Genomic DNA, 44,122 nt, shown 5'->3' with positions numbered 1-44,122 from the left:
GGGGAGGCGTCGCCGCCCGGTACCTGCGCGTACGACCCGGGGACGGGACCCGCCGCGCGCTGCCCCGCGGCCTGTGCCGGCACGGGGCCCGTGCCCGTCGTGCCCGCACCCGGCGCGCCCGCGGCCGAACCGCGCATGCGGCCCGGGACGGGCACGCCCTGGGAGGGCGTCGCGCCCTCGTCCTTCGATTTGAAATGCCTGCCTTCAGCCATGGAGCCTCCTGCAAGTCGTGGTCATGGAATCGCGCGGGTCACTGCCCGCGCGCATAGGGAGTCTTCAGTATACGGCAGCAAAACCCGCAGGTACCGGAGTCCGCAGCCGCTCCAAAGGCACAACAGAAAAGCGAGGGCGCGCAACCGCACCCCCGCTTCGATCCCAGATCCCGTGCTTCACGTGACGGCGCCCTCCTCGGGCAGCCCGCCCCGTCTCGGGCAGGGCGCGGGCCCTTAGACCCGCCTCCCCGCAACGAGCGCGGGCCTCCGGTCCGTGCGGGCCCAGCCGCACCGCGGGCGCTACTCGGCCGCGAACGGCTCGAGCGCCTTGAGCGTGAACGCGCTCGCCTCGCGGCAGAGGTCGTTCGTCGGGGCCTCCGCGAGCACGCGCACCAGCGGCTCGGTGCCGCTCGCACGCACGAGGACGCGGCCGCGGTCGCCCAGGAACTCCTCGGCCTCCTTCACCGACGCGAGCACCGCCTCATCGGTCATGGCGGCGTCCTTGTCGGTCACGCGCACGTTGGTGAGCAGCTGGGGATAGAGCTTCACCGGGGTGCACAGCTGGGAGAGGGTCTCGCGCTCGGCGCGCAGCACCTCCATGACGCGCAGGCTCGTCATGATGCCGTCGCCCGTGCACTCGATGTCGCCGAAGATGATGTGACCGGACTGCTCGCCGCCCAGGCTGTAGCCGTTCGCGCGCATGCAGGCGTAGACGTTCTTGTCGCCCACCGCGGTGGTCTCGTAGGACAGGCTCGCCTCGTCGAAGGCCTTGAACAGCCCGTAGTTGCTCATGACGGTGGGCACCACGGTACCGCCGGTGAGGCGGCCGTGCTTGTTCAGGTACACGCCGCACGCGTAGAGGATGAGGTCGCCGTCGACCACGTTGCCGCGCTCGTCGACCGCGATGCAGCGGTCCGCGTCGCCGTCGTAGGCGAAGCCCACGTCCAGACCCTGCTCGACCACGTGGCGGCGCAGGCGGTCGATGTGGGTGGAACCGCAATCCACGTTGATGTTGAAGCCGTCGGGGCTGTTGTTGATGACGCGGACGTCGGCGCCCAGCGCGTCGAACACCGGCTTGGCGACCGACGACGCGGACCCGTTGGCGCAGTCCAGGCCGACCTTCACGCCCTGCAGCGAGAAGTTGGCGCTGGAGATCAGGAAGGCGATGTAGCGGTTGCGGCCCTGCATGTAATCCACGGTGGCGCCGATCTCGTCGCCGGTGGCCAGCGGCACCTCGCACTTGCCGTCGATGTAGTCCTCGATGAGCTCGAGCACGTCCTCGTCCATCTTGAAGCCCTCGCCGTTGACGAGCTTGATGCCGTTGTCGGTGTAGGGGTTGTGCGAGGCGGAGATCATGATGCCGCAGTCGAAACGGCCGTCGACCGTCTCATACGCCACGCCGGGCGTGGGGATGACGTGCAGCATGTAGGCGTCGGCGCCGGAAGCGACAAGGCCCGCCACGAGCGCGGACTCAAACATGTAGCTGGAGCGGCGGGTGTCCTTGCCCACCACCACGCGGGCTTTGCGCTCCTGGCGCGCGCCGTAGTACCAGCCCACATAGCGGCCGATCTTGAAGGCGTGGTCCACCGTGAGGCCGACGTTGGCCTCGCCGCGGAAGCCGTCGGTACCAAAGTATTTCATGGGAATCCTTTCGGACACAGTTTGCACCCCGGGCGGCCCCTGCCGCCCCCCCGCGGGCTGGTCTGCGCCAGCCGGCGAGCACTATTGTACCGTCTCGGGACGCAGGGCATCAAAAAGGGACAGTATCCGTGCAATTGGGGGGTGCGCAGGCGTTCCTCCCCTACGTCCCAACACGTTGGCCGGCCCACTCGAGGAGCAGTTCGTTACATTGCTCGTCGGTGGCTTCGGTTTCAAAGTGCGAGACTCCGCCGTTCAACATCTTCTCCGTACAGATCTTCAGGCCGGCGAGCTTGGCCTTCGTGTTCGGATCGAGCGACCAGAACGCATCGGTGCGCAGCGCCTCATCAAGGCTTGCGATCACGCGCTTCGGGTCGACATCGTCCGTAAACGCATCCGGTGGGGCCCAGCCTCCCCCGTTGCCCGAGTGATAACGATTCAACTGATAGCTTGCATACAGCAGATAGGCCAGCGGATCGCGCAGCAGCCCATTCGTTACGCGCTCCTCATATGCCTCTGGATCAAAGCAATTCCACAGGTACAGAAGCATCCGGGCGCCGTCTACCTGCAAATCGTTGACGGTCAGTTCTGTGGCGCTAAGCGTCTGAAGGATGTTTTGCTCAACCTGTTCCAAGCACGAGAGCGAAACCAGCTGATCGTTCGGATTCTCCCGATTGGCGGCAAGCCTGGCGTATGCGAGCTCTTGGCCATTAATGAAGTGCGCCAGCTTTGCCATATGCGCGGAATCGAGACCCCGTAACTCCGCAGCAAACAGCTCGCTTGCCGCCGCCTTCCCCATGGCGGCAAAGAGCTTCTCCAAGCACCATTCGCATCTATCAATCGGCAGGGCAAACTTCCCCACGTGCTCGACTCTTCCCGAGCCGCTCCGGATAAGCGCACGAGCAAAGGACGAACGGCGTGCATCAGACATGTTCGCTGCGGTATCGCCCGCAACCGCGATAAGCGTCAGCGCGACATCGTTTTCATCCCGCTCCAAAAACTCCGTAAGCTCATCAACTGTGCCGGAATGCAGCAAAATGAGCGCCTCTTCGCGCGGGAAGGCGTACGCCTCCATGGCCCCCAGCAAATAGCTCTCCAGAATCTCCGGACACGCGATTCTGCGATCGAGCTTGAGCTGAGCCTCGGATACCTGCACCGCACGCAAGCCGCACGTATTGGCGAAGCGGGGAAAGATGTTGCCCAATAGCCATAGAGCACCCTCCGCCTTACTCCGGCCTCCGAGCCACTGGTCAAGCTCGTCCAGGTACTGCTCCTTGCACTTTTCCGCATCCGAGTTCAAATAGCCCCCTGAGGCACCACCGCCCAGCTGCGAGCTTCGCGCTCGAATCCATGACATGATCTGGGGATAGATGATGCGCAGCACAGACATGTCGAGCAGGTCACCAGGCGAAATCTTTTCTTGCGATGCCGCCCAATCAGCTTCGAACACGTTAAGGATGCGCCGAACATCGCGCACGGTATTGGTCCGCAGCGCGGCGCCGCTGACCGCTGAGCCGACACGCCTCCGTTCATCGTCGTCAAGCTGGGCGTTGGATAAGATCTTCTCGATACCGTCCCCCACCATAGCCGAAAGTGCGCCGATGCTCGGCCGCGGCAACTCAAGCGGCACCTGGACGATCTTCTCCAGGTATCCGTCTCCGTCACATTTCTGCACTTCATGGAGAGCGCGCACGACGTTGCAGCGGTCATAGGAGAGCAGGTAGCTCACCCGCGGGAAATCGGCAACCGCCGCAACAAGTTGAAAGACTGCACAGACGATCTCGTTGGGTAGGCGATCCAGGTCATCGATCATGACAACGATGCGCAGTTGCAAAAGGAGCAGCTTATCGGCAAGCTGTCGCTTTAGCTCTTCGGGCGTTTTCTGCGAGAGAGCCTTCTTACGCCGCGTGCTAAAGATATGCGCCAAGCCACCCAACACACCCAACTGTGGAGGGATTATCGGATCCAACGCATTCGCATAGTCGCCGATTGCCTCGACGGCATCCTCAGCGAGCTTCTTCGCAGCTTCGCTAGAGCGAGCATTGCGGATTTCGGAGGCCAGCAGGTTGAGGAACGGTCTCACCAAATCGGTCCCGACAGGATAGTTCCATGGGTTGAACCGCACGATAACAGGCGGGTCGTCGTCTTTTCCAAGCAGTTCGCGCACCATGTTGAGCACGGATGTTTTTCCGGAACCCCACGAACCGGAAAGCCCGAAGACAATCGAATGAGCTGCAGGCGCAGCGCGCAGCATATCTGCGACGTGCTGGGCGAGATGGGCGCGCCCGAGCTGATCCTCATTGCATTTTGTAATTGGGTAGTCAGCGTCCACGGAAACCTCCCTTTGCCTATGGCATCAGTATGACACCGCGGGAACAGCTTTTCCGCACGCGCATCGTGGTCAGCCCCGGAGTATCTTGGTCAAATGAGGCGAAATGACCAAGATACCGCGCAGCCGATTTGGCTCGCCCACTCCAAGCGAGATCCAATCAAGGAAACGTGGCAGGAGCAATGCAGTTCAGGCAAGCGCGCGAGGAACATGGAAGATCAGCAACTGCGGCTACCAGCCGTCACAAGCAACGTTAGTTCATACGCTCTCTTCTGAGTTAGCGCGCCTGCTTTAGCGTTACTCCGAAGTTACTCCGAAGTTACTCCGAAGTTACTCCGAAATACTCCGAAATACTCCGAAGTTACTCCGAACCTTCCAGCGCCCCGCGACCCAATCCTCACACCAGGATGCCCTGAAGTCGCTTCCAAGCTCATGCAAGCGAGTAATACTGCACGGGATCGGTCCTAGAGGTGCCGTGCCACCCGCCCGCGCCTACAGCCAGCCAAAACTACGCTGCTGCTGACGTTTACGCAGATAATCCTTCGCCCTCTCCATCGACTCTCGACTGGAAAAGACAGGCGTGAGCACATAGTTCGCATGAGGGAAATTGACCGTTTGGTGCTGAACGTTGTCGTCGGCACGCTCGACGCGTTTGCCGCTCTGCACGTTTTTCGCCATTTACTCCTCCTTATTCGCCTGCTGCTGAATTGCCGCATCGTAAGCCTTGTAACTTGCGACCACGGTATACAGGCCATCCGCGAACGTTGTCATTAGATTAACATAGCCAGCACATTCTCATAGAAGTGAGCCATGCAGCGTTGGAGCGTCACCCCCTCCGCTATTCGCTCGCAGCGCCAGGCGCCCATTTCCGCAAAAGAACCAAACAACTCGAATCAACCCCAGCACCAAAAGATAAACAAGGTCGAAAGCATGGCAGCCGAAACGCTCGTAAGCGTACCGATAAGATAAGTCTCCGCAAAAACGGGCTCTTCCTCAATCTTCTTAAACCGTGCGATGCTCTTCGCAGTCACGACGAATGCAATTGCAGAGAATTCTGAACTCGCGCTAAGCACAACTACGAGCACCCGCTCGAGCCAGCCGATTGCCTCCCCGGCACCGCGACCTTCGCGCTGTTGCTCGCCCGAATCGTCGATAACCGCTTCGTTACCTTTTGAGCAGTCAGAATCCTGTCGATACTCACTCAAAAGCAAACGAATAAAAAGCCCTGACGGCTTGACCGCAATAAGCAAGGCCAGCAGCATGGGAATAGCTTCGTGAAGTGCACCCTCCATGACCTCATGCGATGCGGCGCCGTCCACCAACATCATTCCCGCGATAAGACACGCGATGAGATGCACAAACTGATCGATGCAGAATACCCTCAGGTTATCGTTGGCCCCCACTCGATAAACGCGCTGAACCGCCCACGGTTTTGCCAGCGCGTCTACCAGGAAATGGGTTGCACAGATAAAAAAGAACGCCGAAGCAGAAACTCGAGAGGGGCGCCAGCATAAGAACAGGGGAAGGATGCACAGCGAATATTCAACGCAGTGTAAAGCCATTATGCGTTTCTGCTCACCCTTCTGCTTCGCCATGCTGTCGGTCTGAAAGTAAAAATCTCCCAGCACGTGGAGAAAAACGATGACTAGAAACGACCGCGCCAGACCCATCGACTACCCCTCCAACCGCATAAGGAAGTCCACAACCAACGCTGTCGCATCGCGCTCCTGGGCAAGATGGGCACGCGCGATGCTTTTGTCCACGCTTTGGCGCGACTTCCCGGCAATTGGGGCGAGCAACGTCCCGAGACCCGCCAGACCGCGCGTATCTCTGTTGCGCCCTGGCAAAAGCAAATCCCGCACGAAAACCGGCTCAAACAACGCAGTGGAGAATGCAGCGCATCGAAGATCGCAATCCCGCTCATCTTCGTTGGACATCTTCTCGGTCTCCGCCACGCCTTCACCCCGATAACGAAGCGAAAGCTCGAAAAGCTCGTCGCGGAGACGGCCCGCCTCCAGGCCGTAAACAGCGTGGTGCTCATTTATTATGACAGGTCGCAGCAACTCGGCCCAAAAGGCAATGCATGATTGCTCAGATGTTCTAGCCTCGATGATGCTCAAGGGATAGCCCAGAAGTGTGGTAGCTCGACTATCGATATTGCCAAGCCCTTGGATGACCAATTGATATGTACGACTCCGCTTGGCTTCCTCGAGAGCGGCGCGGGCATAATGGTAGGCACTGCCATCTTGCGCAGTCGATGGCGCACCCTGTACTACCGTTTCCCACGCACCAACTCCCATACCTCCACGAAGGGTATCGCGACCCAAGATCAACAAAAGCGCACGGTAGTAAAGAAACGCGTCAAATGGCGTATTGAAAAGGCCTTGCACCTCATCACCAGCGCTGAAGACGACAGGACTGGCGATTGCCGACGCGAACACCATATTAAGATAGGAGACGGCTTGTCCGAGCATGCACTGCAGCAACTCGCGCTCCTGTCCTTTGTACTTTCGAGAATGCCTGAGATCGACCAAGAGTGCCGCATAACAATCTCTCATCTTTGCCCCCATCCCAGAAGCGCACTATTATTGCGCTTTTGCTCTTTGCGCAATATTATTGCGCTTTTGCTCTTTGCGCAATATTATTGCGCTTTTGCGAGCAGCATGAGCATTAGCGGTGCCGTCAAGATTCTTGCGCACTTTCCGATAACCCCCTAGATTTGCCCTCTGGCACGCTTACTCATCCAGCTACGCCACGTCCAGATAGCGCCGCGAGCCTCACTCGCTCTCGACGACGCACTTGAGTCGCACGATCACGAGCATAAGAACACTCTTGCCATCGGGAAAGGCGCCGCCCACGCGCGTGGGCGGGCAATTCTCGCGGTTGAGCCGCTCGATGGCGTTTTCGGTGCGCATGCGCCCCTAGTGCTTGTGCGGGCACCTCGTATACCTCAGGGTCTTGACGATACCGTCCCCAACCACCTCGGCGGCCTCTATTTGGGCAGGTCGTGTCCGCCTTCCTTACTTGAATGGAATTCCGCTGTCAAAAATTGCAAGAAATTCTACGTCACCGTCATGCTTCATCATTTCGCCGTATATTAATGTAGTAATATGGTACAAGCTGAGTACGATATTTCGTTCGCTGGACATGCCGTCGATGAGATTGCAGATCCTATCTATGGAAGCTTACGCGCAGGAAGCCGAAGCGAACGACATTGATACGTTGTGGGAAGTCGCTTTTCGGCCACCAGAATAAAAAGTGTCAGCCTCGGCTTCATCTACGTAGACCTAATTCCTCGAACTCACGGACACAGGAAAGGTGCTAATGCAACACAACCCCTCGCAAAAACCTCCCGCCTTGCTCATACGCCGCTTCGATAGAGAAGAACATGCCCGCGAAGTCAACAAGGGCGTGCTTGGATGTCGTTCTCTCCTCAGCTGCCTTTTTACCAAAACAAATGGTTCCTATCGGTTTGTTGACTATTTCGAAGAAACGTTTGCCCACGAGCTATTCGATAAGCAGACCTATTTCATCCCCCAAGCAACCTGCTTGCCGAAACCCAAACAGTTTCTGCTCCGCGCACTCTGTGACCCCACCTTACTGGGCGCTCATATGACATTCACCCATGCCGTCGATCCGGAAATCACTCCATCTTGGCTTAATGGCCAGAAAGGCGGTTATTATGCGTTTCTCACACCTCACTACGAGTACGGAGAGTATTTCATAGGCCATAACGAAGAGTACGTAATTTCCGGACAGAAGATGAACTATGTCGATAAGCCCGAAGACATAGACCCTCGAACAACGAATATTTCAAATCCTTGGACTGCTCCCGCACTCGACGATTTATTAACAGGAGGTGTCCCCACAAGTGAAGCAGGACAACTCGCTCGACGCTATACTCTCCTCTTTGCCGCACTGTTCAATCGAGTGCTGGGTGTAGGAACCTCCTACATAGAAAACGAATTCCGAATTTTGCGCTGGGACCGACGGCACAGCCTACGGGGGATTAGCCAATCGGAGTCACGCACCCTCTTTCACAAGCTCGTAGTTGACGGAAAAACCTATCTTGTAAAACCGTCTTTTCTATTCCAACCCACCCTACCACTCTGTGGCCCCTGGAATCAGCTCGTGACGTACCCTGAACAAGATCCGTCTTGTACAGTCAACCTGATAGAACTACTAAGCTCCAGTGATGACGCCCACCCATACTTGGCTTTCGAATATATCGACCTCAACTTGATTGCGGAAAACTGGGGATACATTGGTAACTTAGATGAATGCCGCGCGTTTGTTGCTTCATGGCTCAAAGGCAAACGCCAAAGAAAGGAAACTGCCAATTTTCATAAACATCATGGTCCGTGGCCGCAGACATTAATTAGAAAAATAAGAAGCTCTGATGAGGTCGCTCAGGTTGTGCCATCCGAAGACCCCGGATACTACAAGACCATATCAAACGCAGAAAACTTCATAATGACTCGTTGAATGCAGGTAACAGTCACCCATCACTAATCAAGATACGAGCCTAACCCCACGGACATGTCTGCGATTCAAATACCTAAACTCCAGCTTAACGCTTCTCATTCAGGCATTTATCCGAAGACATTTGATTACCTCAGGCCAACTTTAAGTGTGCTTCGTTCGCCATATAACAGTTTTCTGCCATCAGGATTGCAGTGAGCACCTCAAAGGCGCCCACTCTGCAAGCGGGCCATCGACAGCGAGCGCGGCAGGAAGCCCTTCGCACCGGCGGGTGCTCATAGTCCACTGCTAGAACGAGAGAATTAGGTTAGACGAGTTCACGAGAACAGCCTACTGCCCCTGCTCGCGGTACCGGGCCTCAGTCGCCTCCTTGGCGGGACGCCACCAGGACTCGTGGTCGCGGTACCACTGAATCGTCTGGACGAGGCCCGCGTCGAAGTCGGCATGAGCGGGTCTCCAGCCCAGCTCGCGTCGGAGCTTCATGGGGTCGATCGCGTAGCGGCGGTCGTGGCCGGGGCGGTCGCGCACCCAGTCGAAGTCGTCCTCGGGCAGGCCCATGGCCCGCAGGATCGCGCGGAGCACGTCGATGTTCGAGCGCTCGCCGTCGGCGCCGATCAGGTAGGTCTCGCCGATGCGGCCGCGCGTGAGGATCTCCCACACCGCGGAGCTGTGGTCGTCCACGTGAATCCAGTCGCGCACGTTGCGCCCGTCGCCATAGAGCACGGGCCGCATGCCGCACAGGATGTTGGTGATCTGCCGCGGGATGAACTTCTCCACGTGCTGGTAGGGCCCGTAGTTGTTGGAGCAGTTGGAGATGGTGGCGGCGATGCCGTAGGTGCGAACCCAGGCGCGCACGAGCATGTCCGAAGCAGCCTTGGTGCTTGAGTAGGGCGAGCTCGGCCGGTATGGGGACTCCTCGGTGAAGCGGGCGCGGTCGTCGAGCGCGAGGTCGCCGTAGACCTCATCGGTCGAGATGTGGTGGTAGCGCACGCCGTGCTTGCGGCACGCCTCGATAAGGGTGAAGGTGCCGTGCACGTTGGTGCGCACGAAGGGCTCCGGGTCGGCGATGGAGTTATCGTTGTGCGACTCTGCGGCGTAGTGCACCACGGCGTCGGTGCTGGCAACCAACCGGTCCACGAGCGCGGCGTCGCAGATGTCGCCCACCACGAGCTCGACGCGGTCGGCGGGCAGGCCTGCGATGTTGGCGGGATTGCCGGCGTAGGTAAGCTTGTCGAGCACGGTCACGTGCACGCCGGGGTGCTCACGCACCACCCAGCGCACGAAGTTGGACCCGATGAAGCCGCAGCCGCCGGTGACGAGGATGTTGTTAGGTTCGAAGGCCTCAGACATGAAAACCCCCTCGCGGAAATGAACCTGACGATGCAGCGTCGGAAGCCGTGCATCTCTCCGATACGATACGCTTTTCCTACGCAACGCGGAATCGTCAAATCACCCCACTTCAGAAGACATTGCCAACCGGCCCCACTCTCCGGTATCACGCTCCGATGCCACGTCAGCCTCGCCTTCCATGCGATTCCGCATCGCACGGCTGAGCAGCCTGCGCCGAGGCCCATGCACTCGCCCACGGGCAAACCCTACGATAGGCAGAGCACCTTGAACAGGTCTCCCAGGTTCGTTCCGAGAATGTGCTCGCAATCGACATCGAACCGAACATCCTTGAGTTTGATGTCAATCTTGGAGCGACTCACCTCGATCTCATTCGTCAGAACGAGTTTCCGATCCCGCATTCGCTCCGCGATATGAACGTGATCGCGGTCCCCGGCGTGCGCCTTCTCCCAGATCCGATCATCAGCCTTGCAATCATCGAGGTTGCGATATCCCCAGTTCGCAAGGAGAAATGACACAGCGCTGGACTCGTTATAGTTTGTATCGTGAAAACACAATGCATGCTCGAAGCTCGCATTGCTCACGACCAGGATGCACGGAACCGCTTTCCTCATACTCGCCTTGGAATACGCGACGAGCTGATTGAAAATCGCATCCTCTCCCTGAACGCCCCTATAGCGGTCGAAATCCAGAAGCACGACACGCGCGACGCAGTTCGAGTCGGGCTCCTTCTTGAGCATGTTCAGAATCGCTCCATACCCGCCGCCTTTGATGTCGACCGGTTTGATCTTCACGCGTGCACTAAGGTCGAGCGTACGCGCCCACTGCCTCAAGCCGTCGATGTAGTGCTTCTCGGTCTTTCCCTCGCAATAGACAAGAACCTCTCGAATCAGCTGACGTTTGGCACGCTTTTTAGGCATTGACGGTCCCTCCCAGCATGCCCTTGAGGTAGAACTTGTACAGCTCCTCCTTCACGTCGTAGCGGATCTCGTCGAAGTCCGCCACCGAGTACAGGGACGATTCCAACGTTTCGGAATCCTTCGAGACGATGTAGATCTGCTCCTTCATATACGTGCGAAGCGTCAGGTTGAAGATGTTGTGCGTCGTGAAGATGAACTGCCCGTGATGGTCGGAGCCGTTGATGAAAGCGATCACCTTGTCGGAGAGCATGGGGTTGATAAGGCTGTCCACCTCATCGGCCACCACGGTCTTGCCCTGGTACACCACCTGATAGATGTAGACAGACCAGGCCAGGAACTGACGAACGCCCGCCGAGTCATCCTTCACCTGACGATTGAAGCGCTTTCCGGAAGCGTTCTCCCGAACGACGACCGACTCCATGAACGGGCGCTCCCGATCCGGGATGACCTCAACGATGCTCCCATCGATCAGCTGGACGATGGAGAGATACTCCTCTGAGGCCATCAGCGAGAACAGGTCGTCGGGTTCGACCCGCATATCCGCAAGGCGCCCGGATGGTCCGTATGCCACCACAAGGTCGTCCACAATCCAATCGACGACGCGGCGACAATGAAGCTCCCCTATGGCAGAGAGCCAGGAGAGTATTGGACGGCGGCCGGGACCTTGGACGTCATACAGACGCTCCATCTCCTCTATGGAAAGCGGGCCATCGCCATTTACTATTTCAATCGAATAATCAAGGCAGCCCGAGTTCGAAGAGCCCGCGCCCTTGTCGCAATCCGAAGCGGCATCGCATGAAGCGCACGTACGAACACGCGTGCGCATTTGCTCGAACACCGTATTGCTCTGCCCGGTGCGCTTTTTACGGTATGAGAGTTTTTCTTCAAGCACCCCAAGTCCATCGATCTTGAGGAAATAGGAATAGGTCGCATCGTCTAGCGCGACCTCGATCGAGAACGCCTGCGTCGTGTTCGATTTCTCGAGCGAAGCGGTCTTCGAGCCGTCATCCGCGAGCACGAGATTCGAAGAATTGACCGTATTGGTATAGCTATGGCACTCGACATCCATGCGCACGAACAGATCGCGCAGAAACCCGAGGCTCTCGACGAAATTCGACTTACCGCCTGCGTTTTCCCCGACGATCACCAGGTCCTTAAGGACCTTCTCGCCGGTTCCAAGCGTGACATAGCTGTTCGGGAAGCGATTGATGGCTTTGGTCTTGGTGGGGCGCAATTCAAGGAAGGCCTCGTCTTTGAACGAGCGGAAGTTGTCGACGGAGTATTCCAGCAGCATGACGACCGACCTCTCCTGTAGGTACCCTGATGTTACCATCAAACCAGATTTCTGGTTTGATGGTAACATCAGGGTACCTACACCTCAAGATGCCGCAGCGCAATCGTATAGATAAGCAGGCAAAAACAACAAAGGGTGCGGCGTCCATTAGAACGGACACCGCACCCCTGTTCTTCACTCAGAGATGTATCGAACGGCTCGTTCAGCCTGCCGTTAATCGTGTAAACGAGCATGCATAGCAAGCAAATGGCCCGCTGCGCCCACATCCCGCTAAACGCGTCAGTCCCTCCGGAACAGGTCGCGGGTGTAGACCTTGCCCGCCACGTCGGCCAGCTCGTCGCTCCAGCGGTTGGCGACGATGAGGTCGCAGCGGGACTTGAACGCCTCGAGGTCGCGCGTGACCTCGGAGCCGAAGAACTCGGGCGCGTCGAGCGCCGGCTCGTACACGAGCACGGGAACGCCCCTGGCCTTGACGCGCTTCATGATGCCCTGGACGCTGGATGCGCGGAAGTTGTCCGAGCCCGACTTCATGGTGAGGCGGTAGACGCCCACGGTGGGCGCGGGGGCGCCGGCGTACACCAGGTCGTTCACGCGGCGCAGGACCTCGTCGGCGATGTGGTCCTTCCTCGTGCGGTTGGACTCCACGATGGCCGAGATCAGGTTCTGGGGGACGTCGCGGTAGTTAGCCAGCAGCTGCTTGGTGTCCTTGGGCAGGCAATAGCCCCCGTAGCCGAAGCTGGGGTTGTTGTAGTGCGAGCCGATCCTGGGCTCCAGGCACACGCCGCGGACGACCGACGCGGTGTCGAGGCCGCGCACCTCGCAGTAGGTGTCCAGCTCGTTGAAGTAGGAGACGCGCAGGGCCAGGTAGGTGTTGGCGAACAGCTTCACCGCCTCGGCCTCGGTGGGGCCGAGCACGAGCGTCGGGATCCCGACCGTGCCGTCGGCGTTCGCCCGCGCGCGCTCGGCGGGGTCCGCCCCCTCCTCGAGCAGCGCGGCGAAGCGCCCCGCCGCCGCGACCGCGTCCGGGTCGTCGGCCGGCGCGCCGACGACGATGCGGCTGGGGTGCAGGTTGTCGTAGAGGGCGTGGCCCTCGCGCAGGAACTCGGGGGAGAAGATGATGCGGTCGTCGCCGCGCTCGGCGCGCACACGCTCGGTGTAGCCCACCGGCACCGTGGACTTGACGACGATCCAGGCGCCCGGGTTCACGGCGCGCACCGCGTCCATGGCGGCCTCGACGGCGGAGGTGTCGAAGAAGTTGCGCTCCGGGTCGTAGTTGGTGGGCGTGGCCACCACGACGTACTCCGCGCCCGCGTAGGCCTCCCCCGGGTCGGTCGTGGCGGAGAGGGACAGCGGGCGCTCCCCCGACGCGGCCCCGGCGAGGGACCGCTCGATCTCGGCGTCCCGGATGGGGCTCTCCCACCGGTTCAGCATCCCCACCTTCCCGGGGACGATGTCCAGCGCGCTCACCTCGTGGTGCCGGGCGAGCAGGACGGCTACGGACAGGCCGACGTAGCCCGTCCCGGCGACTGCGATCTTCATTCCGATTCTCCAATTGTCAAAGTGCCGATAGGACCCCCGGCGGGCCGCCGGGGAATGCGATGCGGGCTACTGCGGCCCGCGGTACCCCCTGTACCACCTCGCGAACTCCCTCAGGCCGTCCTCCAACTTGGTCTGCGGCCGGTAGCCGAGGTCGCGCTCGAGCGCCGAGGTGTCCGCGTAGGTGACCGGGACGTCGCCCGGCTGCATGGGCACGAGCTCGCGGTGCGCCCCGAAGTCGTACCCCTCGGGCAGCACGCCCTCCTCCACGAGTACGCGCTGCAGGGTGCCCACGAAGTCGAGCAGCTGCACGGGATCCGAGTTGCCGATGTTGTAGACGCGGTGGGCGGCCGTGGGCAGGCCGTCGGCGCCCTCGCGGACCTCGGGCGGGTTCGCCATCACGCGGACGACGCCCTCGACGATGTCGTCGACGTAGGTGAAGTCGCGCCGGCAGTCGCCCATGTTGTAGATCTTTATGGTGCCGCCCGCCCGGAGCGTGTCCGCGAACTTGAAGTAGGCCATGTCCGGGCGCCCCATGGGGCCGTAGACGGTGAAGAAGCGCAGGCCCGTCGCGGGGATGGAGTAGAGCTTGGAGTAGGCGTGGGCCATGAGCTCGTCGGACTTCTTGGTGGCAGCGTAGAGCGACACGGGCGAGTCCACGCGGTCCTCCTCGGAGAAGGGAACCTTCTCGTTGCCCCCGTACACCGACGAAGAGCTCGCGTACACCAGGTGCCCCACGGGGTGGTGCCGGCAGGCCTCGAGCACGTTGAAGAAGCCGACGAGGTTCGACTCGACGTAGGCCCTCGGGTTCTCGATCGAGTAGCGCACGCCCGCCTGCGCGGCGAGGTTCACCACGACGTCGAACGAGTTCTCGGCGAACAGCCGCTCGATCAGCGCCGCGTCGGCGAGGTCGCCGCGCACGAAGGTGAAGCGCCCCTCCGCATCGGCCTCCCGCAGCATCCAGAGGCGCTCCTCCTTGATGCCGGGGTCGTAGTAGCTGTTCACGTTGTCAAGGCCGACGACCTCCCAGCCCTCGCGGACGAGTCGCGCCGAAAGAAACGCCCCGATGAACCCGGCGGCACCGGTAACGAAAGCGCAGGCACTCATTTTTCAAACTCCGTTCTGAGATACACGCCATCACCCCAATAGTGCCAAGGACGATGACTGGCGGACTAATTTGCATTGAACCATCTTCTAATTATCAAGCACTTATAGCGTTCACTATGACAAACGAGAGCTAGCTATTGCGAGTCTTAAGATAGGACTTCGTTACCCCAACAAGCCTGCTAAGTAGATAGATTAGTGATGGCATCTGTATAATAACGATTGCGATAAAACAAAGAATTGACAATCTGTCCCATCCTGTTGGCCTGAGTGCAACTAGCATTGACTGGATAAATAAAATCCCCAGCGAAGGAGCAAGTCTTCTCCATCCAGCATCAAAAGATAAATACTTTTTTGAATCGACACCGCGTAAAATCAATACGAGACCTTGGCTCACCACAGATGCAAAACAAGCTCCATACAACCCATTTTGCGTGATACACAATGGAGTCATAACAGTGCAGGCCACTGCTCCGTACAGTGTCGAGCGCATAATAAAACCTGTATTCATCGTACTTGTATAGACTGTTCCAAAGAACATGCTAAGCATGCTCATTGTATTTGCCAACAAAAGCATCGGTATCATTGGCCAAGCCGAAAAGGTCTCGCCTTTGAGCAGAACAGATGCGAACCAAGGCGATAATACCGAGATTAACCCACAGAGCAGGGTTAAGCCTGCCTGAACGGCACGGAATACAGCAGAATAGAAAGAAGGTGTCTTCGAACGCCCGCTCTCTTTGTAAGCCGACAGCTGCCAAGCCTGCTGAAAAACAGAGTATGCTGTATTAATCAGACTAGGAATTTTACCGGCAGCAGAAAACAATCCAGAGGCAGCAATCCCGATCTGTCCAGTTATGAACAACCTATTAATGCTTGTTCCCATCCACCAAAACAACGAATTCGGAATCAGGGGTAGAGCATATCGAAGCAGAGGCAATAAAGTAGGCTGAAGCTCCCTACGAGATAATTCTGCAACTTCAGCTAACCCGTGAAGAGCCATATTCAGCTGTTTTCCAATGGATAAATATAATAGAACTCCAACAGAGGGTCCGATAATAATGGAGATATAATATTCAACGATATCGAACTGGCCAATCCATACAAACAAGAACGTGAAAATAAGTGTTACCAAGGATGCGACAGCTGCACAAATTGGGGTGAGCCTAATCTCTCCGACTGCACGAGCCACATTGCCGCATAACAAAAACAAGGCATTTGAAGCGTAAGCGAGCACAAACCATGCATGATATGAGCCTAAGCCGCCAAATGCATCAACATTAAAAAGCGGTCCGAGCAGAGCAACTATTAGCACTGAGAACAAAGTCATTGCTAGGGAGATACAGATATACTTATTAGTATTATCTTTATCTTCCAGAATAAACCGCAATACTGCTTCAGATATATTTAATGTTACAAGGGGAGTTAATAGTGAAATGACTGTTTGCGACATATCAGTTAACCCATAATCTGCCGCCGACATAGATGACGTATATAAAGGTACAAGGATGAACGATATTAGTTTTGTCGCAAATGTATTTAGAAGAAAATATAATGTATTAACAAATAGTTCTTTATATTTGTTCATGTTTATAAGCTCTAATCAACGATGACTAATATCTCGCCCAACAATATGATAACGCGACAAGGCGGCAAGAGCGGCACCTTGACCAAATGAATAGTGGCCGTATTGTTGAGGATATAGCCCGATTCCGATGCACTCTGCTTGAGCCCCTTGCACTCTTCCCATTTCGTCCATGCTCTTCATCAGGCCACACTTTGCCTTCGAAAGGAAAGTTTGATCGATATACCCCGACTCAATTGCCGCATACATAATCATTGCAGTAGCCGACGTATCCGTAGGCCCCTCAACGGTTGACAAGCACCAAGGGATTAAGCCGTCACCCCTCTGGCATTCAGCGGCTAAATCGAACAAAGGAACTGCATAATCGCGCAACTCCGGGTATTGACTAGCCCCCATTAACAGCCATCCCACAGCTCTGCCCCATCCAACAATACCAAGTTTCTCAACCCGCGTATTGTTATCTATACACCTGTAGGCGTGATAGGGCAGTTTTGACTTATAATCCGATGCAATATCTAGATACCGACGAATCTGTTTCATGCCGAGTTGATATGCCTCATGATCCCCCATTAACCGAGAATACTCGGATAGAAACATTGCGGTTTGACCTGCTCCATCAGCGAAAACACATTTTGTTGACTGATATTCAAAAGCACCACCAATATCTGAAGGAAGGCCTGCAATATAATCGTATATGGCTTCAATTCCCTTGAGATATTTTGTATCACCCGTGAGGTAAAACAACTTGATCAATGCTTTACCAGCGACTGCGTCATCTATTTTTTTGACGGAATGGCCTTTCTTTTCTAGCCACTTATCAAAGTAGGCCTGCAATGCGGATAACGCATTACCACCTATATTTGTGGAGAACTCACTTGGCAGACCTCTAGTTCCTTCCTCCCAATTTATAAACTCCGATAGGCCGAGAGAAAGTAGACCCTTAGGCCAAAATAGATAGTCATACACGACCGGTTGCTTACCAATTGCTCTTCTCGCAACATTTCCAATACGATCAACCAGCGATAATCCCTGGTTCTCTCCAAGTAGTTTTACGCAAACGCTTGCCATAAGGTTCAATGGTTCACTTACCATAACTAATATCCAATTGCTTCGAGATTCTATATCAGAATGAGAATTAGTATTGATACTTGACCCAGCAATATAAACTGAAACAATAATCTTATGCCTGAATCAAACTTCCCGTAAACGCTAGATTTCATCCAATTCTAGGCAGGACGAGAGATATGCCATGAATTTGTGACGTTCAAGCTCAATTCGATTTGAAGTGTCTACATAGTCTCCCGCATAAGCATAATCAAACTCCGCGGAACCAAAAATCTTATTTCTGATATCCAGCATCATAGATAAGGTATCCAATCGAGAGAACATATCTGCTCCTCCATCTCGTTTAACAACAGTAAGAGGCTTTTGAAAGATTGCAGCGAATACCGCTGCATGAAAAGAATCCGTAACCACATGTTTTGCATTTTCAATAAGTGAGACGAACTCTGCAGGACCTGCAGGCAATTCTCTAATTGTCGCTCGATCTGAAAGCGAAATAACTGGAATAATACCTCTCCTTGTAACGGTTTCTAGTACATTTGCAATTGAGCCTGTGTCGCCAAGCACATATGCAAATACATAAGGCTCGCTGGGAGTTAATCTATTATTTGATAAAGCATCCCATTCATCGCTGGAAACCGTCAGGGTTGGATCACACAAAACAGTAGCATTCCTGCCCGCACATTTGGCTATCAACTCTGCTCCTCTATGTTCTCTAATTGACAAGCGAGGAAAATCTCTAATTCCGTCCGAAAGGGATTTACATTGGGCTGGATTCAAATCATCGAGACCTATGCTCGGAGATAATGCAATCCTCTGTTTAGGTTTACAAAATTGTAGATAGAACCATTTTTCCATACCTTTTATATATCTTGGATTCCATACTTGGTCACTTCCAACAGAGAAATAGCGATACTCCCTATCTAGACCATTAACACTGTCAACAATTCGAGTTGGAATGTTGCTAGAAAAGCTGTGGAAAGCATCCAATCTAGCCTTATTATTAGTAACTTCACCTGCGTGTTTTATCGCAAGAAAATGATTTTTCACAAACGACTTCAGTTGCTGAAGCATTGATCCTCTGGTCAATACTAGCGATTCGGCAGAATAGCCTAAAGCGTTAATTGACTTTACCGTAGCATAGTTTTGCAGACGATTCCCGTAGTTGTTTTGACCATATAATGTAACAATGCCCACCTTATTCCTGGTCATCGACTTACCCCCTATGTTGGCCTAGATCAATGTATCGAAATGCTTCTACCGAAATAAAAAGGTTTGATAGGGAACTACCTCATCAATCCCCAAAACCCAATAACGAAGATAGCAAGATGTTAATAGTAGAATCCAATATAAATAAACAACGGGCCAGCCGTTTTTATCCTTATTCCAAATATCGAGAACAGATGGATTCAGGTCAATCATCGCGATGCTAAACAATCCGACAAAACGAGAAAAAATAAACTGCTGAGAAGAAAGAACGCAGAATAGAAATGCAATGACCAGCATCCAAACGCGTAAGTTAAATAAATCAGCGCTTTCATCCTTAGGAGATGTCGGCAGCGCACGATAGCAAAGAGCCAGGCTGAATAAGATGAGTGCCGTATCAGCTAGTGATATATTTCCTCCTAGGAATTTATCATAGTCAAGATAATAGCTGTACTCAGTAAATTGGGCTAAAGCAAATATTGCTCCCGCCGCGCACAGCCCAATTACGCAACAGGCCACAAGCAATCCGAGTAATCGCTTTCTCGTCAACATAATAAATCTGCACGGGATCAAGATAACAGCAACTGCTGCAGAAGAATGAAACAAAAATGCAATAATAAGTATAATTAGATAGCGCCCAATCTTTTTATTGTCTAAGTAGGTTAATCCAAAGAAGACGAGTGAGATTGCGATGGCCTGTCTAATTCCATTAAAGGCTGTGAAATAAAACCCGCACAGGAGGTAAACTGCAATCGACTGGGCGTGATATGTAGATCTATTCCAAATCGCATATGCGAAGCAACCGACGATAAAGAACGAAGAAGAGAGAATAAAAGAATCGAACCCCACACCATTCTGAACAAATAGATCTCGGATGACATTCAGAAGCAGGCCTCTGAACTCGTCTCCTCCCCATGTAAATGCGGACATATACTGAAAGTAATCGGTACCAATCCCATAACGAAACCCCATAATAAGAGCAAGTAGTAATGCGGCGAAGAAATAAAGCATGACCGATATTCTGCGCTCTAAATCAGACTTCAGGTTTATGCTGTTGTCTGACAGCTTTACAAGCAAAACGGCCAGAGCAAAACTTGTAACGTATATCACTTTTCTACCCTTTGAATACGCAGAGCGCGCTCACCAATCACCTTGAATCCTCTCCACCCCAGCAGTGAGCATATCGCCGCTACTCTATATTTAGCGCTAGCGTGATTGTCAAAAATGGTCGAAAAGCGCGTCTTCTTGATTGTGTCCCACAGTTCCCTACTTTCAGAGTTTGAGTCAATTCTCCAAAGCAGATTCGAAGCATAGCAAAACAACGAAAAGGAAATTGCTTTCGCGGAAATGAGGGAACGCCTCGAGACATCAGACAGAATAGCTCGATAACCCGAAAGCAGCCCCTGCTCAAAGTTCGGAGAATATGTATGAGTAAGTGACTCGTCCCTCTGGCGATACCAGTAAAGTGGCTTACGCAGCAGAGCGCATTTTTTCGCATTTGATAAAGCCGAAAGATTGAAGCAGGCATCTTCGTAAACCCGAATTGGCGGAAATGAAAGACCTCTAAGTAAATCAGTTCTATAAAGGTTTCCGCAAACACCTTCGTGTTCCATTTTGTATAAAATCGATTCGATAGCCGTACCCGCCGCAACAACAGTCACTAGCCCCTCCCAATCAACTTGCGTCGACAAGTCAGGCTCTTGGATATTGGAAATGAATCTTTGATGCTTTCCTATAGCAATGTCCGCATTGCAATCCGTAGAGATAGATACGAGCACCTCAATCGCAAACTGATTCAAAAGATCATCACTGTCAACGAAGGTGACGTAATCACCCGTCACCATTTCAAGGCCTGCATTTCGAGCGGCACCTGCGCCACCGTTATCTCTTCTTTTTAGATTCACTCTAGAATCCGTAGCAATGTAATCCTCGACAACTTCCGCTGTCTTATCCGAGGAGCCGTCATCTATGACTAGTATTTCAAGTTTATTATATGTCTGATTAATTAGGCTCTTTAATGTGCTGCCAATAGTTGTTTCTGCATTATACGCAGGGATTATGACTGAAACTAAGGGAACGCTTTCACTCACCATTGAGCTCTTCCATTGTCTGAACTGTTGATATTATTTTCGCGACATAAAAAATGGAGCTAATGCAATTTACATAAGCTATAGCTTATTGATTAGGTATATCGGTTCTTATCCACTCGATTTGCCGTCTGCGAGAGCTTCAATCCAATTTGGATGGGGCGTAATTTTCCACGACGCAGGCAAGTCAATGTGCGAAAGAAAAGCTGATTCACCCACCGAACCCAGTGCAACAACCGGCTCCTCATAGGCCAGCGACGTCAAACCAGAGCATACATTTCGCATTAACGGAATTGCTTCCAAGGGAAAGCCCATCATCTTACAAAGAACCGCGTCAACCTCCTGCAAACTTTCACCCGTTACGATTGCACCCACTTTCTTCGGATCGGGACGTAGGGGACCGTTCCCCTCGCCAACAACAACCATATCGGCCACTGTGAGGAAACGTCGACAGGGCGACGCTGTAACGACACCTTCTTTGTCCGCATAGGTCATAATGTGCACAAGATCGACCACGGTACGCCAAATGGTATCGTTACCGTACCAAGAACCCAATAAAAAAGAATCAGGGGCAAAGCGTTTAGACAGGACACAGAATAAGCCGGCCCATAGCCAGACAAGCGTTGCTCGAATTATCTTTCCATCATGTTCATAATAAGTCTTTTTGTTAAGACCCCAATCGGCACAACGTTTCATCCAGCTAGCTTCACGATAGGAATCTCCTCCTGAAATAGAATCACCACTCATTCGATGAGGTAGCGTTTCCTTATCGCACGCGATTCCAATGAGGTTCTTCATGGCCCCGGTCATTCCTGCCAACCTATGGCTCTTTGGCTTGGGAAGGTTTATGACTAAATCGGCATCAAGCGCTGCTTTAGAAATCGAATAGACGTGCCTTCCTGCCGAATGGTAGGCTGTTGTGATCCGACGATCGTAGTTCGCAACTTGTACATAATGCCCGTTTAGATCATCACGTTGCGCAGAATTCTCTCCAAGATCAATCTCAACGCCCTCATTCACTGAAACACGGCCATCAATGACTCGCATACGGTTCATATGGGATCGATATGCTCGAAAATCCTCGAACGAGATATTCTGATATCCGAGACCTTTATAGAATTGTAGCAGCCTAGGATAGCCCATCACATCAAAGAGGGCATCAAGGTTGCAGTCCTGCACCGGGGCATCTCCAATTACGATACGCCCCTTGCCCTTAAGAGCAATTAAACAATAATCGCAAACCGCTCGAATAATAGAGGGATGGGTAACCAAGCATTCCATCCCACTCTGACTACCCGGATGAGCCCTATTCACATCGATGACCCAATTAGGTTTTATAAGAATTGTCTGCCCCGGTTTCACCAAGTCGCCAATCGGATTCCAGCATGGCGCTCCATAGTTTATCGAATCAAGTCCGAGTCCCTTTAAACTCGCTCGCACCATTCGGTACACATCATTTTTCTGACTCAACGCACCGTGAAAAGGATACTCGGGATACGCCTCATCAGGATTCCAATCCGAGGGATAGAGCGCATCGTCCATCTGCTCTATATGCACCAGCCCCATCAACCATCCCTCCCATCCAACTTGACAGTAGAGCCAATATCGAAATCAAACGAGTCGGGATCATACGAGAAGTAACCGCTCCCATCAAAAAAAGTAAGCTCTCCAAACCTGACGCCGCCCTGCTCTCCCAAATCGTAAAGATCAACTCGGACCGATGGAAAGGGGGCAGAGAGCACTTTTGCTATTTCAAGCATCAACTGATAGTTTGGAGGAATTGGAATGCGCCGCTCCAAGCGATTCTCGTCCACACGATATGCATCGACCTTGCGAAAACCCTCAGCTTCATATATGCCAAGGGAGACACTCTTTCCTAGAACGCGATCAGCCAAGACGTACAAAAACGAAGGCTCTCCATAAGAGCAAAAGAACTTGTACTCCATCAGAGAGGAACCATCGTCCGCCTCAATATATGACTCACAGAGGATACGCGAGGACCCTGAGGTGTCATACACCCACTCCCGACCTGGATGCCGCCTATGAGTTCCAGATGTAACCCAGCGACTCATCTGCTCGCACGCCTCTGTTTTTCGGAAAGATCTTTTATCAGAGCAAATAATCACGTCATTACCACCGCCGCCGAGGGAATCTTTAAGTACAAACCGCTCGGGGAGCGCGTCGAAATCAATCTCTTGCGGTGAGTCATACACACCAAGCAATGGAACGAGAATATATTCAAGACCGCAGGAAGCAACGTACGAGCGCACATCCACCTTGTTTGCACACTGTTGCATCAAAGAATTGCGGTAGTTCAGCTTGAGCCACTGAAGCTTTTCTGTGAAACGCTGAGGGTTTTTGAGATCGGGCCGTCTTCCGGTCTTCATGCGATATTGCAGGGAGACCATAATTCTATCCGGCACCCAATCAAATAGTCGCAATAAATGTTGCCTTGCCCTGCGGCTTTTGATGATACGTTTATAATTAAAGAGCATGTATCAGATTCCCATCGTCCGACAGACTGTCTCGTTAACAGCTCGTACGTCGAAAACCTCTTCGGCCATGCGTCGGCTTGACCATCCTGTTCGTTCGATAAGTTCGTGCTCTTCAAGCAGACGATTCATTACGCGAACGATGGCCTCTGGGCTTTGCGGCGGCACGAGAAATCCGTTCCCACCGTCGCGAACCACCTCACGACAACCAACAGCGTCCGCAACAATAAGAGGCCTGCCGGTTGCCAGAGCCTCAAGTGCGCTTTTCGGCGTGCCTTCCCCGTAATAGCTTGGTAAAACGAAAACCGAAGCGTTCTTTAAAAACGGGCGAACATCCTTCTGCTCGCCATAATAGACAACGGTTCCATCATCGATATACGGCTGGATGTCTTCGGGTTTGAGCCCAGTGGGATTAGTGTCATAAGGTCCGACAAGATCAAATCTCACTTCAGGGTGCTTGCTTTTCACAATTCGAGCAGCGTCGAGGTAGTCGAGAACGCCCTTTCCCCTCACAAGCCTCCCGATGAAAATAAAAGATATCTGATCGGGCAGCGGTTCATGCCTAAACTGTTCGAGATTCACACCGGACCCGTTAATTCGAATCACTTGCTCGTCCTTCACAGCGCCCAAACTGACAAGAAGCTGCGAATCTTCATCATTTTGAAAGAAGATCCGTTTTGCATGCTTCAACGAAGCCCGATACTCCGCCGAAACAAATAATCGCGTCAAACGAGACTTTATATCATCCCCATGGAAAACAGACCCAAGTCCGCCCATCATGACGTATATGTCGCGAATCCCTAACCTGTGAGCTGCAATGCAACCGTACACATTTGCCTTTACAAAATTGGTAAGCACTTTGTCTGGACGTTCTTCCGTAAGAATGCGTTTCAGAGCGCGATATGTCTTTATGTCGTGCAAAGGGTTAAGGCCGTTTCTCGACACAGGATACGTGCGATAACGAACGCCTAAGTCTTGGAAATACGGCTTCCATTTCGGGTCATCTTCGTTTCCAAGAACAATGACCTCATCGGCACGTTTGCTGAATTCTCGAAGCATGTCCTCTCGAAACCACGGAATCGTAAACGTGGCCGCAGTAATGAACATCACCTTCACGACGCATCACCCAATCCGTCGCAGTAGCGCTCGATGGATTCCGGAAACGAAAACTCGCAATAATCGAATCCACACTCAGACAGCGCCATGTCGTAGTACAGGCTTCCAAACGCTTTGCGCGCGGCGCCCACATGCCTGCAAGCGAACTTGGCAAGCGGGTTCAATAGTCCTGTCAGGTGAACGTGCCGTCCCTGCGCGCGCGCAAGCTCGGAAACGGCATGTGAGGTGGGCATATACTCCCTGTTCTGCGGCCAAAACATACCAGACATCCCGTGGTCGATGATTTGGACGATGAATTCAGCGAGGTTCTCAACATACAGCACCGATCTGCGGTTCTCCAAAGAGGGAAACACCGGGAACTTCCGGGCAATCTTCGCAAGTTGGGGAAAGTTCCCCTTGCAGCCGGGCCCGTAAATCATCGGACAGCGCAGTACAGCGACCTTGAAATCCTCGGAGGCGAGCCTCTCAAGCCCCTTCTCAGCTTCGAGCTTGCTGCGACCATAGAAGTTCGCAGGATTCGCGGGCGTGTCGGCGGTAATAGGACCGGCATCGAGTACATCGCTGTCCCCATAAACAATCGAGCTGCTCATGAACACAAACTGTCCAACCTCGGCGGACTTCGCGTGCCTCGCCACTTCGATGGCAAGATCGCGGTTGACCCGGTAATACAGATCCTCCATCGAGGGATCGGTGGACACGTGCGCGATTCCCGCGACATGGTATACCACGTCGAAGCCCGAGAAATCGAACTCCCGCCAAGCATCATCCTGGACGTCCAGCTCCTCGACGAAGAAACGACCGGGCTCGCGCTCGAGTCTGCGACGAACCCAACCGCCGACATAGCTTCCGGCCCCAGTTATCAGAACACGCTTCATTCGGTCTCCTCGCCCCCCTTTCCGACAGGCTCGGGCACTTCGACCTCAACGACCTCTGATCCGGAGAGCTTCGAGAACGTTCCGATAAAGCATTTGATATCGAACAAGACAGCGCGCCTACGAACGTATTCGCCATCGAGGGAGACCTTCTCCTCGATTGAGATCTCGTCGCGTCCGTTGATCTGCGCCCATCCGGTCAGCCCGGGCCGCACATCATTGGCGCCCACCTCGTCGCGCGCGGCGACCAGATTGAACTGGCTCCACAGCGCCGGGCGCGGCCCAACAACGGACATATCGCCTATAAGGATGTTCCACAGCTGAGGCAGCTCATCTAAACTGAAACGCCTGAGCACCGCGCCGATGGGGGTAAGCCAATCGTTCGCATCGATCATGTGACTGGGGAGGTCCGGGGTATCGGTCCGCATCGTACGGAATTTGTAAATGCGGAACAGCCGCTTCCCCCGTCCGACGCGCTGCTGACCGAACAGCACGGGCCCGGGACTTGTCAGTTTCACTGCAAGGGCCGTTCCCAAAATCACCGGAGATAGAACGGCAATTCCACAAGCACTTGAAACAATATCAAACGCCCGTTTGACGAATCGATACGCGAACCTACCGTGAAGGTCGAGTTCTTCATTGAGTTCCTCGGGAACATTCGTCAGCGCGTAGACCCTTGGCGCATCCTCGATGGGAACCCCAGCGGAAATCGCGTCTTCGATGCTCGAGTACATCGTCGTCTCGCCCATCGGCTACTCACCCAGATCAGGGTGGTACGTCGGCACGGCGGCGGCCAGCGCGAGCTTGACCTCGCGGTCCCCGTCGCCCAGGTGCGCCTCGAGCTCGTCGAGCTTCGCCCGGACGGTCGCGAGGTCGGGCGGCGCGGCGCGGCTCACCGTGATGTCGGCGACGTCGGTCGGGAGCGGCTCGTCCTCGTCCATGAGCAGCTCCTCGTACATCTTCTCGCCGGGTCGCAGCCCCGTCTCGACGATGTCGACGTCGCGCCCGGGCACCAGGCCGGAGAGCCTCACGAGGTTCTCCGCGAGGTCCCAGATGCGCACAGGCTCGCCCATGTCCAGTATGAAGATCTCGCCGCCGCGCGCCAGCGCGCCGGCGGTGATCACGAGCCTCGACGCCTCGGGGATCGTCATGAAGTAGCGCGTGATGCCCCGGCTGGTGACCGTGATGGGGCCGCCCTCCCTGAGCTGGCGCTTGAACAGCGGGATCACGCTGCCGTGGCTGCCGAGCACGTTGCCGAAGCGCACCGCCGCGAACACGGTCCTCGACACGCTCGCGTAGTACTGCACGATGAGCTCGCACATGCGCTTGGTCGCGCCCATCACGTTGGTGGGGTTGACCGCCTTGTCCGTGGAGATCAGGATGAAGTGGCTGCATCCGCGCTCGTGCGCCATGCGGCAGACGTTCAGGGTCCCGAACACGTTGTTCTCGACGGCCTCGCGCGGGCTGGCCTCCATGAGCGGGACGTGCTTGTGCGCCGCGGCGTGGAACACGACCTGCGGGTCGTGCTTCCCGAACAGCCTCTCGAGGGCGGGCAGGTGCGTGATGGAGCCGATCTCCACCGAGAGCCTCACGCCTTGTCGCTCGGCACTCCTCCGGAGCTCGTGGTACAGCTCGTAGGTCGTGTTCTCGTAGACGTCGAACAGCACGATCTCCGCGGGCTTGGCAGGTAGCAACTGGCGCACCAGCTCGCCGCCGATGGACCCGCCGCCGCCCGTCACGAGCACGCGCTTGCCCGTCACGTAGCCCATGCGGGAGAGGTCGAGCTCGACCTCGTCGCGGGCGAGCAGGTCCGAGATCTCCACGTCGCGCACGACCACGCGGCCGCGCTTGTCGATCGGGGTGCTGCTCAAGCTGGGCACGGTGACGGTCCTGACACCGGTCGCTATGCAGACGTCGTAGATGCGCTCGCGCTCGGCGCGCGTCGCGCTGGGGACGGCGACCACGATCTGCTCGATCGTGTGGCGGGCGACGAGGGCGGCGATGTCGTCCACCGTGCCCTCCACGCGCACGCCGTGCACGTAGCTCCCCACCTTCCTCGGGTCGTCGTCCACGATCGCGATGGGCGACCCGTGCGTGTCGGGGCTGCAGTTGAGCATCCGCTTGACCACGAGCGAGCCCGTCTCGCCCGCGCCGACGACCAGGGAGCGGGGAAGCCCCTCGGACGAGGCGCCGAACAGGCGCCAGCCCTTGCGCCCCGACGCGAGGCGCACGAGCAGGCGGCTCGAGCCGGTCAGGATGAGCAGGATGGCCCACGCGCTCACGTAGACGCCGAGCGGCATGTGGAACCCGAACAGCAGCAGGGCCGCGACGTCGCCGGCGACCGACCCGGCGAGCGTCGCCCCGACGATGCGCACCGCCTCGGTGATGCTCGCGTACTCCCACAGGTTGCTGTACATGTGCGCCGCCGCGAACACGGCGACGTCCACGGCAGCGAGGAACGCCAGCAGGAGGAAGGGCGGGAGGCCCGCGGGCGCCAGCCCGCCGGAGACGACGCCCCACGAGCTCACCAGGTAGGCGACGAAGACCGCGGCCACGTCCAGGACGGCGTAGGGCACCGCGCGCACGAGCTTGCCCTTGCAGCCTGACTTCATACGCATGACGCTACTCACCCGACCTCTTGGAAACGACCGAAATGCCAGCTTCTACACATCCGGAAGCGCACGCTTCCGCAACAGCGTCCCATTTCATATTCTCTTCAGCCATCTTCACCACATCGGACGCCTCCCGGCGCCCGACCCCGACTCGCGGCGATCACCGCTTGCTTACGATTTCCAACCCGACCTTGACGACCTTCGTCCGGCCGAACATATGCATCTCCAGAAAGGCCAGCCGCTTATGGCGGTCGATCTTCCGGATCTTCGCCTCCTGGCCCCGAAGCGGGCCCTTGACGACCTTGACCTCGTCGCCCTCGATCACGCCCTGCGAGAACTCCACCGTGTGGGTCTCCACGTTCGTGAGCGCCTGCAGCCAGGCGACCTCCTCGGCGGACAGCGGCACGTAGCGCTCGTCATGCCCGCCGATCACCCGCGCGAAGAACGGCAGCTCGCGCAGACGCTGCACCACGCGCACGATATCCGGCGTGGTCAGGAACACATACCCCGGGAAAAGCCGCCGCTGCTCGCGGTGCCACTCCCCGCGCACGCGGCGCATCGACTCGAACAGCGGGACGAAGCACTCTCCCACGAGCTCATCGCCCAGCATCTTCTGGAGCAGGTCGCACGTCGCGCGCTCGCGCCCGCCGGGTACCTGCAGCACGTACATGTTCACCAGCCGCCCGACTCCCCAAAGCGTGTTGTCCGGGCGCTCCTCATGCGCGACCGCGCGCCTCACGGAAAACCGACACGCCGAAGCGCCATGCGTTCGCCGAGGGCGGGCCCCACACGACCCTCCCTCGAACGGGCACAGCGCCACGACGGCATGCGTTCGCAGGCGCCCACGGCGCCGCGATTCGCAGCCACCAGTCGATACAACCCCCTTGCGGAAGCCGTCCACCGGCATATCGGTCTCCCATGGTCCAACCAACGCGCTCTCAGCGACGATTGCCCGTCCATGCGGATATGTCCGCCGCACCCCGCCTCTCGACGCGGCTTGGTGCGACGCGTTCCGTCACGCTATGGAAACGTATCTGGAACGCTCCCCACTATATCATTCGTGTTGCGCAAACGTGGAACGCCCGTAAGAAGCGACGGCTCCCATGTAACGACCGTGCCCGCGTCATCAGGGCATTTGCCGCTACCTCCGGTTTTGCCGGCAGACACTTTTGAGACACACCCCCCGCCGCCACGAAAGCCACACGTTTGTGGGCTCCCCCTCCATGCTCCCTGCACGGATTCTTTACGTTCTCATTGCATTGCCTCGGGCCCTGCGTGCATGCGGCGCGCCGATACGACAGATCGAACGAGCGCGTGGCATCGATGTTCGGGTTTCGACCGGACTCTGCATGTATACGCACAGGCTCCCGGTCAGCAGCTGCATGACCGATGACGGGCGGAAGCGGATATGATCCGCGCCATCCCTCACCGCCCCTTCGTAGACCGGGTGGCTTCAGGAAACTCCCACTGCCAGCGTCCGATGGGCCGTTGCTTCCGTCCCCGATCCCCATAACCCGCCGGCCCCGTCCCACCATCAACGACCTGCCGCTTCCACCCGCTTCGACCGGTCTCCCAAATCCTCGGTAAACCGACCTAATTGTAATTTTATAAGTACACAAATCTCGGAGAGGTGATACCATTGAAACCGGAAGCATCGATTGAGCTGTTCTTGGAACTCGCGCGGAGATACGTGCGTGAGCGCGGCGTCATCATCGTTCCCCGAGCATCGATCGAGCGGTTCATGCGCGCATCCGACATGACGCCGCTCGATCTTGAGACGCTGATCCTCACGCTGCGTCCCCGCGGTTGCTTCGACGGACCGGAACCCGATCGCGACCCCTCGCGCGCCGAGCTCTGGACCGTCGCGGAGTTCCGAGCATTCTGGGAGGAACGCGCGCTGTATCTCAAGATCTCAGTCAGCACCCGCGCCCGCCGCTGTAAATGCCTCTCCATCAAACCGTATGAGACCAAGAGGAGCACCGATGGATTCGAACTGCTATGACACCTACTGCCCTCGATGTGACGCACCCGTGTGCGCCCAACTGGAAGAGCGACGCGAGAGCCTCCCGATCAACGGCGAAGAGGTCTTTTTCCAGGCAACGGTCGCCGTCTGCCCGAGATGCGGGGACGTCATCGGCGACTCGCGCATCGATCAGCGGAACTTCGAGCGCGCGGACGAGGCCTACCGGCATCTCCACGGCATCCCCACGCGGCAGCAGATCAAGCACATCCGCGCGCGTTACGGCATGTCGTTGCGCGAGTTCAGCCGCTACCTGGGCTTCGGCGAGCAGACATACGCCTCCTACGAGCGAAGCGCCATCCCCGACACGCTGCACAGCCGCATGATCCGGCTCGCGTCCACCCCCGAGGGCGCGCGTTGCCTGATCCCCCTCGCGGAGGGCTCGATCAGCAGGAAATCCCTGCGGCTCGCGCAGGCGTTCGCCCATGAGGGGGATCCGGCCTCCCCCGCGGACTCCGAGACTCCGGATCCCAGGGCGCAGCGGAGCTGAGCGGCTACACCGTCAGGAACATCATCCCGATGATGAGCGCGAAGCCCGCCAGGTCCGTCCCGGCGAACGCCGTGCCCAGCACGATGGCGCTCGTCACCGTCGCGGACACGGGCTCCACCGTGCCGATGAGGCCCGCGCGCATACTGCCGATGTCCTTCACGCCCTGCATGTAGAGCAGGTACGCCAGGAAGGAGCCGACGAGCACGAACACCGCGAGCGTCTCCCAACCCGCCGCGTCGAGCGCCGGCATGTTGTTCCACGGATGGACGAACACCGAGGTCACGATACCCGAGAGGAACATCGCCGAACCGGTCACGATGGTGGACCCGTACACCGGCAAGATCTTCACGGGCAGGATGGTGATCAGTGCCGCCCCGAGCGCGGTGAGCAGGCCCATGGCCAGGCCCAGCGGCGGGATGGACAGCCGCGTGAGGTCGCCGCCCGTGGAGATGAGCACCGTGCCCGCGAACGCCATGATGAGCCCGGCGATCTCGCGCTTGCGCGGCCGGCGATGCGCGCTCACGCAGGTATAGGCCATGATGAAGATCAGCTGCAGGCACTGCAGCACCGTCGCCGTGCCCGCGTTGGTGAGGCGCACGGCGTTGAGGTAGAAGAACTGGTTGGCGAGCAGGCCGAAGAACGTGAAGACGAGCTGCGTGCGGCGGTGCTCCCTAGTGGTCCACAGCTTCACGAAGCGCTTGCGGTCGAACAGCAGGATCAGCACCATGAACAGCGCGCCCGCGATGAGCTGGCGCACGCTCATGAGCCACATCGTGTCCACGTGGTAGACGTCGAACAGGGCGCTCGCCGCGGTGCCGGAGAACCCCCAGAACGCACCGCCCAGCAGGGCCGCCCCCGCGCCGATGAGAAGCTTGCGGGACGCCGCGTTGTTCAGGCGCTCGCGCCACGCGCGTCGCGCCGCACGGCTCGCCGCGTCCTTGCCCGCAGGCACCTTCTCCCGTACGCTCTCGACGACCTCCGCCATGCCCGCACCTTTCGCACATCCCGGTTCCCGCACGTCGCGCACGCGGGGTCCGACCCGCGCGCGCCGCGCCTTCCGCAACCTACCTTAACGCATGATTCCGCAGGTTGATGCCCTCGTTATGCAGAAACGGCGCATAAGGTCCCGCCCGCTTTCCCCAGCCGGAGCGCGCCCTCGGCAAACGCCGCCCGGACCGCCGACGGCCCGTCGCCGCGCCCGCGCTCCTCCGCATTTTCATCACCAACGGCCGCCGCGGACGGCGCGGGATGCGGACGCGGTCGACACGTCGGCGGAGACCCGCACGGACGTGCCCGCCGCCGGCGCGGGATGCGGGCCCCGGGCGATCCGCCCCGCGCCGTCTCCCCCACCCGTCCGCCTTCCGGCCTCGTCCGGAACCGTTAGGGTATAAGCTGGTGCAAGTGAACCTCATGTACGGAACCTGAAAGGAACCCGACCATGTCCGAAGTGACCACGTCCAGCGATTCCGAGCCGACGGCCCGCGAGCGCGCGGCAGCCCGCCTCGCCCGCGGAACCGAGCTCCACGGCTTCACCGTCGAGCGCATCGAGGAGATCGGGGAGCTCGACGCCGACGCCTACGTGATGCGCCACGCCTCCTCGGGGGCGCGCCTCGTGCACCTCGCCTGCGAGGACGAGAACAAGGCGTTCGCCATCGCCTTCAAGACGCCCCCCGTCGACGACACCGGCGTCTTCCACATCCTCGAGCACTCGGTGCTCAACGGCTCGGCCAAGTTCCCGGTCAAGGAGCCGTTCGTGGACCTCATCAAGGGGTCCATGCAGACCTTCCTGAACGCCATGACCTATCCGGACAAGACGGTCTACCCCGTGGCCTCGACCAACGAACAGGACCTGCTGAACCTCATGGACGTGTACATGGACGCGGTCCTGAACCCGGCCATCTACACCAAGCGCGCCATCTTCGAGCAGGAGGGCTGGCACTTCGAGCTCGACGAGGGGGTGGCCGCCGCGGGGCAGGCCGTGGCCGCGCAGGCGGATGAGGGCACCGTCGACGACGACGGGGCGTCCGCCGCAGGGCGGACCCCCGACGGGACCGAGGCCGATGGAGCCGCGACCGCGGACGGCGCCGCCTCCCCCGGCCTGCGCTACAACGGCGTCGTCTTCAACGAGATGAAGGGCGCCCTGTCCGACCCGCTCGACGTCCTCGACAACGCCATCGGCCGCGCGCTGTTCCCCGACACCGCCTACGCCTGCGAGTCCGGCGGCAACCCGCGCGCCATCCCCGAGCTCACCTACGAGGGCTTCCTCGACACCCATGCGCGCCACTACAACCTCGCCAACAGCTATATCGTCCTCTACGGCGACCTCGATCCCGATCGCGTGCTCGGCTTCTTGGACGACCGCTACCTCTCCGCCGCCGCGCGCGACGCCGCCGACGAGGCCAAGCGCGCCGCCGGCACGCTCGTGGCTCACCCGGGCGAGCCCAACCCGCTGCTCCCCCAGCAGCCGACCGTGTGCGACCTCGCCCGCGTCGAGATGCCCACCACGCCCGAGAACGCGCAGGTGGGCATGGCGTACGTGATCGGGCAGGCGCTCGACCGCAAGCGCGTCATCGCCGCGGACGTGCTGTTCGAGGCCCTGCTCGGGTCGAACGAGGCGCCCGTCAAGAAGGCCATCCTCGCCGCCGGCCTGGGAGGCAACGTCCTGAGCTACACCGAGGCCTCCTGCCTGCAGCCCTACGAGCTCATCATCCTGCAGAGCGCCAAGCCCGACGCCGCCCGCGCCTTCCGCGAGGTCATCGAGGGCGAGTGCCGCCGTCTGGCGGACGAGGGCATCCCGCGCGACCGCCTGGAGGCCGTCCTGTCGAGCAACGAGTACGACCTGCGCCAGCGCGACTACGGCATGGCCGACGGCGTCGCCATCGCCTGCGACATGCTCTCCACCTGGCTCTACGACGACGGCGCCGCGACCCTCGCGCTCAAGTACGGGCCGGTCTACGCCGAGCTGCGCCGGGAGCTCGAGGGCGATTACTTCGAGAACCTGCTGCGCGAGCTCGTGCTCGAGTCCGACCACCGCGCGCTCGTCGAGCTCGTCCCGCGCGAGGCGCGCGAGGACGACGACCCGAGCATCGTGCGCCTGCCCCCCTCCGAGCGGCCCGACCCCGAGGCCGTCGCCGCCGACGTGGCGGCCCTGCGCGCCGTGCAGGAGGCCGAGGACACGCCCGAGGCCCGCGCCACCCTGCCGCGCCTGCACGTGTCCGACATCGGCCCGGCGCGCCCCGAGCCCGCCCTCACCCTGGACACCCGCACCCCGCTGCCCTGCCTGAAGCACGGCATTCCCACCCATCGGCTCGCCTACCTGCTGGCCTACTTCGACCTCAGCCATATCGCCTACACCGAGCTGCCCTACGTGTCGGTGCTCGCCCGCCTCATGAAGCAGCTGGGCACCGCGCGCCGCAGCGCCTCGGAGCTCGACAGCTACGTGGGTTCCAACCTCGGCTTCCTCGCCTTCGCGCCCGAGGTCATGGCGCAGCCCAACTGGAAGCTCGCAAAACCGGTCCTGACCGTGGCCGCCGGCGCCCTGTCCGAGAAGCTCGACGCGCTCGCGACCATCCCCGCCGAGGTGTGGGGCGAGACGGTCTTCACGGACACCGACCGCATCCGCGACGTCCTCACCCAGATGCGCATCGGCATGGAGCAGGGCTTCATCACCGCGGGGCATCAGGCGGCGCTGAACCGCTCCTGGTCCTACGTCTCGCCGGCCGGCATGGTCGCCGAGAAGCTCTCGGGCGTGGACTTCTACCGGTTCCTGCGCGACCTGCTCGACCACTTCGACGAGCGCGCCGAGGAGCTGTGCGGCAAGCTGCGCGAACTGCAGGGGCGCATCTTCACCTCGACCGACACGGTGATGAGCTTCACCGGCTCCGATGAGGACTACGACCGCTTCTGGGCTGCCGCCGGCACGATGGGCCTCGCGCCGCGCACCGCCGCCGCCAAGGAGCTCTACGTCCCCATGCCCGAGCCGCGTCACGAGGCCTTCATCATCCCGAGCGACATCTGCTACGTCGCCCGCACGACCGACCCGCGCGTGCTGGGGCTCGAGACGGACGGCACCTGGGGCGTGGCGGCCTCCGCGCTGTCCTACGACTACCTGTGGAACGAGATCCGCGTGAAGGGCGGCGCCTACGGCTGCGGGTTCCGCGCGGTGCCCGACCGGCAGCTGCTGTTCTACACCTACCGCGACCCCGCCATCGACCCCTCGATCGAGCGGATCGCCGGCGCGGGCGCCTGGCTGTCGGGCTTCGACCCCGACCCGCAGGCGTTCGAGGGCTTCATCGTGTCGAGCGTGGCCGGCCACGACGCGCCGCTCAAGCCCTACGCGCTCACACGCCGGCAGAACCTCGAGTTCTTCACCGGGCGGCCGGTCGGCTGGCGCGCGCGCATGCGCGAGGACATCCTCGCCGCCACGCCGGAGAAGGTGCGCGCCCTGGGCGACGACGTCGCCCGCGCGGCCGAGGAGGCGCCGCTGTGCGTGTTCGGCGGCCGCGAGGTCATCGAGCGCAGCGAGGCGGGGCTCGTCCCGGTCGACCTGCTGGGATAGGCGGACGAGGGCCCTGCGGCGCTGCGGCGTCGCGGGGCCGGTGCGGTGCGGCGGGCGGGGCGCCGGGCGGCTGTGCGGTCACCGGCCCCGACCGGAGCAGCGCCCGCCGGCATGATCACGCAGGCGGGACGCCGCCCCGAGCCGTCCCGGGGCGCATCGGAGCCGCAACCGGCGCACCCGCGCCGAGGGAACAGGAGGGGCCATGGAGGCGCAGCGCGTCACCCACACCATCGAGCCGGTCTTCGACGCGGGCTCGCGCGTGCTCGTCCTGGGCACGATGCCCTCGCCCGCCTCGCGCGCCGCGGGCTTCTACTACGGGCATCCGCAGAACCGCTTCTGGCGCGTGATGGAGCGGCTGTTCGGACTGCCCGACCGCGCGCTCTCCGAGAACGGGCCGCGCACCGCCTTCCTGCTCGAGCACGGGATCGCGCTCTGGGACGTGCTCGCCTCCTGCTCCATCGCGGGGGCCTCGGACGCGAGCATCGCCGACCCCGTCCCCAACGACCTCGCGCGCATCCTCGATGCCGCCCCGATCGGGCGCGTCTTCACCACGGGCGGCACGGCCGCGCAGCTGTGCCGCCGATTCGACGGGGAGCTGCTGGCGCAGCGGGGGATCGAGCTGTGCGCCCTGCCGTCGACGAGCCCCGCGAACGCCCGCATGCGCCTCGACGACCTGGTGGAAGCGTATCGGCCGGTCGCCGAAGCCGTGCGGGGCGCGCACGCCGCACGGCCGGAGGCCGCGATGGGCGGGCGCACGGGGAGCGGGGCGTCCGGGGCCGCCGGGAAGGCCGCCGCGGACGGGCTCACGGGAGAAGGGGTGTCCGAAGCCGCGGGCAAGGCGGCGAAATCCGAGCTCAGGCGCATCGTGCTCGCGTGCCGGGAGGCCATCCCCGCCCGTGAGCGGGCCGAGCGCTCCCGCGAGCTGTGCCACAGGCTGGAGCGGGAGCTCGACACCCTGCCCGTTCGCCCGACGATATCCGTGTACGCCGCCATGGGCCCCGAGGTCGACCTCGCGGCGTTCGTCGACGCCGCGTACCGCCGCGGCGCCCGCGTGGCGTTCCCCTGCATGGAGCGGTGCCCGGACACAGCGGGCGGGCGGCGCCAGCGCATGGTGATGCGCCTTGTCGCGGAGGCCGACCTCCGGACGGGCTCCGTCGCGTTCGTCGAGCGCCCGGTCGCCTCGTCGTCACCGGACCCGGAGCGCTTCCCGCTCGTCGCGCCCGGTGAGATCGACCTCGCCCTCATCCCGCTCGTCGCGTTCGACGCCGCGGGGCGGCGCCTCGGGTACGGCGGCGGGAACTACGACCGCTACCTGCCGCTCCTCCGACCGGATTGCCGCATCGCGGGCGTCGCCTTCGCCGAGCAGCGGGTCGGGTCCGTGCCCGTCGAGGCGCACGACCGCACGCTGCCGCGCATCGTCATCTGCTAGCGGCGGGAAAATAGGGACAGGCACTTTTTTCCCGTGACGGGATGCGCAGCGGGAAAATGGTGCCTGTCCCTATTTTCCCACACGGCCCCCGTACTGGGAAAAAAGTGCCTGTCCCTATTTTCCCGCTATGATTCGCCGCCGCCGGCGCGGCGGATGTCGTAGGGCGTGGTCTGGTAGACGTAGTAGTTCAGCCAGTTGGTGTAGATGAGCTGCGCCTGCGCGCGCCAGGTGTTGAGCGGCTCGCGCGCGGGGTCGTCGTCCGGGAAGTAGTTCCTCGGCACCTCGGGGTCGAGGCCCCGCTTGACGTCGCGCTCGTATTCCTGGCGCAGGGTGTCCGTGTCGTACTCGGGATGCCCGAACACGAAGAACCGGCGGCTGTCCGTCGACTTCACGATGTAGAGGCCCACCTCGTCGGAGACCGCGATGACCTCCAGCTCGGGCACCGCCTCCACGTCCGCGCGGCGCACCTCGGTGTTGCGCGAGTGCACGGCGAAAAACCGGTCGTCCAGGCCGCGGACGAGCGGGCTGGACGGCTTGACGAGCCGGTGCTCGAACACCCCGGACGCCTTGGCGGGCAGGTCGTGCTTCCCGATGCCGTAATGGTAGTAGAGCCCCGCCTGCGCCCCCCAGCAGATATGCAGCGTGGAATGGACGTTCGAGGTCGACCACGCCATGATGTCGCAGAGCTCGTCCCAGTAATCGACCTGCTCGAACGGCATCTGCTCGACCGGCGCGCCCGTGATGATGAGGCCGTCGTAGTGGCGGTCGCGGACCTCGTCGAAGGTGCGGTAGAACGTCTCCAGATGGCTCGCCGCGACATGGGTGGCCTCGTGGCTCTTGGTGCGCATGAGCTCGACCTCGATCTGCAGCGGGGTGTTGGAGAGCTTGCGCATGATCTGGGTCTCGGTGGCGATCTTGGTGGGCATGAGGTTCAAGATGAGCACATGGAGCGGCCGGATGTCCTGGTGCAGCGCCCGATACTCGGTCATGACGAAGATGTTCTCGCCCTCGAGGGTCTCGGTGGCGGGCAGGGCGTCGGGGATGCGGATGGGCATGCGGGGCTCCTTCGTGCGCGCCCGATGGGGCGGATATGGCCGATGCGTCCGTCCATTGTAACGCGCTACAATCGGGGCGTATCCCCGTGACCGTGAGAAAGGGCTCCATGATGCAAGCGCGTACCGTCGGAATCGTCGGCGTGGGGCACGTCGGCGCGCACGTCGCCGACTGCCTGCTCGCGCAGGGTCTCGCCGACGAGATCGTCCTGTGCGACATCGATGCGGGAAAGCTGGCCTCCGAGGTCCAGGACCTGCGGGACTCCCTCTCCTTCCGCCCGTGCGGGGCGCGCGTCTCCGCCTGCGGCGACCGCTATGAGGAGCTCGCCGGCTGCGACATCGTCGTCAACGCGGCGGGCAGCGTCGCGCGGTCCAGCGAGAGCCGCGACGGCGAGCTGTTCTACACCACCGACGCCTGCCGCATGTTCGCCCGGCGCATCGTGGATGCGGGCTTCCAGGGCATCTGGCTGTCCATCGCCAACCCCTGCGACGTGGTGGCGCTGGAGTTCGCCCACCTCACGGGCTATGACCCGGCGCGGATCATCGGAAGCGGCTGCGCGCTCGACTCCGCGCGCCTGCGCACCCAGGTCTCCCTGGCGTGCGGCGGGCTCGACCCGGCATCGGTCGACGCGTACATGATCGGCGAGCACGGCTTCTCGCAGATCGCCGCCTGGAAGTCCGCCTCGATCGCGGGGATCCCCCTCGACCGCCTCGCCGAGACCGACCCGGAGCGCTTCGGGTTCGACCGCGCGAAGGTGGAGGAGCTCGCCCGCCGCGGGGGCTACGTGACGATGGCCGGCAAGCACTGCACCGAATACGCCGTGGCGAACGCCGCGGCGCGGATCGTGCGCGCCGTGTTCTTCGACGAGCACGCCGTGCTGGCGGTATCGTCCCTGCTCACAGGCCAATACGGCGAGGCCGATGTGTTCGCCTCCCTGCCGTGCGTCGTCGGGCGCGCGGGCGTCGAGCGGGTGCTCGAGCCCGAGCTGTCCGAGGACGAGCTCGCGGGCTTCCGCGCGAGCTGCGCGCACATCCGGGAGAACGTGGGTCGCCTGAGCTGGTGGTAGCCGGGCCGATCGCGAAGAAGGACGGCCCCGCCCCGCTCCACGGCGAACCGCCCCCGTTTCTTGGACGAGGAGATAGGAGTCCGAGGGATGGGAGGCGGTTCGCGGCGATGCAGGGGCGGGGCCGTGCGCATGCCGGTCGCGGCGCGCCCGCTATTTGACGCGGACCGTGTCGAGGCAGTTCGCGATGTTCGCCATGTTGTTGTACGCCGCGTCGCCGTTGCCGCGCGTGGCGGTGACGGCCATCCCGTCCGACGTGGTGCCGAGGATGACGACGCCGGAGGGATCCGTGATATCGGTGTTCGTCACCGAGACGCTCCCCGTGTGCACGTCGATGGTGAACAGCTGCTCGCCGGCGAGCGACACCGTGTAGCGCGCGAAGACGTCTCCGCCACCCGATGCCAGGTTGATCTCCCAGCCGTCGGGGACCGCCATGGTCAGGAACTCGTCATCGTACATGGACGACACCGCGTTTCCCCGAGACGACGAGGAGCCCGAGGACGAGTCCGACCTATCGCTCGCGGACACATCGTCGTCGGCGCCGTCGTCGGCATCGAGGTAGCGCTCGCGCGCGGCGTCGCGCAGGTCGTCCGCATCGTCGCAGCCCGCATCGACGGCGTAGTCGTAGGCGCGCTCGATGTCCGCGGAGGACACGCCGGAGCGCAGCGCGTCGAGCTCGAAGGAGACCTCGTCGGAGCGGTCCAGGTCCCTGCCTGCGGCCAGGTCCTCGTCGATCGAGAGCTCGACGGCCCTCGATGGCGCGTCGTACATGGTCCCGTCGTCGGCGATGGGAGAGCAGGCGACGCGGAGCTCGTAGTCGCCCGCGCGCAGCTCGAGGCCGTCGCCGTCGCTGTCGACGAACTGGACCTCGTCCACCTCGTCGCCCGCGGCCTCGGTGCCGGTGACCTCGACGGGCAGCGGGCTCGCGCCGTCGCCGGTGTCCCAGCCGCGCGCATCGACCTCGATGGCCACCGCATGGACCGACGTCAGCGCCTCCTGCCGGACGCGCTCCACCTCGCGCTCCCGCTCCGCCTGCTGCTCGGCCCGCTCGGCCTCCGCGCGCTCCGCCTCGGCGCGCTGCCAGGCGAAGCCCGCCACAATGGCGATCACGACCACGGCCGCCACGACGGCGGCGATGACGATCGGGGCGCGCCTGCGAGACGAGGGCCCTGCGGCGGCGGGAGGGGTGACGGGGGCGGAGGCGTCCGGAGGCGGGACTGCGTCGGCGGGCACGGTCCAGGCGGCGGGCTGCGTCGCGCCGGCAGCCGGCATGTCCGCCGCCGCGGCGGGGCGCTCGGCATCGGCGGCAGTATCCGCGGAGGATGCTGCCGGGGAATCGGGGGTCTCCTGGGCCGCGACCTCCCCGGTGAGCGCGTCGTCCACGGCGGGCGTGCCGCCGACATGCGGCGTCCCGGGCTCCGGCGCGGCGCTCTCCCCGGTGGGCGCATCGGGCCCCGCCTCGTCATGGTCGGGCTCGCGAGGCATGGGGGACGTCCCATCGGCCATGGGGACGTCATCGGAGGGCTCCGATGCATCGGCCGCGGGCATACCGGCCACGGGTCCGCGGTCGTCCGCGGGCGCATCGTCCGTGGACACGTCAGCTGCGGTTTCGGCTGCAGGTGCGGGCGCAGCCTCAACCGGCGCCGTCGCGGGCGCGGGCGCGGCCTCGGTCGAGGCCGGCTCGGGCGCCTGCCCCGCAGAGGCCCCCTCGTCCTCGATGACCACGGACTTCCCGCAGTAGGTGCAGAACTTGGAGTCGTCGGGCAGTCGCTTGCCGCAATGTCTGCAGAACATGGTGACCTCGCTTCCGGGGGTGCGCTCCGTCTGATCGCTTGCCGCGTGACCGGATTATCCTATGGCGGACAATCCGGACGCGCGCCCGGTCGGCAAAGGGGGTCGATAATTAGACGAACTGCAGCTCGGACAGGGTCGGCGCAATCGTCATGACCGACGGAGCTCCTCGAAGGAGGCGATCTCGCTCAGGAACGCCTCCCCGAACTCGTCCGCCTTCCGCTCGCCGATCCCCGGCACCTCGAGCAGCTCCTCGCGGGTCGTCGGTCGCAGGCGGCACATGCCGCGCAGCGCCTTGTCCGAGGCGATCATGTAGGGGGCCCACTGGCGCTCGGCCGCGAAGGAGCGGCGCAGCTCGCGCAGGCGCTCGAACAGCTCCGCGTCGTCCCCCACATGCGGGCGGCGGCTGCGCGCCGAGCCCTCCTCCGCCGCCTCCTCGCGCAGCAGATCCACCGCGCGGCGGACGCGCTCGGGCGACCGGCGGCGGGCGGCGCGGCGCTTCACGGTGAGCTCGAAGGGGTGCTCGGGGCTGTCCGCGAGCACCTCGACGGCGCGCGGACCGAGCCCCACGACCGGGAACTGCCCCTGGGACTGGACCAGGTACCCGCGGCCGATGAGCTGCGACACCACGTCCTTGATGCGGCCGGTCGGCTCGTGGGCGAGCGATCCGTAGCCGGCGGCCCCGTCCAGATGGAGGCTGCGGATCTTCTCCGTGTTGGCGCCGTGCAGGGCGTCGGCGACGAGGGTGCGGCCGAACCTCCCGCCCGTCGCCTGGACGAACAGGACCGCCTGGCGCGCGACCTCGGTCACGTCCTCCGTCTCGAACGCCCCCGTGCAGTTCCCGCAGTTGCCGCAGCCGTCCTGCGCGCCGCGGGCGGCGGGGGACTCCACGCCGAGGGCGCCCTCGTCGCCGAAGTAGCGCAGGATGTAGGCGCGCAGGCAGCCCGTGGTCTCGCAGTACCCCTCCATGGCCGTGAGCAGACGGTAGCGGTTCTGCCGCGCGCGCTCGCGCGCCTCCGGGTCGGGCACCTCGTCCGCAGCCCCCTCACCGTACTCCCGGTCGATGAGGAAGCGGCGCAGGCGGAAGTCGTTGCCGTTCCACAGAAGGTAGCAGCTTGCCGGGTCGCCGTCGCGGCCGGCGCGGCCGGCTTCCTGGTAGTAGGCCTCGATGCTCTCCGGCACGTTGTGGTGGATGACGTAGCGGACGTTGGGCTTGTCGATCCCCATCCCGAAGGCGTTGGTCGCCACGATGACCGGCGCCGCGTCGTCGATGAACGCCACCTGGTTCGCGGTGCGCTCGTCTGCCGACATGCCCGCGTGGTAGCGGCCCACGCGGATCCCATGCGGCGCCAGCGCCCGGTCGAGCTGCAGGTAGAGCTCGTCGACGGCCTTGCGGGTCGAGCAGTACACGATGCCGCTCTCGTCCGCGTGGGAGATGGCGTAGTCGCGGATCCAGACCGCCTTGGCCTTATCGCCCATCTCCTCCGCCGCGAAGTAGAGGTTCTCCCGGTCGAACCCCGTGACCACCGTCTCGGGATCGCGCAGCCCGAGCATCGCGACGATGTCCGCGCGCACGCGCTCGGTCGCCGTGGCGGTGAAGGCGGCGAGGGGCGGGCGCACGGGCAGGGCATCTATGAACTCGGAGATTTGCAGGTAGGAGGGGCGGAAGTCCTGCCCCCACTGCGAGACGCAGTGCGCCTCATCGACTGCGACCAGCGGGATGCCGACGCCGCCCGGCGCGACCGCCGCCTGCGCGAAGGCGATGAAGCGCGGGTCGGACAGGCGCTCGGGCGCCACGTACATGATCTGGTACCAGCCCTCCGACGCGCGCTTGAGCACGGTGTTCCGCTGTCCGGGCGTGAGCGACGAGTTGAGGTAGCTGGGACGGGCGCCGGCGGCCTTGAGGGCGCGGACCTGGTCGCCCATGAGCGAGACGAGCGGGCTCACCACCAGGGTGATCCCGGACAGGGTGAGCGCGGGAACCTGGTAGCAGATGGATTTCCCCGCTCCGGTGGGCATGACGCCCAGCGCGTCCCGACCGGACAGGACCGCCTCCACCAGGCGGTCCTGCCCCGGCCGGAAGGAGCCGTAGCCGAAGTACCTGCGCAGCGCCTCGTGGGCCGCGCCCATCAGGTCCCGATCCATCGTCACCCCTTCGCCCCCTTCGTCTCGTGCGTGTGGATTATACGCCACCGGAAGGGCGCGCCCCGTCGCTGCGCCCCCGCATCATGCCGCCGTTCCCCCGGGACCCGGACCGGAGACGGGGTGCATGGTAGAATCGGCGCGACCTGCCCTCTCGCATCGCCGAAGGAGGACCCGTGGGCTCCACCGACACCATTTCCGACCGCGCGCTGCGGCTCGCCCGGCTCACCGTCGTGCGCCGCATCATCACCGCCCTCGCCGTGACGGCGTCCGCCCTGCTGCAGGCCTTCGTGATCCAGGCATTCGTCAACCCCGCCGACCTGCTGCCGAGCGGCTTCACCGGCATCGCCGTGCTGCTCGACCGCATCACCGCGCTCGGCGGCGTCCGCATCGACACCTCGCTCGGCATGCTCGCCCTGAACATCCCCGTCGCCCTGCTGTGCTGGCGCAGCATCAGCCACCGCTTCGTGCTGTTCTCCATGATGCAGGTCGCCCTGTCATCGCTGTTCCTGCAGGTATGCGATTTCGCCCCGCTGCTCGACGACAAGATGCTGCTCGTCGTGTTCGGCGGCTTCCTGTCCGGCATCTCCATCGCGCTCGCGCTCAAGGCGGGGGCGTCCACGGGCGGCACCGACTTCATCGCGCTGCTCGTCTCCAACCGCACGGGCAAGACCATCTGGGGGTTCGTCTTCGCGGGGAACTGCATCGTCCTGGTCATCTTCGGCGCGCTGTTCGGCTGGGACAACGCCGCCTACGCCATCGTGTTCCAGTTCATCTCGACCAAGAGCATCGACAGCTTCTACCACCGCTACGACCGCGTCACCCTGCAGGTGACCACGCGCCGCGCGGACGAGATCATGCGCGCCTACATCGAGCGGTTCCAGCACGGCATCAGCTGCGCGGAGATCGTCGGCGGCTACAGCCGCGAGAAGATGTACCTGCTGCACGCGGTGATCTCGACCTACGAGTCGGCCGATGTGGTCAAGCTCATGCGCGAGATCGACCCCGGCGTGGTCATCAACGTGCTGAGGACCGACGACTTCATCGGGGGCTGGTGGCACGGCCATGTGGACGAGCCGGTGCCCATCGCCGTCCCCGACCCCGACAAGCTGCCCACGCGCTCCTCGGCCGCCCGCCGGCGCGGCTCGCTTATGTCGGACGACGGACGGTAGCGGTGCGGGCGGGCAGCCAGCTCACCGCCGTGCCGCCCGGGTTCGCTACTTGCCCGCCTCGAGACCGAGCAAGGTCTTCCCAAGATCGGTCATCCTGAAAACAGGCGGACGCTGTGAAACCTTCACCAGTAAGCCCTCTGCTACCAGCTCGTCGAACGCCTTGCGGGCTGTCGGCTTGCTGACCCCCAACCATGATGCGACATCTGCCAGGCGCGTCTCGCGGAATGCGTCGAACACCTCCATCTGCGCAGCGTAAAACAGCACGTTGAGTGCCCGCTTGGAGATGATCCATGAACGAGCGTCGATTCGCGCCTCAAGCTCATCGAGCAGCTGGCGCTTCTCCTCGAGGTCGGCGATGAGCTCCATCTGCGCCTCCGCAACCAGATCGAGCATCGTCATCACGAAATGGGTACCTTCACCGCAATTCAGCTTTTTCTCCGCGGCATCGAAGGCACGGTAGTACGCACCTTTGTTTTCCGCGATAACCCGCGAAAGCGAGAGCACCGTGGGCTG

General features: G+C 60.5%; 36 protein-coding genes (1 of these 36 running past the window's edge). 7 read left to right on the top strand and 29 right to left on the bottom strand.

What is annotated here, in order from left to right; all coding sequences use genetic code 11:
- From PHA29_RS02220 to PHA29_RS02190, 7 genes are all read right to left on the bottom strand, one after another.
- On the bottom strand, positions 1–212 hold a 212-nt coding region (locus PHA29_RS02220), incomplete at its 3' end, for a hypothetical protein (protein WP_270847855.1).
- A 300-nt stretch (positions 213–512) separates the two neighbouring features.
- Positions 513–1,853 carry a phosphoglucosamine mutase gene (gene glmM / locus PHA29_RS02215; protein ID WP_270847854.1) on the bottom strand — a complete coding sequence of 447 codons (1,341 nt, stop codon included), beginning with the start codon at positions 1,851–1,853 and terminating at the stop codon, positions 513–515.
- 160 nt (positions 1,854–2,013) lie between these two features.
- Positions 2,014–4,182 (bottom strand): KAP family P-loop NTPase fold protein, encoded by a 2,169-nt coding sequence (locus tag PHA29_RS02210; RefSeq protein ID WP_270847852.1) that lies wholly within the window; start codon positions 4,180–4,182, stop codon positions 2,014–2,016.
- 489 nt (positions 4,183–4,671) lie between these two features.
- A complete protein-coding gene (locus PHA29_RS02205) occupies positions 4,672–4,857 on the bottom strand; it encodes a hypothetical protein (protein WP_270847850.1) in 186 nt (61 codons plus the stop codon).
- Positions 4,858–5,072: 215 nt separating this feature from the next.
- Positions 5,073–5,849 (bottom strand): DUF3307 domain-containing protein, encoded by a 777-nt coding sequence (locus PHA29_RS02200; RefSeq protein WP_270847848.1) that lies wholly within the window; start codon positions 5,847–5,849, stop codon positions 5,073–5,075.
- Between the two features lie 3 nt (positions 5,850–5,852).
- Entirely contained in the window at positions 5,853–6,737 is an 885-nt protein-coding gene (locus PHA29_RS02195; RefSeq protein WP_270847847.1) for a SatD family protein, read from the bottom strand.
- A gap of 219 nt (positions 6,738–6,956) precedes the next feature.
- Positions 6,957–7,094 (bottom strand): hypothetical protein, encoded by a 138-nt coding sequence (locus PHA29_RS02190; protein WP_270847845.1) that lies wholly within the window; start codon positions 7,092–7,094, stop codon positions 6,957–6,959.
- 409 nt (positions 7,095–7,503) lie between these two features.
- On the opposite strand from PHA29_RS02190, the gene PHA29_RS02185 reads away from it, so the two are divergent.
- A complete protein-coding gene (locus PHA29_RS02185) occupies positions 7,504–8,664 on the top strand; it encodes a hypothetical protein (RefSeq protein WP_270847844.1) in 1,161 nt (386 codons plus the stop codon).
- A gap of 327 nt (positions 8,665–8,991) precedes the next feature.
- On the opposite strand, the gene rfbB is transcribed toward PHA29_RS02185, so the two are convergent.
- From rfbB to loaP, 17 genes are all read right to left on the bottom strand, one after another.
- Positions 8,992–10,011, bottom strand: coding sequence for a dTDP-glucose 4,6-dehydratase (gene rfbB, locus PHA29_RS02180; RefSeq protein WP_270847843.1), 1,020 nt, complete (start codon positions 10,009–10,011; stop codon positions 8,992–8,994).
- A gap of 245 nt (positions 10,012–10,256) precedes the next feature.
- Positions 10,257–10,928 (bottom strand): hypothetical protein, encoded by a 672-nt coding sequence (locus PHA29_RS02175; RefSeq protein WP_270847842.1) that lies wholly within the window; start codon positions 10,926–10,928, stop codon positions 10,257–10,259.
- The gene (locus tag PHA29_RS02170) at positions 10,921–12,222 is read right to left on the bottom strand and encodes an AAA family ATPase (RefSeq protein ID WP_270847840.1); all 1,302 of its coding nucleotides are present in this window, start codon (positions 12,220–12,222) and stop codon (positions 10,921–10,923) included. Before PHA29_RS02170 ends, PHA29_RS02175 begins: the two co-directional genes overlap by 8 nt.
- Positions 12,223–12,501: 279 nt before the next feature.
- A complete protein-coding gene (locus tag PHA29_RS02165) occupies positions 12,502–13,761 on the bottom strand; it encodes a nucleotide sugar dehydrogenase (protein WP_270847839.1) in 1,260 nt (419 codons plus the stop codon).
- Between the two features lie 66 nt (positions 13,762–13,827).
- Positions 13,828–14,865, bottom strand: a complete 1,038-nt coding sequence (locus PHA29_RS02160) for an SDR family NAD(P)-dependent oxidoreductase (protein ID WP_270847838.1) — start codon at positions 14,863–14,865, stop codon at positions 13,828–13,830.
- Positions 14,866–14,995: 130 nt separating this feature from the next.
- Positions 14,996–16,447: a lipopolysaccharide biosynthesis protein gene (locus PHA29_RS02155; RefSeq protein ID WP_270847836.1), complete on the bottom strand. Its 1,452-nt coding sequence runs from the start codon at positions 16,445–16,447 to the stop codon at positions 14,996–14,998.
- Positions 16,448–16,462: 15 nt separating this feature from the next.
- Positions 16,463–17,536 carry a glycoside hydrolase family 88 protein gene (locus tag PHA29_RS02150; RefSeq protein ID WP_270847834.1) on the bottom strand — a complete coding sequence of 358 codons (1,074 nt, stop codon included), beginning with the start codon at positions 17,534–17,536 and terminating at the stop codon, positions 16,463–16,465.
- Positions 17,537–17,653: 117 nt separating this feature from the next.
- A complete protein-coding gene (locus PHA29_RS02145) occupies positions 17,654–18,718 on the bottom strand; it encodes a polysaccharide pyruvyl transferase family protein (protein ID WP_270847833.1) in 1,065 nt (354 codons plus the stop codon).
- Between the two features lie 45 nt (positions 18,719–18,763).
- Complete coding sequence (locus PHA29_RS02140; RefSeq protein WP_270847832.1) at positions 18,764–19,822, bottom strand: EpsG family protein; 1,059 nt, start codon at positions 19,820–19,822, stop codon at positions 18,764–18,766.
- Entirely contained in the window at positions 19,819–20,805 is a 987-nt protein-coding gene (locus PHA29_RS02135; protein WP_270847830.1) for a glycosyltransferase family 2 protein, read from the bottom strand. The genes PHA29_RS02140 and PHA29_RS02135 overlap by 4 nt, the downstream gene beginning before the upstream one ends.
- 105 nt (positions 20,806–20,910) lie before the next feature.
- Positions 20,911–22,365: a DUF362 domain-containing protein gene (locus PHA29_RS02130; protein ID WP_270847829.1), complete on the bottom strand. Its 1,455-nt coding sequence runs from the start codon at positions 22,363–22,365 to the stop codon at positions 20,911–20,913.
- Positions 22,365–23,294 carry an ATP-grasp fold amidoligase family protein gene (locus tag PHA29_RS02125; RefSeq protein ID WP_270847827.1) on the bottom strand — a complete coding sequence of 310 codons (930 nt, stop codon included), beginning with the start codon at positions 23,292–23,294 and terminating at the stop codon, positions 22,365–22,367. Before PHA29_RS02125 ends, PHA29_RS02130 begins: the two co-directional genes overlap by 1 nt.
- 3 nt (positions 23,295–23,297) lie before the next feature.
- Entirely contained in the window at positions 23,298–24,398 is a 1,101-nt protein-coding gene (locus PHA29_RS02120) for a glycosyltransferase family 4 protein (protein WP_270847859.1), read from the bottom strand.
- Positions 24,399–24,403: 5 nt separating this feature from the next.
- A complete protein-coding gene (locus PHA29_RS02115) occupies positions 24,404–25,282 on the bottom strand; it encodes an NAD-dependent epimerase/dehydratase family protein (protein ID WP_270847826.1) in 879 nt (292 codons plus the stop codon).
- Positions 25,279–26,028 carry a sugar transferase gene (locus PHA29_RS02110; protein ID WP_270847824.1) on the bottom strand — a complete coding sequence of 250 codons (750 nt, stop codon included), beginning with the start codon at positions 26,026–26,028 and terminating at the stop codon, positions 25,279–25,281. Before PHA29_RS02110 ends, PHA29_RS02115 begins: the two co-directional genes overlap by 4 nt.
- Positions 26,029–26,031: 3 nt before the next feature.
- Positions 26,032–27,897 carry a polysaccharide biosynthesis protein gene (locus tag PHA29_RS02105; RefSeq protein WP_270847822.1) on the bottom strand — a complete coding sequence of 622 codons (1,866 nt, stop codon included), beginning with the start codon at positions 27,895–27,897 and terminating at the stop codon, positions 26,032–26,034.
- 154 nt (positions 27,898–28,051) lie between these two features.
- On the bottom strand, positions 28,052–28,561 hold the full coding sequence (gene loaP, locus PHA29_RS02100; protein ID WP_270573807.1) for an antiterminator LoaP: 510 nt from the start codon (positions 28,559–28,561) through the stop codon (positions 28,052–28,054).
- 969 nt (positions 28,562–29,530) lie between these two features.
- Between loaP and PHA29_RS02095 the strand changes: the two genes are divergently transcribed.
- Both PHA29_RS02095 and PHA29_RS02090 read left to right on the top strand, forming a co-directional pair.
- Complete coding sequence (locus tag PHA29_RS02095; protein ID WP_270847820.1) at positions 29,531–29,893, top strand: hypothetical protein; 363 nt, start codon at positions 29,531–29,533, stop codon at positions 29,891–29,893.
- Positions 29,874–30,401, top strand: coding sequence for a type II TA system antitoxin MqsA family protein (locus PHA29_RS02090; protein ID WP_270847818.1), 528 nt, complete (start codon positions 29,874–29,876; stop codon positions 30,399–30,401). The genes PHA29_RS02095 and PHA29_RS02090 overlap by 20 nt, the downstream gene beginning before the upstream one ends.
- A gap of 4 nt (positions 30,402–30,405) precedes the next feature.
- On the opposite strand, the gene PHA29_RS02085 is transcribed toward PHA29_RS02090, so the two are convergent.
- Positions 30,406–31,386 (bottom strand): DMT family transporter, encoded by a 981-nt coding sequence (locus PHA29_RS02085; RefSeq protein ID WP_270847817.1) that lies wholly within the window; start codon positions 31,384–31,386, stop codon positions 30,406–30,408.
- A 453-nt stretch (positions 31,387–31,839) separates the two neighbouring features.
- Here PHA29_RS02085 and PHA29_RS02080 point away from each other — a divergent pair, with 453 nt between their 5' ends.
- Together PHA29_RS02080 and PHA29_RS10585 are read left to right on the top strand one after the other, a co-directional pair.
- Complete coding sequence (locus PHA29_RS02080) at positions 31,840–34,959, top strand: insulinase family protein (RefSeq protein WP_270847815.1); 3,120 nt, start codon at positions 31,840–31,842, stop codon at positions 34,957–34,959.
- Positions 34,960–35,161: 202 nt separating this feature from the next.
- The gene (locus tag PHA29_RS10585) at positions 35,162–36,388 is read left to right on the top strand and encodes a DNA-deoxyinosine glycosylase (protein ID WP_333491373.1); all 1,227 of its coding nucleotides are present in this window, start codon (positions 35,162–35,164) and stop codon (positions 36,386–36,388) included.
- A gap of 125 nt (positions 36,389–36,513) precedes the next feature.
- Here PHA29_RS10585 and metA read toward each other — a convergent pair whose 3' ends face one another.
- Positions 36,514–37,443 (bottom strand): homoserine O-acetyltransferase MetA, encoded by a 930-nt coding sequence (gene metA, locus PHA29_RS02065; RefSeq protein WP_270847814.1) that lies wholly within the window; start codon positions 37,441–37,443, stop codon positions 36,514–36,516.
- Between the two features lie 107 nt (positions 37,444–37,550).
- Here metA and PHA29_RS02060 point away from each other — a divergent pair, with 107 nt between their 5' ends.
- Entirely contained in the window at positions 37,551–38,507 is a 957-nt protein-coding gene (locus tag PHA29_RS02060) for a lactate/malate family dehydrogenase (RefSeq protein WP_270847813.1), read from the top strand.
- 150 nt (positions 38,508–38,657) lie between these two features.
- Here PHA29_RS02060 and PHA29_RS02055 read toward each other — a convergent pair whose 3' ends face one another.
- Positions 38,658–40,298 (bottom strand): zinc-ribbon domain-containing protein, encoded by a 1,641-nt coding sequence (locus PHA29_RS02055; protein ID WP_270847811.1) that lies wholly within the window; start codon positions 40,296–40,298, stop codon positions 38,658–38,660.
- A 147-nt stretch (positions 40,299–40,445) separates the two neighbouring features.
- Positions 40,446–42,440 carry a RecQ family ATP-dependent DNA helicase gene (locus PHA29_RS02050; protein ID WP_270847810.1) on the bottom strand — a complete coding sequence of 665 codons (1,995 nt, stop codon included), beginning with the start codon at positions 42,438–42,440 and terminating at the stop codon, positions 40,446–40,448.
- A 173-nt stretch (positions 42,441–42,613) separates the two neighbouring features.
- On the opposite strand from PHA29_RS02050, the gene PHA29_RS02045 reads away from it, so the two are divergent.
- Complete coding sequence (locus PHA29_RS02045) at positions 42,614–43,609, top strand: YitT family protein (RefSeq protein WP_270403960.1); 996 nt, start codon at positions 42,614–42,616, stop codon at positions 43,607–43,609.
- Between the two features lie 45 nt (positions 43,610–43,654).
- Here the strand turns inward: PHA29_RS02045 and PHA29_RS02040 are convergent, their stop codons facing one another.
- Positions 43,655–44,122: the 3' portion of a Fic family protein gene (locus tag PHA29_RS02040; protein ID WP_270847807.1), read on the bottom strand. Its footprint extends 777 nt past the window's final position; the window shows 468 of its 1,245 coding nt (coding positions 778–1,245); the start codon falls outside the window, past its right edge; the stop codon is at positions 43,655–43,657.

The organism is Candidatus Collinsella stercoripullorum (genome assembly GCF_027669965.1).
GTDB lineage: Bacteria > Actinomycetota > Coriobacteriia > Coriobacteriales > Coriobacteriaceae > Collinsella > Collinsella stercoripullorum.
The sequence above is the reverse complement of the archived record's forward strand: the minus strand, read 5'-3'. Positions and strand labels throughout refer to the sequence as shown.

Bases quoted from the DNA above. Each gene is read 5' to 3' on its own strand.
- PHA29_RS02085 (WP_270847817.1), bottom strand. From the start codon at position 31,386: ATGGCGGAGGTCGTCGAGAGCGTACGGGAGAAGGTGCCTGCGGGCAAG.
- PHA29_RS02120 (WP_270847859.1), bottom strand. From the start codon at position 24,398: ATGTTCATTACTGCGGCCACGTTTACGATTCCGTGGTTTCGAGAGGAC.
- metA (WP_270847814.1), bottom strand. From the start codon at position 37,443: ATGCCCATCCGCATCCCCGACGCCCTGCCCGCCACCGAGACCCTCGAG.
- PHA29_RS02060 (WP_270847813.1), top strand. From the start codon at position 37,551: ATGATGCAAGCGCGTACCGTCGGAATCGTCGGCGTGGGGCACGTCGGC.
- PHA29_RS02135 (WP_270847830.1), bottom strand. From the start codon at position 20,805: ATGGTGAGTGAAAGCGTTCCCTTAGTTTCAGTCATAATCCCTGCGTAT.
- PHA29_RS02200 (WP_270847848.1), bottom strand. From the start codon at position 5,849: ATGGGTCTGGCGCGGTCGTTTCTAGTCATCGTTTTTCTCCACGTGCTG.
- PHA29_RS02145 (WP_270847833.1), bottom strand. From the start codon at position 18,718: ATGACCAGGAATAAGGTGGGCATTGTTACATTATATGGTCAAAACAAC.
- PHA29_RS02080 (WP_270847815.1), top strand. From the start codon at position 31,840: ATGTCCGAAGTGACCACGTCCAGCGATTCCGAGCCGACGGCCCGCGAG.
- PHA29_RS02055 (WP_270847811.1), bottom strand. From the start codon at position 40,298: ATGTTCTGCAGACATTGCGGCAAGCGACTGCCCGACGACTCCAAGTTC.
- PHA29_RS02130 (WP_270847829.1), bottom strand. From the start codon at position 22,365: ATGGGGCTGGTGCATATAGAGCAGATGGACGATGCGCTCTATCCCTCG.
- PHA29_RS02205 (WP_270847850.1), bottom strand. From the start codon at position 4,857: ATGGCGAAAAACGTGCAGAGCGGCAAACGCGTCGAGCGTGCCGACGAC.
- loaP (WP_270573807.1), bottom strand. From the start codon at position 28,561: ATGTACGTGCTGCAGGTACCCGGCGGGCGCGAGCGCGCGACGTGCGAC.
- PHA29_RS02155 (WP_270847836.1), bottom strand. From the start codon at position 16,447: ATGAACAAATATAAAGAACTATTTGTTAATACATTATATTTTCTTCTA.
- PHA29_RS10585 (WP_333491373.1), top strand. From the start codon at position 35,162: ATGGAGGCGCAGCGCGTCACCCACACCATCGAGCCGGTCTTCGACGCG.
- rfbB (WP_270847843.1), bottom strand. From the start codon at position 10,011: ATGTCTGAGGCCTTCGAACCTAACAACATCCTCGTCACCGGCGGCTGC.
- PHA29_RS02050 (WP_270847810.1), bottom strand. From the start codon at position 42,440: ATGGATCGGGACCTGATGGGCGCGGCCCACGAGGCGCTGCGCAGGTAC.
- PHA29_RS02160 (WP_270847838.1), bottom strand. From the start codon at position 14,865: ATGAGTGCCTGCGCTTTCGTTACCGGTGCCGCCGGGTTCATCGGGGCG.
- PHA29_RS02170 (WP_270847840.1), bottom strand. From the start codon at position 12,222: ATGCTGCTGGAATACTCCGTCGACAACTTCCGCTCGTTCAAAGACGAG.
- PHA29_RS02150 (WP_270847834.1), bottom strand. From the start codon at position 17,536: ATGGTAAGTGAACCATTGAACCTTATGGCAAGCGTTTGCGTAAAACTA.
- PHA29_RS02090 (WP_270847818.1), top strand. From the start codon at position 29,874: ATGGATTCGAACTGCTATGACACCTACTGCCCTCGATGTGACGCACCC.
- PHA29_RS02190 (WP_270847845.1), bottom strand. From the start codon at position 7,094: ATGCGCACCGAAAACGCCATCGAGCGGCTCAACCGCGAGAATTGCCCG.
- PHA29_RS02165 (WP_270847839.1), bottom strand. From the start codon at position 13,761: ATGAAGATCGCAGTCGCCGGGACGGGCTACGTCGGCCTGTCCGTAGCC.
- PHA29_RS02175 (WP_270847842.1), bottom strand. From the start codon at position 10,928: ATGCCTAAAAAGCGTGCCAAACGTCAGCTGATTCGAGAGGTTCTTGTC.
- PHA29_RS02195 (WP_270847847.1), bottom strand. From the start codon at position 6,737: ATGAGAGATTGTTATGCGGCACTCTTGGTCGATCTCAGGCATTCTCGA.
- glmM (WP_270847854.1), bottom strand. From the start codon at position 1,853: ATGAAATACTTTGGTACCGACGGCTTCCGCGGCGAGGCCAACGTCGGC.
- PHA29_RS02105 (WP_270847822.1), bottom strand. From the start codon at position 27,897: ATGCGTATGAAGTCAGGCTGCAAGGGCAAGCTCGTGCGCGCGGTGCCC.
- PHA29_RS02115 (WP_270847826.1), bottom strand. From the start codon at position 25,282: ATGAAGCGTGTTCTGATAACTGGGGCCGGAAGCTATGTCGGCGGTTGG.
- PHA29_RS02125 (WP_270847827.1), bottom strand. From the start codon at position 23,294: ATGCTCTTTAATTATAAACGTATCATCAAAAGCCGCAGGGCAAGGCAA.
- PHA29_RS02110 (WP_270847824.1), bottom strand. From the start codon at position 26,028: ATGGGCGAGACGACGATGTACTCGAGCATCGAAGACGCGATTTCCGCT.
- PHA29_RS02185 (WP_270847844.1), top strand. From the start codon at position 7,504: ATGCAACACAACCCCTCGCAAAAACCTCCCGCCTTGCTCATACGCCGC.